Origin of the sequence: Shewanella sp. SG44-2, from assembly GCF_014164215.1 — a bacterium.
Classification (GTDB): Bacteria; Pseudomonadota; Gammaproteobacteria; order Enterobacterales; family Shewanellaceae; genus Shewanella; species Shewanella frigidimarina.
On sequence record NZ_JACJEU010000007.1, the window covers coordinates 173,015 to 222,995 of the forward strand.

Consider the following 49,981-nt stretch of genomic DNA (forward strand, 5'->3'; position numbering starts at 1 on the left):
GGCCCATGCTGTTCCGTATACACGTTGCAGCATTTTGTTATCAGAGTTACCGCGCCAATATGCACCAGCAACGCTCATTAACTTAAAGTTCTGACAAAAACGCATGTTTGGCACATGAGGACCACGACACATATCGATGTATTCTTCGTGGTGATAAAGCGCTGGTGTTGCGTCTTTACTGATGTTTTCATCTAAAATAGCAATTTTGTATTCTTCACCACGACCATCAAATGCATCGCGGGCCTCTTGCCAAGATACAACCTTTTTAACCACATCGTAGTTAGTTTTGGCTAATGCAAGCATACGCTTTTCTAGGGCTTCGATGTCTTCATGCGTCAGCTTATGGTCTAAGTCGATGTCGTAATAAAAACCGTTGTCGATAACCGGGCCGATTGCCATTTTGGTTTCTGGCCACATTTGCTTGATCGCGTGACCTAATAAATGCGCACAGGAATGGCGAAGGATTTCAACACCCTCTTCGTCTTTGGCCGTGATGATAGCTAATTCTGAGTCTGCAGTGATTAAGTCAGTTGCATCTTTTAATTCACCGTTTACCCGGCCAGCAATACACGCTTTTGCTAAACCAGGGCCGATGTCTAATGCAACATCAAGAGTCGATACAGGATTGGCAAACTCACGTTTGCTGCCATCAGGCAATGTAATAATAGGCATGAAATTTCCTTTTCCAGTGGTGACCCACACGTAGGGCCACATGGTAATTAAGTATGTTCTTTTTGAACGAGAGCACGTTAATGAAATCAAGACAGTACAGGAGTCTTAGTTACCCAAAAACGTAAGTCTCTATTCTATGTGATAAGCGGATTATTGCGCAACCATCATGCGGTCAATAACTGCCAGAAATAGCATGTTTAAGTCAAATTAATCACGTGAGTTGACTGTATTAGCGAATGATAATTTTAGGCGGAGACTGTATTGACAATGCTATGTAGGTTCTAACGATTTTGATTTAACGATACCAATTTCATTGAATGAATTAAACTATCAAGTTAATGCGGTGATTAATATTAATAAAATTATAAATCGTTACACATTAATTTTTTTGAGTGAATTATATTTGCCACAAATAGAATCATTCTTAGGGATGATCCAAAATATGAAATGCTCACTATACTTATTTAAAAGGAGTCAGTGAGGAGTATTAGCTATGAGATTACTATCGCGTGCCATTTGTTGCCCACATTGCGGACATCATCAATACGTCACTTTAGATGCAAGTTCTGGAGATCAAGAGTATTACGACGACTGTCGTATTTGTTGCAATCCGATACACATTAGAATGCACCTAGATGATAACCGTCGTACAATTGAACTTCATATCGGTTCTGAGGACGAACAAATTTATTAATTTCTAGCTCGCCTGCTTAAAATTCAAAGCAGGCAAGTTAATGTTCAATATTCAGTTGGGTGATTAGGCGAGCTGCTTTTTAGCTAAAATTCGCTCAACAGTATCAACAATCACCTGTGTTTGACTGTCTATTTCGATATTAATTTTGTCACCAACACTGTAATGATTCAAATTGGTCAACTTCAAGGTTTCAGGTATTAAATGCAGCAAAAAACCACTGTCACTGACTTTTCCTACTGTTAAGCTGCAACCGTTTATTCCCACAAATCCTTTATAAAAGATGTAGTTCATCCACTGTGGCTCAACTTGTAGTTCTATATTGTAATGTTCGTTGGTGTCACTGACGGCCTTAACAGTTGCCAGAGTGTGTACATGACCAGATAATATATGCCCACCAATCTCAGTCCCAAACGTTAATGAACGCTCAATATTGACCTTGTCGCCGACACTGGTATTACCTAGGTTAGTTACGGCTAATGTTTCTTCCATTACATCAAAAAAAACCTTATCATTTAGTATCTTGGTTACGGTAAGACAAACGCCATTATTGGCTACGCTAGCACCAGTCACTAATCCTTGTGTTAACTCTGGCGTCATTGCGACTTCAAAGGTTTTAAGACCTGCTGCATTGTTAATCGATACCACTTCACATGTGGCTTGGACTATACCAGTAAACATATTTCTCTCGATCCACTATAGGTTTTTTAATGAATAATACAGGTTTTCAAATTTCACGCTTGATAAAATTAGCGCTTCCTGTGCTGATAGCTCAAGTGACACAAACCATGATGGGTTTTATTGATACTGTTATGGCTGGCCGTGTGAGTGCAGTGGATATGGCAGCCGTCGCCGTTGGGACCAGTTTGTGGCTACCTGCTATATTATTCGTTCAAGGCTTATTAATGTCCTTTACCCCGGTATTTTCGCAACATCACGGGGCGAATAATCAACAAATCATTCCATCACTCATTTTTCAGGCGGGTTATATTGCCATAATTGGCGGTATTGGGGTGATGTTGTTTCTCTCATCTTCAACATATTTACTCGATTTTATGCATTTAGAACCAAAACTGCATGCATTAACCGTGGGTTATATAGATGCTATCTTGTGGGGAGCACCTGCTTTCGTTTTGTATCAGGTATTACGCGGTTGCAGTGAAGGGATTTCTTATACCATGCCGACAATGGTCATTGGATTTATCGGATTAGCCGTCAATATACCCGCCAATTACGTGTTTATTTATGGTGGTTTTGGTATTCCCGCTATGGGCGGTGCTGGTTGTGGTGTTGCAACTGCATTAGTGTTTTGGGCTATGTTAGCCGCCATGATTATTTACATGTTAGTGGATAAAACATTTAAAGAGCTCGCGCCATTCAAACAGTTTTTTCGTCCTCATTTAGCCAGTATGTGGTCTATGACCAAATTGGGTATGCCGATTGCGATGGCATTATTTTTTGAGGTAAGCCTGTTTGCTGTCATCGCATTATTTTTAGCGCCATTAGGTGCTAACGTCGTTGCAAGCCATCAAATCGCCCTCAACTTCTCGTCAATTATATTTATGCTGCCCCTATCAATTGGTATTGCAGTATCTATTCGAATTGGCTATTACCTTGGCCGTGGGCAACCAGAAATATCGGCCTTAGTTGCAAAAGTAGGTTTAGGGTTATCATTAACGCTAGCTATTTTTACCGCGATACTAACCGTCACCTTTAAGCACCAAATCGCACTGCTATATAATGACACCCCTGAAGTGGTTGCATTAGCTGGCAGCCTAATGATGCTAGCTGCGTTTTATCAGATATCAGATTCTATCCAAGTTGTCGCAGCTGGCGCATTACGCGGCTATAAAGATACTCGTAGTGCATTTTACATTACCTTGTTCTCGTATTGGGTGATCGGCATGACAACAGGTTATATTTTAGGGTATACGAATTTAATTGTTGAACCTATGGGCGCACACGGTTTTTGGATTGGCTTAATTGCAGGTTTAACCTCTGCAGCAATTTTGTTTGCTATTAGATTGAAATACATTCAAAAGAAAGGATTTGAGTTTCAACAGATTGGCTAATCTAATTGATTTTTTACAAGCTTAAGCGACTCACATTGCTTAAGCTTGAATCAAGTTGCACAGCAAATCACCGTTTAGTCATAAAAATGTTTTTTTTGCTTGCATGCAATAGCCTATCCCCCTAAGATAGCGTCCGCTTTGAAGCAAAAGTATTTAAAGCAAACGTTAAACAATACACCCGTAGCTCAGCTGTTAGAAAGAGTCGCACTACACTCTTCACAAATGCAAATGGCAGGTGTCGGTATTCTGTTTAAATAATAGAAGTCCACTCGGGTTTACCACTCTTCTCAAAGAGTCTAATAATTGAAATTGTAATAAATGTAAATAATACACCCGTAGCTCAGCTGGTTAGAGCACTACCTTGACATGGTAGGGGTCGGTGGTTCGAGTCCACTCGGGTGTACCACTCTTTTCAAAGAGTCTAAACATTGGAATTGTAATAAAAGTAAACAATACAACCGTAGCTCAGTTGGTTAGAGCACTACCTTGACATGGTAGGGGTCGGTGGTTCGAATCCACTCGGTTGTACCATTTCTTGCTGTAACTCCTCGTTTTAAAAACCTTTTTTTATTACCAAATTCTCTACAGTAAAAATATATCTGTGCCAAATCGTATTAATCTCGTGCCAACCAGTCATTTTTCGAATCTATAAGTAATACAATTTCATTCTTGTTAAAATCAGACTATAAAATAAATAAAACTCACAACAATAGGCAAAAAACACCAAAATGACGTTTTGTGCCCATTTCGTGCCAAACATGTTGGCGCAAGTGATTTTTGAACCTCAAAAGTGTGACCACTATCGTCTAAGAATATGTTTATCCAAAAAAGATTAATTGTTTGAGTAATCATGCCAATAATTGTGTTTGAGTATGAAAATGAAACGATAAATCTGTGAACAATCAGTTCGTAAATCATCAAGTTAATTCAGTTGTCACGTTCAGCAAAACCGAAGCTCTGCATTAATAAAATTACTACAAATGATTAGAACCGTATAAACTTGCTCTAAGCAAAAAATGTCATTTTATTTCTTATAAACGACCTTTCTTAGCACCTAAAATAAAGATGCTGACTTAGACATTTTTATAAACTTAAAAGTTGTATGTTTACACTTTGGGCACTCTTGCGGAACTCCAAGAATAACATCCGATCGACAGTATTGCTCTTTTTTCGAACCGATGTTTTCACACTGGCAAGCCATATTCCAAGTGGCATAACCAATATTTATTACTCCAGTGTATCGACAACGTCATGTTCAAACATAACAGCTAAATGTTTTTCAATTACTGTATCAGAGGGCTACTTAAAGGTTTCCCTGAAAATTTGGTTAGATTCCGACATATCAAATAGGGCCGTGGCTGAAATACCAACGACTAATGTATTAGAGAGATCTAGTGGCATAAAAACATCCTTGTTTATTCATAAGTACCGATAACAACTCAGAACTCTATTTAGATAAATTGTACGAGCTTTAAATGTTGTAATGATCACTCTTATTGAATTAGCAGTTGCACTTCTACTCGACGGTTTCTTGGATCAGAAGGATCAATACCAGAGAGAGGTTTAGATTCACCGTATCCTGCGACAACAATTCGTTTTGAAGTATCAACATCCAGTGTTCCAATAAGTTCACGCCTTGCCTCTCTTGCTCTAGCTGCTGATAGCGTAAAATTATCATCATACACAGTACAGAACCTTTTATAATCCGTCACAGGGCTACTAACTGGAATATTGTCCGTATAACCTTCTACTAATATCATAGCGTTAGGATTATCGATTAGGAATCTCACTAACTCACTTTGAATAGCATTTACTGCCGCTATTGCTTCGGGGTTTAAACATGCACTCCCTCTTTCAAATACCCCATCACGGAGTGTCAGTCTATTGGTATATTTGTCCAAAGCAATTAAATTAGAAGTATCAGAGTTTTTCAACATTTCACCTAATAGCTTAGTAACCTTAAGCACTGGATCGTCTTTTTGTTCAAGTGCCTTAGCGAGTTCTTCTTGATAACGGAGATCACTTACACTTTTTTGTAACACTGCCACGACAAGTAAAAGCATGACAACAGCCATAACCCCAGCCATAAGATCTGAAATAGCAATCCATTCACTTGGTTTTTCTTTCATATCAGTTAATCACCTAAGTAAATTATGCAACTTCAGAATCAATTGTTGAATGATTCGAAATAAGTACACCCCGAACCTCTTCTACGGCATTGAGTAATAACTGTTGTTTTTTAGGTATGTCAGCGATTGAACTGAATATAGAAATAAGTTGTTGCTGCAAATTTGGATATTCTTTTAAATATTCCAATAAAGATGATAATTCGGCAACATAACTAATGAGCTGATCTGCCCGTTGAACAGAAATATCCAGTGTATGGTTTAACATTGCATGATTGTTTTTTATACTTTCATTATGCTCAGCAGCGCCTTGCCTTAATAATCTAATCTCATTAAGAAATTGATGCTGTTGCACTAATAAAGTATCCAAAGGTTTTAAACTAGATAGTAAATCATTTTGATGACGACTCATTAACTGCAATGGTGCTAAAGCCGCCGGTAAGTTAGCTAAATTGCCAATGACCTGCTCTAAAGACGTTTCATTTCTTTTTAGTGACTCCCCTATGCTACGCATGTGTTGACCAGAGGTTGAAATAGCTCTTAATCCATCTTCAATAGGCTTACCAAGTTTACTGACAATTTCTGTCGACGTTGTAATACTTTCATTAAGCGCATCACTTGATAGTGTAAATTCAACAGCAGCTTTTTTCTGGATATGAAGTGCTTCATCAATTGATGATTTCACATCTCCCATTGTTTCTTTCACATCTGTTGATAACACACCAAGTGCCGTTGATATTTCGAGTGTGGCTTCACCCAATTGTTTACTACCACGTTCAAGAGTTAACGTCGCTTCACTACTCATATCCTTAATAGCAGAAGACAGATCACTACGGACATTATCGAGCACTTCAGTAAATTGACTATTAAATGAATCAACAGCATTCACCAAATCACTTGCTGCAAGCCCTACTTTGTCTGCTCCTTGAGCCATCCTCTGAGCGGCTCCAGCCATATTTTCTATTACTGATTGGCTATCAACGGTAAAAGCTTGCATGGCTTTTTTAGTTGCCTGAGTTTCAATACGTACAGAATCAATTGTTTGTCGTACCCTATCGATACTACTGTTTATCGATGTTTGAGTCTGTTGATGAACCTGACTCAGTTTATTTTGTATATCGTTAACACCAACTTGAATTATTTCGTTTGTATGCAGCTCAACCTCAGTTGATTTTTGCACCAACGTTAAAATGCCAGTATTTATGCATGTACGCGTTTGTTCATGGGTATTTTTCAGTACGTTTTGCACCTGTGCGCTGTTGTGGTCTATTTTGTTTTGTGTCGATAAATGAGCTTGGTTAATACATTGATTTAATGCATCAAAATTTTCATTCAAACGCTGACTTTTTTGAAGGTTATGTTGTTCGTTTTGCTCAAGCAACTGATCTAGCTTCACAGAAAAAGTCTTCGCCACGTTGTCAGAGACATTACTTATTTGAGAAAATAATGCTGCTTGCTTTTTTGCTGCCAGATCAAGTTGAATGCGCTTTCGATGTTCTATCTTGGTTTTAACTTTATCAATAACCCAAGCAAGACGCTTTTCATCAAAACGGGCAAATTCACTCCAAATTTTAAGCAGAATAAAACCACTTATTCCCCATGTTGATGTTTTAAATTTAGTGCCGAGGCCATTAAGTAATCCAAGCAAATGCTGCATACTATCTGTCGCACTACTTGCATCTAACGCATTGGGCTGACTAAGAATATTAGAAGCATGATTAAGTGCGATTCCCAGGCCTAAAAACGTACCAAGTAAACCAATGATTAATAGCAAGCCAGGCATGAGTTCGACCAGTTTTTCAGGCGCTGTAGCAACAGCATGCCACAGATCTGTCACACTACCATGTTCAATATCTAAATCATCAGTCGTATCATCCGGTGTACCTCTATGCCACTTTTTCTCCCAAGATTTAGGTTTCGCGATTAGATGGGCGCTAACAATGGTACATAACATCATAAAAAGAATGATCGATAAAAAACCCGCTTGCAATGGGTCACTAATATCCGGTATTAAAAAATCTAATACTGCATCTAAATTCATACTGCAACCTCAAGAATCGTATCCATGCGCATTTTTGATTCTTGCTTGAATATATTGGCATAGTCATTTAAAAGTGATTGATCATCTGACGTTAACTCGTTAAATGACTTACTATGCTCAGCACAATCAATCAGCAATACACCCATTTTATGACCATCCTCAAGTAAATAACTACGATCTTCTTGTTCTATCTGTTCTTCACTTTTTTCGAGTAATTGCAGAAACCCCTCTGCAGCGCCGACATAACGTTCTATATCAAGTTGTTCTTCGGCTAACTTATCAAGTGATAGCTTAGTTTTAGGCACGCTTATCTCTAGTTGTGCTAACTCATTAGCTTCTTCAATAGAAAGTTCATCTTGAATTTTACGTGCGAGAGTTAAACGCTGAAATAGCATTTTGTCTTTAGCATACGCTTTGTTAGCTATATTCCATTCTTTATCAAGTACATCTGCATTTTTCGCCCAAGACACAATGAGTTCTTCAAAAACAAAAGGCGCCAGCTTTTTCCCATGAAGCCTTGTTAATACCCGATCTAAGCGCTCTGCAGCATTTTTATTTAATTCTGGATTAGGCTTGATTAGATCTGAAGCTATTCTAATTAAAAATAAATCATCAGAACTCAAATCATCGACATTCATTGATGTACGTAGCTTTTTATCAGCAATAGTCAACAGTTTTTGTGTTGCACGTAGTCGTAAGTAATGTTCGAAATCTGTTGGTTCAGCTTCTATTGCCATTGCTAATTCCGCTTTTGCAATTTCAAAATCATTAATCGTTGAAGCTAATTCAAGATTGTGCCTTTGCTCCTCAGGTATCACCTCATCCTCAGCAAAACGAAACTCTTGTTGATGTGTTTTCGCTTCTATTAATTCTTCAGCATTGAGAACATCACTTGGTTGATTAGTCGATTGGCTCTGTTCATTTTTTTCAGCGTCTGCGGTTTGGGTTTTGTGCCATCGCTTAGCGAGTTTAATTGACCATTTAATTGCAGCATCAAGTTTCTTTGCTATTGGAGATTTTTCAAATGCAGTTAATGCACCAATGCCTTTTTCTAACAACAGTAATGCACTTCGTAACCAAGGATATGGCACCGCTTTGGCGGCTGCAAGCAGTGCTCCACGAATTTTTTGAACATAAGGTTTAACGGCCTTCCAGGCTTTTTTTACGCTACCGACAAAAACCTCGGCTTTGTCGGCCATCCAACCAATTGCTTTGCCAGCAACACTTTTAACGGTTTCATACGCCGAACAAGCCGCATCTTTTACTGTACTAACTGCCGAATTAACAAAACTTACTGCTGAACTGCACACGTCACTAAACCAACCCATTTCTTCTCTCCATTTAAGATTATATTTTATTCTGTAAGCCCGAGTAACCGCCTACCAACATCGGTAGAAGCCACATTGCTTGTCGCTTGTGTTGCTGCTTTTTTTCTGCTTTTACCTACATTTCTATTGGCAGAACAAACATCTTGTATTGCTGATTCAAAGTGTTGCCACTTCACCTTAGGTTCGCTATCACATTCGACTAATGCACGAGGAAACGCGGTACGTAGCACCGTTCTAATTTCGCGCCCGGATAAACCTTCAGATGCAGCGGCACAACGTTCAATTATCTCATCGCGTTCCCCGTCTAATGGAACTCCAGGAACCAACATCCGCTGCCACAGTTGTTTACGTCCTTCTATATCGGGGAGTGTAAATTCAATGTGATAACGAATTCTGCTGACGAAAGCACTATCATAATTTTTAGCAAAATTGGTCGCAAAAATAACAATTCCGTCAAAGCGCTCTAATTCCATTAATAATGTTGACCGCATCGCATTAATTTCATTATCAATACCTTGAGTCACCGAAGATAATCTAGCACCGAGTAACGTATCTGCTTCATCGAAAAAAATTACCGCACCTTCCAACGCCGCAGTCTTAAATGCTGTCGATATATTTTTAGCGGTTTCGCCAACATACTTACTTTCAAGTTCAGATATACCAATGTGAAAGTACTGACGGTCTAATGTTCCTGCTAGGGCTTCGGCTGCAAGCGTTTTCCCTGTTCCCGGTGGGCCATATAAATTAAGAATCATATTCCGTCCCATAGGATCTACTGCTTCAAATCCCCAATCGGTATAGATTGTTTTATGGTGGCGCATAGCACCAATAGCTTCTTCAAACATTCTTCGAGTCTCGGGGGTGAGTACGACATCCTTTTCTAAAGTAATCTTTGGTGTACGTAATTCATAAGCAGAAGAGGTATCGAGACTTTTGTTGAGTTGTTCGTCCATTAACTCGTGTTCCCTAATGATTTTCGGATATCCGATGATGTTATTTTGATCAATATTTTATTGATTAAGACTTAGATAACATTCCAATAAAAATAGATTGAAGGTTGTGCATAGTTTAAGAATACAAATCGTCAGAAAATACTAAGCCAAATGAGTTCATAACATTTGTTATTATTTTTTGTACTGACTTGACACTTTAGTTTTGGCTTGTGAGGGCTTAGAGCTGCTCGCGCTTTTTAACCAATACATAATTAAAGCGATAGTATTTACTGCAACAATAATACTTAATACTACGATGATTACCAGCCAGTTGTCTGTCATTTAGCATCCTAAAAGTAATTAACACTTTTACTAATGCCAAAATCACAACAAATTCTAACCTATTGATTTATATAAAACTGAGTAATAACTCACACCTCAAGGTGTAACAAAGTTAACAAGTGAATAATATAAATTACCTCATTTTCTGTTTATATTGATTAAAATCGATGATATTACTTACTGTTTTAATGGTTGTATCTAGTTGTATCTGGTTATTGAGTAATCGATAAATTGCTGATTAGCTCATCTACATCATATGCCTTATCATCGTTTGGTATTAATAAAATGTCTTGGCAGTAATCCATCATGTGCACAATAGGCATAAATTTTTTAGTTTTATTTTTTACTCGCTTCATTTGAGTGTTTAGATGAATCGACAAATCAGTACGCAGATCATCTGTCTGCTCATTAAGCCCCTGCTCTGCCAACCTTTGGGTTATCCAAAGTGCGGCATCACTAATATGGCCGCTAATGCTTAAGTCAGTATTTTTAACCCAGTGAGTATCCATGTTCACCTCAGATAACTCACTTAATAGCATAGCAATCTCACTATTTGGTATGGCACGCAGTTGCTGCAAGGTTTCCGCTAATGAGTATTGCCACTGCATTTGCAAACATGCAGCTAATTCATCCAGCGTTAGCTTAGTATCAACCGGAATAAATACAGTAAAGCGGCTGTTTGCTTCACAGGCAATGATGGTTTTATAACGTGATTTGTAGGCATTATCAATAATGTGCAATTGCCAGCAAAATGTTTGTACGTCTGATTCTAAGCTATGGACGCAGACTCTCTGGCCCTCCTTCGTAGGCAAACGAGGTAAGTCGGCTTTAAGCCATTTGTTGAGAGCATTGGTTGTTGATAGTAATAATTTCAATAGATAACATACCTTGCACTAATGGAATTTTATTGTTACACAATGATTTTAAACGAAAAGGCCTTAGCATTACCTTTCAGCAGGAACTCGTTCAATTATAAAAATATCTTCACTAAAAAAGTTATATGGCCGTTGACTATTTTTTCGTTGCTGACTATCAACACGAATAGTGTCCATGTCTATTTTCTTTGCTTCGCCACTAGAATCATGAGTATTAAAACACCCATCTTTAAAGCCCTTAATCACAGTCCAATGGGCGTAGTCTAGCTCACCATCATTCATCCCAAAGCCCAAAATACAAACGGCTCCTTTGCGATAATTTGCTTGGCTGAGTGTATCAATAACATCTTTCCTGCTTCGCTCGTTATCTTTAACCCAATAAGGGATTGAAAACTTTATACGGTAAGGTTCGTTAGTCGTATTATCAGTTAGATCATAAGTAGAATGAATATATTCTAGCAATCGACTAAGTACATTTTTAATTGTTCCGCGACTAGTTCCCTCAATAAAAGCCATAGGGTTACCATCTTGGATAAATGTCGAAATAGCAATATTAAATAGTTCTTGTTGAGGTATATCAGGCTCTAAGAGATGAATTGCATTAACGATTGCGTAAAAACCACAAGCACCATCGAGATGGCCTTGTTTGGCGGGTTTGATTCTATTAGCTGACATGGAACATCCTTATTTTATTTGCTATCTACTTCGGTTTATTAAAAGTAAACAATACCGTTCTTCAATTGGGTATTATTTCGACAAATTCATCATCTGCCCAGCTATATGATATAAGTGTTATTTCGTACAAGCTCATATCGCAACAGTTAATCACTTCTAGCTTCATATCATTTAACTGCGTTTCAAAACAACCATCTATAAGCTCATCATTATCGAACTCTTCTGCTTCAAATTTATAACAGCGTTTCAAATAACCAGAGAAGCCAATTTGATTATCTGCGGTAATTTTTACATCATCATCAATCATTATATCGATATCTGATTGCGAAAATTCCGTTTGCACTTCATGCTCAAAATTTTCGTGCATGGTAGGTATATCACCTTCAGCATCAGCTAAATCCTCTGATGTAAATTCATGCGATATCACCAGCTCAAATTGAGCCATAATTTCAAAAACAGCACTATCTGACATACTGACCTCCTCGGCTTGATATTTTAAAAGTGGCAAAAGCTGTATTGAACAGCCTTCGCCCTTACCTGATCTTGGTTTGCCAAACAACGTGAGTTTGAACATTTCGGGGAGCTCAGTGGACCTAATAAAATTAATTCAATAATATCTGAACGTTCAAACATGCCTTCCGCAATGTTACTTATTATTTGTACATCCATAAAAATTATCAGGTTAAATTTTTTCTAATACGTGGTCTGTTGCATTTGCTAGTTCATCAAAAAATCTTAAACATTTAGCGAGTTCTTCTTTTTTTATTATTTGAGGTTGATTAACTTCTCCTCCAGCTCTGTGCACGGCCTCTCCTCGTTTACTTATCCAACGATTCAACTGCTCTCTTGCATCTTTTGGCATGACATTGTTCCATTTCCAATGTTCGGTAACATCAATATGAAAAAATTCTTCAAACAAGTGCCTCGTTTTTTGAGAGTTAGGGTTATGAAAAAACTTCAAACGTTCTTTTAGTTGCTTCTCAGCAAATGCCCCAAGAGGCGACCCTTTTAATAAACTAAATTTACTTTCAAAAAGCTCAGCAATGACATCTTCAACATATGTTTCCCATGCCGTGAGCGTCAAAATTAAACATGCTTTTTTTAATGAAGATGGAGTAGATAGCTCTGGATGGCTATTCAGCACATCATAACAATCAGCCAACTCACGGGCTTCGCTTAAAGATTGGCGAAAGATTTTTAATGAATGAGTCAAGGTAATGTCCTTATCTAAATATTTCTAATCATTGATTTTATGTTTATGCTGCAACACTTTAATTGTTAGCGATTTTTAATCATTAATGACATCATTTTGCTTTAACAATATTGACTTTGATAACGCGGAGTTACTTAAGTAAGGTACCTTGCCCGATGGAACTAAATTAGCTGCAGCATCTAAGTGAACGTCCTGGTCATCAAAGAAAATATGTGGTCTAAAGGCTTTCAATACTTTAGTTTTTTCTACACCACCTAAGAAAAAAGCCTCGTCGACATAAACTCCCCAATGTCTTAATGTTTTAATTACTCTCATTTCAGATGGGCTATTACGAGCGGTGACTAGTGCAATTCGTATAGGTGAGTATTCAACACGGATAGGAAGTCGATCTTGCAGCCGCGATAATTTATGTAGCAAACTAGCGTAAGGTCCTTCGGTCATAGGAATGTTTTGCTTAGCATCTTCTTGCGCATGAAAAGCTGCCATTCCTTCAGTCTTGTAAACCAATTCACTTTCATCGGAAAACAATACGGCATCACCATCGAAGGCTATGCGGACTTGACCCTCGGGTATTTCTGGCGCATCCGTTGGCGGTGCTTTTAATATTGCCGCGGCACAGTTCTTGGAATCAATCACCTGCTGAGCATCTTTAACATTGGTGGTGAGAAACAGATCCACATCAAAGGCATCAAGGTAATCAGCAACGGTTTCACCTGCGGTAAAGGCTGAACGGGTAATATTGAGCTTGTAGTGACGAATTGTATTAAGCACCCGAAGACCAGTATCAGGGCTATTTTGTGACATCACCACTACCTCAACAAGAGGGCCATTGCCCTGCTGATATTGATTAAGGCCAAGTAAAGCTTTAATCAGAGGGTAACCAGTACCTGGCTTTAGCGGCTCATCTTCGTGTTCCAGCATAAACTCGCGGTATTTTTCAATAGCAGTATCAGGATCTGATTCAAAGGTTTCCCTGAAAATTTGGTCAGATTCCGCCATATCGAATAGGGCAGTGGCTGAAATACCAACGACTAATGTATTAGAGAGATCTAGTGGCATAAAAACATCCTTGTTTCAGAGGCTTGTATTCAAGCATGAAGCTTTGCTTAACTCAAACTTTTTTGATAGCGAAACTAAATAATCATGGCAAATACTGCAGAATATACAGCATCTCCATTCAATTAGGTTCGACTTGTCACCCTTGGTGAATGCTAATCCTAAGCTAGTCATATTAATCCTTTAGCTATTTTTGTTGGTTGAGCTGGGTATCCTGGCTAGCTGTTTTTTTACTAACAGGCACTTCATAGGTGTCGCCTTTGACAAGGTATACTAGTAAGGCGATGGCGTTGATGCTCAAAATCACCATTAACAGGGCTAACAGTAACAACAGCTTGGACATTATTCATACCTTTTCAATAAATGTATGATTACTAATGCCAAAACTAGGCCACAACCCATCACTCGCTTAAACACTTATATTTCAGAGTCTTAAAAATAACCCGTCACACCGCCATAACCATAATGGGTAATAAATTATAAAAATAAGTAATTATTATTACCTTCTGTAATCACTTAATTGCACTATATTGTTGCCAACAAGAGTACTATTTTCAGCGGCACTCTCTGAAGCCGTATGAGTAGCAGATGCTAAATCTGGCTTTGCTGGTAGTGGTTGTGGTTCCATTAAAATATCTTGGCAGTAATCCATCATCTTTACTATTGGCATAAATTTTTGTTTTTGATTTTTTGCGCGCTTCTTTTCAGTATTGATATGAATCGATAAATCGGTGCACAAATCAGATGGCAGCTCATTAAGCCCCTGCTCCGCCAACGTTTGGCTAACCCAAAGTGCGGCATCGCTAATATGGCCGCTAATGCTTAAATCGGTATTTTTAACCCAATGAGTGTCCATGTGCAGTTCAGCTAGCTCACTTAATAACATAGCAATATCACTACTTGGTATGGCACGCAGTTGCTTCAAAGTTTCTGCTAATGAATATTGCCACTCCATTTGTAAACGTGCAGCTAACTCATCTAGCGTTAGCTTCGCATCAACGGGAATAAAGACAATAAAGCGGCTGTTCGCCTCACAGGCAATGATAGTTTTATGACGAGATTTATAGGCATTATCGATAATATGTACTTGCCAGCAACAGGTGTATTCGTCTGACGCTAAGCTATGGACCCCTACTCTCTGCCCCTCTTTATTAGGCAAGCGAGGTAGGTCGGCTTTAAGCCATGTATTGAGTACATTTGAAACACTAAACAACATCTTAAATTTTTTAATCATGATTTAAACCTAGTATATGATGATTAATTCTGTCTTTAGCATCGTGACTTATATCAAAAGGAATAACCCACAGCCTCAACTTCCCTGCTGTATCATAATTAAAACTATGCTCGAAAGGTGCGTTAAAGCTACTGGTTTTAGGGTATATCAATACTAATTCACCTTCAGCATGTAAGTATTTATGACCATAACCTAGCATTTGGTAAAAGTCTGACTGTGACAGTCCAAATTTGTTTTCCCCTTCGGGTTTAGTCATACCAATCAATTTCCACTTAGTATCAAGCACAATCGAACCTAGACCTGGTGTTGTTATAAGCAAATCTGGCTTTAAGCGAAAATAATTTTTTGTATCATAAGTGACTAAAGACTTAGATTGAACTTGAGCAGACAGCGTAGAGGGATGTTGGACTTTCTTCTTTAAGTATTGAGCAACAAAGCTTTCAAACACGGCTTCCATTGGAAATAGCAGCGAATAAGCGTTGTTTTCGCCTTGCATTGATTGCGGAGAGTAACCTTGCAATATTAATCTTGCCCAGCTGATAGGCACATCATAATGCTGCATTCCCCGCTGCAGCTTGATACGAGAAAAGTCATCTTTATAATTGGTGCTTAACGGCACCTCATCAAAAGCAAATAATAGCTCCTGAATAAGCTTTTTACTCTTAGTCACTTGGGTATATCCGGCAACCTTGCCTAAGGCTGAGTGGATAAGGCGGTTTTCAGCTCTATCCATAAGGTAGGCATCATACTCAACATAAAATTTATGGCGGTTGATAAAATTATGTTTTAGTTGTTGGCTATGTAACAACTTACCCTTTAAAAAAGGGCTATTGCTTTGCTCTCTCACATAGTCACTTTTAATGCCCTTTTTGATTAAATGGTTCACTGCAGTTAAAAACTGCGCAATAAAAATTTCCATTAAGGGCATTTTTTGCTTTTTGATGCTGGCCACTTCAGTTTCAATGTGGCGAAACTGCTTAAGCGATTTCAGCATCATCAGCAAAGACAGTCTCGCCCGCTCTGCAATGCTTTTGTTATCACTGCTGCGGTTATCACCCATAGGGTTTACGTCACTGTGTTTGGCAACCTTAGGTAATACTTCAATCTGAGTTCCATCTGGGCACAGTATCACGCCAGCATAATTTTGCACTTGCAGCACTTCCATGCCGTGCGCAATTTTTAATTTTAAAAATCGAGACTCAGAATCATCACATAAACAGCACTTCTTTAAATATTCAAAAGCTTGATTAGTAATTGCGTTGACTCGTTCATCTCTAGCGGCTTTGTCGCTTGCACTTAAAAAACCATATTCAAATACAGTGATATTGGTCTTCTTTGGCTGCTTTAATCCCTTAACCATGATTGACTAATCAATCCTCAATCTTAGGTAATTGGCTAGCATCATAAATGGCAATATATGTATTTACACTCTGCCAGAGCTTGGAATCTTTACTAATCAGGCTAAACGCTTGGGCTTCATCAGCCAAGTCACTGACTTCGTCACTGTCACCAAATAGCGCGCTGTAATTAACATCAGACTGTTTAATCAATTGCAGATTTTTATCTTTTTGATTATCTCCCAGCACTAAACGTATTTTTTGCCAATCCTCGAAAAAATACTCCGCCAATAATGGAATGATTTTATGTTGAAAACACTGAGCCAGCGCAGACAGCGCATCTTGGTGTTGGCCCGCTTTAATCAGTTCAATCACTGGGATAAAAAACGCATGGCCAAGTGTATGTTCTCTGTCATATAGCGCGGTGATACGCTGATTCATTGTTTTTAGTAATTTAGCTAAATCAACTTGTATTCCACCACAGTTAAGCTGCCCATATTCACTAAACACCTCATAATCTGGCATCATTTCGACAAAATCGAAACGTCTTCGCAGCGCGGTATCCATCAAGGCTAGCGATCTATCTGCGGTGTTCATCGTACCAATTAGGTAAAGATTATCAGGCACAGAAAATGAATCACCAGAGTATGGCAAAATAGCTTCAAGACTCTCAGTTTGGCCTAAGCGCTTTGATGCTTCTATTAACGTAATCAATTCGCCAAACACTTTTGAGATGTTACCGCGATTAATTTCATCGATGATAAGCACAAAATTCTTTTGCTCACTGCTGGCTTCAACCACTGCTAGCTCAAATTGATTCAGGTGCTCAATAAACGCCGCATAGTAAGGTTGCAAACCTCCGACGATCTGCTTTTCTTGGTCATATACCGCTTTTAGTGTTTTGGCACTCAAAGTATGGATAGAGCTGCCTTTACTTTTATCAAAGCGAATCGTGTTACTCGTTACATCTGTTACCGTAAAGTAAGTTTTTTTACTGAGAGTAGTAATTTTTATCCCCGATTCTGATTCCGCTAACTGCTCAGCAAATAACTGCCAGCGTTCATCAAACTCACTCCGTTGCTTATTTTTATTGGTAGCACGGTATTTTTTTGCTTCAAGACAAATCGTTTTAAAAATGCCGTCTTTTTCAAAATAACTTAATTGATCGCCTTCAGTTTTAGCGCTTAATCCTTCTACAAACTCTTCATAGCCATAACTTTGGTGAAAGGTAACAAATCGAATGCGTCCAGCTTTAACTAACTCTTTATATTTAGCTTTATAGGCTTGGCGTACATCGTCGCGTGTCTCGCCTTCTGGATAAAAGCCTGGCTCAGCGGCAGCTACCGCCATTTGAATACTGTGATAGGTTTTTCCTGTCCCAGGAGGACCATAAAGAATTTGATTTAAAGAGGTTTCGGGCATGTTGTAAGTCCTTTTAGATTCCTTTGCACCTGTGTGCACTTGATTTGGGATTTCGAATAAATCCAGTGCGTTAGATATTAATTCAACTGACTTAATTATTAATGATTCTTTAGATAAATCAATATCATAGTAATCTTGATTGTTCTTACGAATTATTCCGGCGCTGGAATTAAGCACTTCTAATAGACCGGGGTACTTATTGATAGCCTTACTTCGCTTTGTTACCGTTAAATAGCAACTTCCCCACATAAACTGAAACTGAAACAACCAAATTCCGTTTATGTAGAACTTGATTTTGTCTGTTTCAGTGCTTAGTTGGGCTTCATCTGGATATCTAGTGGCCAAGTCAGATAACATTTTCCAAGCGTATTTTTTCAATAAAATATACGCATCAGACTTTTCTGTAAATATGTTTCGAACACCCACATCTAACTTACCTTTCTTATTAAAGCCAAGCGCAAGAAGTTGTTCATCTACCCCTAACATAACTTTTCTATCCTTTTCTTCTGGTTTAATACTTTGATCTTGCAATACATCTTATATAAATCACTTTCTGTTACTTTAGCCAGGTTATTTATTAGGGTAAGAGCATGAGTGTCTACTATTTGAGCATTACGGACAATTAACACATTAAACCTAAAATTTTTGTATAAGTGGTGATGCTTAAATTAACTATTAATACTCAATTTTCGACCTAAAAGTGTACACAAAACGTCCGTTATATCACTGAAGAAACCCAGTGCGCTTAGCTGTTTTATGAAGGATGTCTGCATTGAACAATTGTATCAACTGCTTTTTTGAGGAGATAATTGTCATCTGTTTTATTTATTGGTAATGGTAGTTTGTTTGGTGACAATTATCAGATCATTAATAAGACTTTCTTCCAGAGCTAAATCCGGACGTTTTACGAACATATTAAGTTTGTTTTTTAAACTATATTTGTTCAGAACGTTTTCACTTCATGAATGATTGGAAGTGATTCTATATTGAAATCATTCATTGTGAGCAAAAAAGGCAAATTCGTGCTGTTGCCCTAGCTTTTTTCTATCTAAAATATAGATATATCTCTAAATATTCTGTCTATTAAAGACTAACAATAACGTGTCAGTAGCATTAACATTAAAAAAACAACTTATGTTATTAGGGCAATAAAAACGTTTTTCTTGTGCTATCTTTGATTCTATAGTGTCTATATTAAGTTCATGGTCGAAGATAAAAATCAGATTGTTGCAATGTTCTACTTTTGTCCTGAGACTTGCTTCACTATAAATAGCCATAATGGTGTTATTTAGAAAATAACTTTCCCACTCTCCACTTTTTGAAGAAAAAATCACTTCTGAATTATTTCTATCCCATAAACGCGAGAAATACAAAGCTGTAAAAATATTTAAAAATTCTCCAAACGATATAACTGACTCGTTTATCACGCAGTGATGGCTAGCACTCGATGACACTAAGTTAATTTCATCGTGCTGAGCTCCTACGGACCACAATAATGTCGATCTTGTTCTTTTAGTGAGCCAATCAATGACATACTGCGAAGTAAATTGCATGTCAATAATGACTAAACACGGAGTCCTTGGTTGAATATCGCAAAGCTGACATGGCTTGATAACCAGATAGTTTTCATCAACACTAATGTTAACTTGCTGTTCTGTTACGATTAATAACATTGTACTGCTACTCTCTCAATGACTCACTTAATTAGTGACACAAGTTTACTGCGCTATCGCGTCATTTTATGACGTTAATATATTATTTATATTTATTTAATGCGTTAGTTAAACTTTCAATAACTGCAATACGAAGATGCACTGGTGCTATGACTTCACAGATATTGCTCATCGACATTAGCCACCATTTAAGTTCTTCTGTGTGCGCTACGCTTGTCTCGATGACAAAGTAAGTCTTATCCTCCGCTATCGTTACTTTTTGATCGTTACTTAATGGTGTTTCTAGCAAGTGGTAACCTAACTCATAATCTATCTTTAATTTTAAATGTATCGATTCACCAAGATAAAAAGAAAAGTGGCCTGCAGACAAGTAGTTTTCAAGATTAAATGATTCAGGGATTGCTCTTGTTGAAAGTAAACAATGCGCATCTGACACACGATGTAGCGCAAAATGTCTGAAAGATAAGGAGTCAGACAAAGTCGCAATTAAGTAAATGATGTTAGCTCTTGTAACGAGTGCTAAAGGATTGATTATGTAATTTTTCTCAACATTAGGAGGTCTTGGACGATAGCTAATCTCAACTTTTTTGTTTTCAATAATCCCTTTTTCAATGATGTGTAAAATATCATCTCTTATGTTTGGCGCTAATGGCTGAAAACCTGGATGAACTGATGCAATAGACTGAGTCCATAACTTCATTCGAGGATTACTGTTGATCGTTTTATTTGCCTGTGTGAAAAAACCTGACATATTGTCTTGTAAGTTAACTGGCAATAAATGATGTAAATGCTTCTCAGCCATTGAGAGTACAAGTGCTGTAGACGCTGACATTTCAAATGCCGAACGATTGACACCTTTATATCTAAACCACTGATGAGAGCGTTGTGATTCATCACGGCCAATATGATTCGAATGACTTAATGAATCAAGATCACGTTGAAGTGTACGAATACCCCCTTTAAACCCATCATTCTGAATTCTAGAAAGTAATTCTCTCGTTGTAATGGAGTTGGGGTGTTCAGGGAGATAACTTAAAATTGCATTTTGTCTTTGCTGTTGATTATTTGACACAAATTATCCATATCATTGTTATTGAGCGTCGACTGTTTATAAGCAGTTTTTATAACGCCCCCGGCTTACAAGCAGCAAACCTGTAAGTCGGGGGATAATCACTACGCCAATTTAGTATTTTGCATTGAAGTAAAACCATGTTCTGTTCTTGCTTTTCTCATCGCCTCACCTGTTGAGTATGCAAAAACTCGAACCATAGCCTTACGTCCGTACTTAGTGCCTGTCACTATATATTCTTTCATGTTGTCCCCATTCTTATATTGCTAAAATTAACATTGTTAAAGCCAAATAAGAATGAACCAACATTACGTCATATCATGACGTCAAAAACTAAATTTTAGACATCAGTTTTGCTGTTGTACCTTCAAAACTGATGTCTACACTATCATTTACTTGAAATCCTACAGGTATAAGTACATCAGATAATCTCATTCTTTGCCCCTTTTGCGCTTTCCCTGTCACCTCAAAAACATGACAAAAAGGAGAAAACCACAAATAGCTATTGTTATCGGTATGACGAAGGTTAATGAGATAGGTAGCTTCTCTAACTATTAACTTAACTATAGAGGCATCATTCTTCACATAAGGTAAGTTATTGATATAACTTAATGAGAACATAATTTCCATAGAACGAGTGCCATCGGCATACACATTCCCGCTTGTTACTGTACCTTTTATGATCATTTACTTTCCTTTTAAAATCCAAATATATATGCAAATTAAAAACAAATTGACTAATAGATACATGAGTCAATATATAAATCCTTTTATAAGCCCATTGAAGACATAAGCTCATGTTCACTGACTGCTTCTGGTGTTACTACTGCATCACTGAGCATCGTTTTCTTTGCTAACAACTTATCTAAATTCACATCAAACGAATCATACTCTGGATGTAAAAGGCAGGGTAAATGAATAAAAACAGGTTTTTCCTGACCAATACGATAGACACGGTCTGTTGCTTGCGCTTCTTTTGCTGGATTCCAATGGCGCTCTAAATGCACTACATGATTTGCGCCAACAACGGTCAATCCTACGCCAGCAGCAACCGGTGACATAATGATAATATTAAAGCCTTCTCTCGACTCAAAGTCGGTAATCATTCCTTTACGAGACAGTTGGTCCTTCTTCGTTGCAATCGCTTTACTATCACCATTAATGACATGAATCTGTAACGCATAAATTTTGTCTAAGCAAATTTTAAGAACAGCCTGAAGCTTTTTAGTCGTCGCAAAAATAATGACTTTTTCTTGTTTGTTTTTAATATCTGCCAAGATATCTATCAACATAAGCAACTTTTCAGATTCGTTCAGCATATTAAGCGCTTCTTTAGCGGTATTTGGTGGCGCTTTAAAAATCTCATTCAGTCTTGGGTGTAAACTAACCGCTCTTAATTGCTGAAGCACTGCTAAAGCATGAGTGCCGCCCTGTTCCTTTGCTTTAGCTTTTCTGTAGTCTTCAACAATTTGGTTATAGCCAAGTAACTGACCACCGCTCATATTACGAGCGAGCTCGGGTGTAAATAACATGTTGTGTGACATATTGGTCATCTTCATCTAAGCCTTCACTATTGGGTATTAGGGACTCATTGGGTATCAAAGTGAATATGTCATCATGAGCCCCAACAATGGGAACTGCTATGGGTTCTGCATACCTTTTTGGTACTCGCTCAAAAGGTAATCGTTTCCGTGAAATATGCTTTGGGGATTTCCAGTCATTTGAAAAAAAATGAGACAACATTCTTAGATAATTTTTATGCGCTAAATAGGGCCAATGCTCTTGGTCATTGAGATATTTGTCTAGTTGGTTAGCAATAGACATTGGTGTATCAAGTGGAGTTTTGGGTATAGCCTCTCGAACGGAATTAAACTCAGCAACATTCGTTTTCATAAAAAGTCTAAAATTTGCGCAGGCATCCTCTTCCCTTGTGGATGATTCTCTTGCAAGCTCTTTATCTCTGAGGGTATCTAACACTGAATAATAGTGCTTTATAAATGCGGCCAATAACTCACAAGATTTTATAGTGAACTGATACTCATGAGACTTTAGTAATACAACATAGAATGGGTATTCACTACACCAGCCTTTATGGTAACTATTTCGATAATATTCTTTGTTAATAGACTTATCGTCAACTTCAAAGCCATAGTTATGCAATGCATCAAATATGTATTTGGGAAAATGCAAATCTTTCATGATTGAGTCAGCAGAATGGGATGAAATACTTCTGACGCTGGCTATCATATGAATCAGTTGTCTAAACCCTCCCAGGGTTTCGGGTGCAAAAATTCGCTCTGTTAGTTCCTCTAGATCTTCTAGTACTTCATCGTTTTCAATGCCCAGCATTTGATGATCACAATAATGACATATGTGGTCGTAAAGATGTTGTTTGAGTGTCGTCACTTTAACCTCACAGTCTTTGTGCTGATGTGTAACCACTCGCACAGCTGTGTTTTGGTTTTTATCGTTGGAAACAGAGATTTCCATTCAGGAGAATTAAATACTGATGGTTGCTCAACTGAAACAAACCATGTTGAGAGCGATTGAGAAACGGTATCACCAGTTACGTTAACAAACTGCTTTAGTAGAGGTCTGACAATATCATTTAACATCAATAATCGAAGTACGTCTTTATTAGGACGTCTGGGTAACACAATGGCAGGCACTAAACCTTTATCATCTTCTGTATGAAGTTTACAGAGCTTCTGATACGTCAATAACCCGGAAATCAAACGATAGTATCCAGCCTGCGTTTTACTTACTAATATGGGAGCCTGATATGAATCGAGTAAAATTGAAGCCGGTGATTCGATGCTATCGTCTGAGCTTGGCTTTAATGTGCCAATAAGATTATATGACTCACAAAAATCTTTGAGTGTCCGATCAAGTTGGACGTGATGAAGCCCAACCATTTCGAGCTTCACATCGACTAACAACTTATCCAGCCCTTTCTTAAAATGCTCTGCATGAATGTTCATTAATAGGCCTCACCAACAAATAGTGGTCATTTTCGACATTTGTATCTTGTGCCAAAATCAAGTTGTAAAAGTCTATATATTTGTTAAAATAAGCGAGTAAGCAATCAATGTAAATGATATTAAGCCCTATTATATGGCGGTTAAGGCGGGAATGTTGAGGTGGGAATGGTTCAAAAATATTGCGCGTTAACGTCTTGACATGGTAGGGGTCGGTGGTTCGAGTCCACTCGGGTGTACCATTTCAAAATTACAAAATCACTTACCTGCTCAAAATAAATCCTTCGAATTAAATCAAATTTTCATATCTTCTAAATAAATAAAAATTTACGAGAACGTATATTTTTTAATTTCAAATAACACTAATCGATTTCTAGATTTGAACACATTCATATAATCAATGACACACGATGATTTGTTAATGTTAGCCTCACCTCACATGATGAAAATACGGTGTAATGCAGATCCCAAAGATGAGCCTGACGCTTTAGAAGAATTTGAAACAAACACAATTAGAGACTCATTCAGTTTTTGCAAACCACGCGGGCCAGTTCATTAAGACTTTTAGTCTCGGTTACTGGCTCCGATGATTTGATGATAGTCCAAAGTTTAGCGTTATTGGCTAAGCCATTTAACGTGAAATTAATTACCGTGGGCGTTGTACTTTGGATCGTTACTAAAGGTCGCTAGCAAAATGAGTTATCTATTTTGATATTTTTGCATGCTTAGAAGTGTTTATGTTGATATCGCTAAACAACTCACTATTTAACGATTTATGTCCTTACTGGATAAGCCAATCCGACTAGACATCGGATTGGCAATTAGCGCTAGAACGGAGCGTCGATGTCGACAATGGCGATAAGTTTGTGGTTAACAAATTCCTTGATGCCAAGACCGACCAGCTCGCGGCCGTAACCTGAACGTTTAACGCCACCGAATGGTAAATCCGCCTTAGCCATTGTTGGATGATTGACAAAGACCATACCTGTGGATATTCGCTTCGCAACTTCTGCACCATGGATTGGGTTGGCAGTAAATACCGAACCGCCCAAACCGAACGGTGAATCATTGGCTATATGAACCGCGTCATCTTCATCCTTGGCGCGAAACAGCATAGAAACAGGACCGAAAAATTCCCAATAGCGTGCAGGGTTATCTTCTGCAACGTCAGTCAATATGGTCGGCTGAACGAAATTGCCTGAATCGGGAACAATTGGCCCAACCTCAGTTGCTGTAGCCCCGTAAGAAACCGCCTGGCGAATCTTGTCTTTGATTTCATCGGCTGCCGCCTTAGATGACAGTGGTGCTAGCGTTGTGCTTGGTTCAAACGGATCGCCCGCTTTAAGATTTACAACACTACCGATATAACCTTCGAGGAACCGATCATACACCTCATCAACAATGATCATTCGTTTTGATGACACGCAAACCTGACCTCCATTCCAATGTCGACCTAGAACAGCCCAGTTAATCGTTTTTTGCATATCTGCATCGGCTAAAACAACGAATGCATCAGCACCGCCAAGTTCAAGGGTCGATTTCTTCAAAGCCTTGCCTGCCTGTGCGGCAACAACTGCACCAGCCCCTTCAGACCCCGTTAATGCTACGCCCTGAACACGCGGATCGTTAATGATAGTTTCTATCTGTGACCGTGTAGCATACAGATTCTTAAACACACCTTGAGGCAAACCAGCATCGAGCATTAATTTTTCGAATGCGGCAGCAGCCTGCGGAACGTTAGAAGCGTGCTTGAGCAACAAGGTATTACCAGCAGATATTTGCGGTGCAGCAATACGCACAACCTGATAGAAAGGAAAGTTCCATGGTTCAATCGCCAATAATACACCCAGCGGCTCACACAAAATTTCCGCATCAGCGTCGGCAACCGGTAGCTTTTGTGGTGCCAGCAATGTCTGTGCGTTATCTGCATAGTAGTCGAAGATATCTGCTGACAACGCTATTTCGGCTTTGGCTTCGGATATAAGTTTACCCATCTCAATGGTGAGCAGATTGGCATAATAATCAATGTCACGGCGTAATAATTCGGCGGCGGCGTGCATTACGCGCGCACGCTCAGTAAACCCAGTATTTTTCCAAAGTAAAAAAGCATCATGCGCATTTTCAATTGCTTGCTTTACCTCTGAGTCGCTTGCATCTGGGAACGTTACCAGAAGATCACCAGTGTAAGGATTGCGTGTTTCATATGTCATAATATTTACCTTTTTTGGGTAATGTACCAACAGGAGACGTGTATTAACAACCGCCCCCCGGTCTTGTTTTGCAAAAGCTATCGCCTTAGGGCTAACTCAGTACCATCAAGATGGTACTGTATTTATCTTTTATTTTTTAGCAACATAGCTCATTAGCTTGCCGACTCCCCCCCCAGTTCATAAGACCAATGAGTCCATCAAGAGTATTTTTAGCCCAACCTTCGTCGAGTTTGTTTGTGTCATATTCAATCTCCTTTAAAGTGACGCTTCAAGAATGCGACGGACATCAGTTGGGGTGATGTCTTTGTGTTCGCCAAGGGCTGTCATGCCATGTTCCTGCAAGGCGCTAACGATAAGTTCAATTTCTGCTGCGGCAATACCGTAGTCGCTCAATCGAGTCTTGATCCCTAATTGCTCGAAAAATGCACGTGTAGCGTCTATTGCTGCGTCAATTCTCACAGCATCTGTGCCTTCGGTGATCCCCCAAACATTGCTAGCATATTGCAGTAATTTTTCGTGCTTGTGACCACGCTGATCATTCAATAGTGACGGTAACACGACGGCAAGAGTACGGGCGTGGTCTGTATCATTGAGCGCGGTGATTTCATGTCCGATCATGTGAGAAGCCCAATCTTGTGGCACTCCGGTACCGATTAATCCATTCAAAGCCAGTGTGGCTGTCCACATCAGACTTGCACGAATGTCATAATCTTCTGGTGTCTCTAGCGCTTTAGGGCCAAGCTCAATAATGGTGCGTAGCAGAGACTCGGCAAAACCATCCTGCACGTGTGCGCCACTGGGGTAAGTCAGATATTGCTCGATAATATGGACAAAGGCATCTGCAGCGCCATTGGCAATCTGACGCGCAGGCAGCGTATAGGTGAGTTCAGGATCGAGGACCGAAAAAATTGGGTAGCAATGTGGACTTCTAAAAGGAAGCTTAGCTATCTTCTCAGGGTTGGTTATCACCCCACCATTGTTCATTTCAGATCCTGTTGCAGGCAATGTAAGCACAGTTCCAAACGGCATCGCCGCGGTCACTTTTGCCGTGCCGGCAGTAAGGATCTCCCAGGGATCACCTGCATAAAGTGACGCCATCGCGATAAATTTAGTCGCATCAATGACAGATCCACCACCAACGGCAAGCAAAAAGGTGATGTTGTTATCAGCGATTACTTTGACGGCATTAAGGGTCGTGGCATAACGAGGATTTGGTTCTATGCCACCAAACTCGACCAATGTGCGACCAGAAAGTGCTGTTCTAACTTGTTCTAATACACCGGTTCGTTCCGCGCTACCACCGCCATAGATAATCAATACTTTTGCATCTACTGGAATATGATCGTTAAGGTGTTCGATTCGGCCTTTACCAAAGATAATTTTTGTCGGGTTGTGAAAGTCAAAGTTGTTCATATTCTATGTTTCCTTCTGTTTCAATGTGAAGGCGTACGTTTATGCTGACATACGTCGATTTTTCTGTGTCTAGTATTCGAATATAAGCAGACCTGATGAACACATATACTGCAACAGCTTGTAACTCCGGCGATAAAAAAGAGACTTAGCAACAGCATTGCCAATATCGCTATTTTGCCGTTCATGGCAATTGCCTAGATCGAATAAAATGCATTGATCATATTCGCTTACTTGATATCTACATTATTATTTTTCCCTAAATGGTCAACTATAATTAAATGAGTAAACCACCTAAAGTAACCACTTGAATATGTCAATGCGATATTTAAATATAAAATTCTTTATTACCTCTGATTTAGACATTTATATTTAGATATAATATTAAAATATATTTTCAGCATGACGCTAACCATATTAAAAACGGTGTTCACCATCACCATTAGTGCTGTGTTTTAAATAAACATAATTATATTTTACTTTTTAGTTACACTAACATACCAATGTTAGCCTTTCCAATTAGGCCAATAAATCTTAATAATTGTAAACAGTTCAGACTAAAAGGATGTAATTGAGTACATCCTTTTAACAATACTAACGATTGGGATTAAGTTTTGTTTAAGTATGAAAATGATGATAGGGACTAACAATAATCAGCGTATGTTATTAGCAACATAACATCTGCTTGATAACAATTCTGAAGTTTATACATAGATAGAAAAGCATCTACGTTTTAAATAAGCCTTAACGTGCATGAAAATCAACAGGTTAAATACTACATAAGTTGTGCAAGCTTATTTTGATGAATGTAAACTGGCGTGTAAGAGTAAGTCGTAGGCATCTCTGTGGCATTTTAGCAATGATACTTTTACCAATATGAATTGTTCACAATGTGAAAAATTATGCAGTTAAACATAATGGGAATGACAACATAACCCCAGCGCCAGCCATAATATTACTAAGATATAGATTAGAGAGAGTGTAAAGGTGTCCACATTTGGTCAATAGCAAAAGCGGCGTTTTCTGTAACGCATTCTACTCATTGCGCAGGCTCAAAATACCCCGCTACGGTTTACTTAATGTATGTAACTAACACCAAATCGTTTAATCGGCTGAGTATGTCATCAGGTCAGATTGGATATGAATTTACTATCACTTTGATTGCAACATACACGGTTATATTGTTAGTGTGAGTAACTCGCTATAACATAACTATCGAACAATTAACGGAGCGAACTAATGGGATCTAACAATACTGATCAACATAAACACAGTATCGCGACTTTTGCAGCCTTGAAAACCGCCATTGCAAATGATGAAGAGCAGTTAGTAAAGGAATTATTGACAGATGAACCGATGCAAGAGCTTGAGAAAAGCTACCTACTTGACCTAGCCCATCTAAACAATAATCGTACTATCATAAAATTACTTGAAGATATCCCTGAAAAATAGCTAAACAGAGGAATATAGTATGTTGATGTCACCTCTATTTAGATGACCATTTTTCGCTTAAGAGAATCGCCGCATATAGCGGCGAAAAATGTTCATATAAGCCGTAATAACTAAGTATCATTTTTGATACTGTTACAATTCACTTTCCTCTTCTCTTTTTTCTATAGTAGCGCTTAATTTTTGATATACGCCAAGCGAAACAATCAAAATCGCTGATACCATAATAAGTAAAGCCGGATAGAGTAAAAGGCTAAGGTCTTTCGTTCCGGCTTTAAATATAAAAACCAGTCCTTCAATACTGACTGCTATGGTAATAATGACAATGATTTTTGTGATTGTTCGTCTTGCCTCTTTGGGATCCCGTAGCTCTTTGTCCTTAAAAACCTCTTCTTCCATCATATATTGTGCAACATCAATAATGGCTGCGGCTATGATTATAGCTGCAACAGATTGAAGCATTAATGGGATAAATCCAGAGTCATACTGTATGCCGGAAATGACTTCATAAATAGACCACAGCATAATTATCAAGGATAATATGATAAGAATTACAGCTGCGAACAGATGAACCCCAGCGAAAATCTTATTAAACAGTTTTTTCATATTTTTGGCCTTTAAAATTATATAAAATAACGTCGCTCATTCAGCTATTAAGTTGTACACACAATTAGGTTTTGGTATTCATTCAATGTAATGCTGATTATTTTTAACAACTCTTGATTGTCACAGGCTTATCGCCCCAGAGGTTAATGTAGATAAGGTAGCGATAATGGCAACAGATGATAAAACATCATTTGAAGCTCATGCGAGGGTTAATTTGACTGTTAATGTCTTAAAAAATTGAATGGAGCACAATGAAGTGATGCGATATCACTACCGCCAAAATGATGCAGTAGTGAACATAAAGTTAATATTTCTATTTAGTTAACAAGTTGATTGTCGTCAACCCGTATTTATCTTGTTTTTGGATATCAATTTAGCTGAACATGATCAATATTAAAATCGCCTACTAAATGAAAATAAATGGAACTTGAAGAAGTCACTCAACAGCGCTTATCTACGCTGTTACTGATTGAAGGGTAACACACTAGGGAGTATTAATGGCCGATTAATTCGACCCCATCGAGAAAGCCACTTACGCTGGTTTCTTCAAGCGTAGTAGAAATATTTATAGTGCTAGAGAGTGAATGCCTACGGTAACCTGTTTAGGGTAATCAAATGGAGAAACCAAATTATCTGCCAAATCGGTAATTATAAGCTTACTTTAAGTCTCTATTTATCGGTGCTATGCCGACCAATTTTAATACTTGCTTGTATCATTTAATGTATAAACACATTAATGATTGGTCGCCATAATGTTGGATGACTTTTAACTCGAATAGCCATTATCTAGCATTTTATTTGAATCTTGACGTCGCAGACTTAAATGCAGAGCCAAGTGAATCCCATGCGCTATCAATACCGACTTTTATGTCTTCCCAAGCATCGTCCCCGGCCTTTTTAAGCTCAGTAAGCTTTTTATTGGCATTGTCCTGCATAGACTGAAGTTCCTCTATTTTTTTGTAGTATTCAAGCTGTTTATCAGCAGTTGCAGCGTCAGCTTTTGCTTTCAGTTTGTCGATATCTGCGTTCCACTCGTCAAGTTGCGCCTGCAATTTCTTTTCGTATGCTTGTTTCTTGCTCATAATGATTGTCCTTTTAAATACATTGGATACGCTATACATTTTAAGTGTTTCTAGTTTATTTGAATCACTGGGCCTCAGCATATTTGATTCTTTACCGGCATAAATTTACCAGCATAAATTTACCAGCATAAATTTACGTTACCACGCAACGCGGCATATTACTCACTTATGCCTCATTATTCCTTGTTCATGTAATATCGTTATGAAGAGATTTTAATGGATCTATTTGCAACTTTTGCTCGTAAAAACTAACTATAGACTAATCAAATTAATTACATGATCGTTTTTACGAAAGCAATTCACCAATATGCCGTATCTTAATAAAGAAGATGTAACACACTGAGATTAACAATACTTTAACTATAGACATCATGATGCGATTGATTTTACTATTTAATATCAATGGATAACTACCACAAAAGCAATGAGTTATTTACAGGCAAAACGTAATCAGATGAAATGATTTAGGTCTAGATTCCACAGAATACACATTGACGTACAATATCCCACATGTAGATCTAATTGGTGAATCCACGAATTTGATTGATAAGGTTGCACGACTAAGTGTTAAGGACATTTAATGCATTTTTCTAAAGACCACATAAACGCACTTGAAACTCGTACTCGCGCACATTTTATTAATTCGTTGTCTGGATTTAAAAGCGCCAATCTCATCGGCACACAAGATCGACAAGGTAATACTAATTTATCTATTGTGAGCTCGGTCATTCATCTCGGTGCAAATCCCCCGCTAATGGGTATGATAATCCGGCCTCATAGTGTGCCACGTCATACCTTTGAAAATATTATGCAAACCGGTTTGTATACCATTAATCACGTCAATCAATCCATTTATGAGCAAGCTCATCAAACTTCTGCTCGTTATGATAAAGATGAATCAGAGTTTGAAGCAACGGGATTAACGCCTGAATATCTATCAGACTTTTGCGCCCCTTTTGTAAAAGAAAGTCGCCTAAAATATTCAGTTAAACTAGTAGAGCATCAACATTTAGCGATCAATGGTACTGAGTTTGTTATTGGTGAAATAGTAGATGTGTATGTAGACGATAATGCGGTGCAAACGGATGGTTTTATAGATTTACAAGCCATTGATACGGTAGCGATTAGCGGGCTCGATTGTTACTACACAGGCGATAAACTGGCTCGTTTGCCTTATGCTAAAAAATAGCTGTGACATAATTTTCTAGTGTTGAAGGTCATTTATAGCGATGCGGCTACATAAAATAGCCAGAATGCGAGTCGTATTTGATAAAATCCCATTTAACTAAATGGGATTTTATCAATATCAACGTATTTTACTTTTTAGTTAAAAAGCGTTCTTTAACGGCTTCAGCCATTAGGTTTGGTGGAATTAACCCTTGCTCTAACACAAAGTTATTAAACGCTAAGCGGTCAAATTTATCACCAAGGGCAATTTCTACATCGGCTCGGATCTCTAATAATCGTGATAAGCCATAAAAGTAACTACCAGCCTGCCCAGGCATTCTCATAGTGTATCGATCTACTTCTTGTTTCACTGCCGCTTCTGAAAACACCACGTCATTGCGTAACAATGTATAGGCGTTTTCTTTTGTTGTTAGACCTAGGTTTAACATCGGGTCTAACATCGCGCGGGCATTACGTAATAATCGGTGTTGAAGCGCTATAAGCTGTGCTTCTATAGGTAAATACGGCAACATTTCTGCCTCGGCGTACAGTGCCCAACCTTCAACGTTGACACTGTTAAAAGCATAATACACTCGGGCCAATGACACGCCCTGCTCTAACATGACCGCAAATTGTAATTCATGACCGGGTCTGCCTTCGTGGGCACTTAATGTATAAGCAACGGCATTAAAATTAAAGTCATCATAAGCAGCGTCACCGGTTAATGCCGGGTTACCTGTTGTTAGTACAAATTGGCCTTGTTCACCTGTGTTACCAATAAACGGTGGTGGCAGCATATGAGGTGCAGGGCTGCCCGCCGCTTCTGCTTCACTCGCCAATCGCATAATCATGTCGCGTTCAGGTAAATTCACCACATTTTGCTGAGTGATTAATCCTTCAAGTTTCTTATTAATAGCTCTGTAATGATCTTCAATTTTATCGTTGGCTAAAGAGTCTTTTTTCAGTGTTTTAATCACATCGCGATAATCACTAGATGGCATATTAAATTTTTGTGCCACCAAAGGAGCTAACGCCTGCATATTCGCCTTGGTTATCATGTAACTGGCTTTAGCACGTTCAATCAACAACTCAGGTTCGATATCAATGCCAACCGTTTTGAGTTTTAAAGCATAAATCTCTGAAGGTAAACGAAAGTCATCTCGGCTAGTCGGAATTACAGTTTTTTCTGCCCACTGACGGTAATCAGCAATTTGCTGCTTTAGTAGCGACAGATTCTCATCGGCTTTTATGAATTCATTTTTCTCAAACAACTGCTGCAAACCTTGCAATAAGGTATCGGTTCTTGCCAGTGCTTGGTTTACTTCTTCTTTTGTTGGACCCATTAACTTTTTGTTGGCTAATGCGGCTTCATATAAGGTTTTTGCTTGTTCAGTTAATGCAGGTTGACCCGTTTTACCGACATAACACGCTAAACGAGTATTAGCCGCTTGTTTACGCGTATCAGACATTTGATCATCTAATAATGCTGAAACACCTCTAAATATAATTAACGGCACGTCCACCCAAGGCAACATGTATTTATCTTCTAATTTACCTGAAGCAATGGTCTGATCAATATTGTTGATAATAATGTTGAGATCTTGACGAACCTGCAATGACTTTTCAGTATTAAGCGCTTTTAACAAAGTCTTTTTACTGGTTTCAAGAGTACGAATATACTTATCTTGTTGTGCCTTAGTAATGCTGCTGCATTGACTATCGGTTTCAGTAATGCCAATTGAACTTGCCATTTCAGGTTGAAATTGACTCGTTACCTGAATTTGTTTGTTGGTGTATGCATTACTGACATCCACCCAAGATTCCGCTGATGATGTGAACGGAATAAGAGCAAGTAGTGGAATCACAGACGTGAGTATTTTGCCTGACATCGGCTTAGTCCTTTTTTTATTATGAAGTGATTACTATAACCGAATAAAGATCTAAAGTGATGAGCGCTGAATTAACTAATCTGTAACGAATAGTGATCAACAAACCAGGTTATAAAGTAGGCCCTTTTAAAGTAATGATTAGAAAAACAGTCAGTGCATGAGTTACATCTGTATTGTTACTTCGCACCCAATAAAAAACCGCAGCGATTGACGCTGCGGCTTGTTTTATCGAAAATATATTCGATTTTTAGCGGATTAGATGATTGCTCATTTAAAACGCAAAGTCTTCGCTATCTAGTGCCATCATTGAATCAACACCATTGGCAATACATGCCGCATGGCCTTTGGCTCTTGGTAACATACGCTGCATAAAGAATTGAGCGGTTTTGATTTTAGCTTCATAAAACGCAGTTTCAGTGGTGCCTGCAGCCAATTTGTCTTGTGCCACTTTAGCCATTTTTGCCCAGAAGAAAGCAAGTGTCACATAACCTGCATACATTAAGTAATCAACAGATGCACCGCCGATTTCATCCGGGTTCTTCATCGCTTTGCCGCCAATTAACACGGTCAGTTCATGCCACTCTTTGGCATAAGACATAATCGGTTTAATAAACTCAGCCATGGCTGGGTTGTCCATGTTTTGTTGGCAGAATACGGTAACGTCTTTAGAGAAAGGCTTTAATACTTCACCCTGAGTACCAATAATTTTACGAGCCAGTAAGTCTAATGCCTGAATACCAGTAGTGCCTTCATATAAGCAGCTAATCTTGGTGTCGCGCATTAACTGTTCCATGCCCCACTCTTTAATAAAGCCGTGGCCACCGAATATTTGCACGCCGTGGCTGGTACATTCAAAACCAAGCTCGGATAAAAATGCTTTAGCAATAGGTGTTAACAAGGCTAACTTAGTTTCAGCATCAGCTTTAATGGCTTCGTCTTTTTCGGCATGGCCAATATCTACTAGCTGGGCAAGATACGAAATTAACGCTCGGCCGCCTTCAGCGATCGACTTTTGGGTCAATAGCATTCTACGCACATCTGGATGAACAATGATTGGGTCTGCTGGGCCATTAGGGTTTTTAACACCGCTAATTGAACGCATTTGTAGGCGATCTTTTGCGTAGGCTAATGCCCCCTGGAATGACGCTTCAGCAGCTGCAACACCTTCACTTGCCACACCAATACGTGCAGCATTCATAAAGGTAAACATGCACTTAAGGCCGCGATTAGGTTCACCAATCAAATGCCCAGTTGCACCATCAAAATTAATCACACAGGTAGCGTTACCATTAATGCCCATTTTATGTTCAATAGAACCACAACTCACGCCGTTTCTATCTGAAATTGTGCCATCTTCATTAACGTTGAACTTAGGTACGATAAATAGCGAGATACCTTTGTTGCCTTCTGGCGCACCAGGAATACGGGCAATAACAATATGCACAATGTTGTCAGACAGATCATGCTCGCCTGCTGAGATAAAGATTTTAGTGCCACTCAATGAATATGTGCCGTCAGCTTGCAGTTCAGCTTTGGTGCGCAACATGCCTAAGTCAGTACCACAATGTGGCTCTGTTAAACACATTGTGCCAGTCCACTTACCTTCTACTAGGTTTGGCATAAACTGCAGTTTTTGAGCATCTGTACCGTGGGCTTCAATTGTGGCTAATGCGCCATGGCTAAGGCCAGGGTACATAGCAAAGCTGTGGTTAGCACTGGAAAACATCTCAGCAATACTGATATTTAATGAATGAGGTAAACCTTGGCCACCAAACTCTTCAGACTGAGATAACGTTGGCCAGCCGCCTTCTACATATTGTGCGTACGCCTCTTTAAATCCATCTGGTGTAGTTACAACGCCGTCTTTCCAGGTACAACCTTGTTGATCGCCAATTTGATTTAATGGGGCAACAACTTGCTCAGTTAATTTTGCCGCTTCAGCAATAATGGCATCTACCATGTCGATACTGGCATCTTGGTAACCCAAACGCTGATAGTGCCCTTCACAATCTAGCAGTTCTTGCATAACAAATTTTACGTCACGAATGGGGGCTTTATATTCAGGCATTGTTACTCTCCATGTCATTATCAATCGATATCTAGTTAGTGATTATTTGGATGAAACCTTTCATACCAATAATGTTTGTACTACTGATGCTAAGTTAACTGTAAGTATTATCCAAATGCATATTAATAATATGTATACATTCGTTTGAATTATAGTTTACGACCATTATTCGACTGATATCAATCACTACTTTATAAAATTCACACTTCTTTCAGCAATTATTCATCCTGTGCATGGCTAAAAACAGTAAGAGTGCGCTATTGATTAATGCATTATTCTTTATATGAATAGTAGCGTATTAAAATAATTGATTTGTTTAATTATAAAACACCCCCTAGCATGATTTGGCGGTTAATTGTTCACTATAAGTGGTAATGACGTATTTTCAGGACATGTTTTTATATTGAATATGAAGCTGATTAATCCCCTTGATGTTATTGAATAACGCTAATTTTACAACGCTATATATTTACAAATTACGAACAAGAACGCTTAAGCGTCATGCATATCTTTTGTAAATCAATGTATTGGCAAGCTTGTTTAATAACGATTAGTCATCGTCTGGGGAAATAAATGAATAATAAATCAACATGTTTTAAGCATTCTTTACTCGCATTTGCGATTATGGGTGTAATAAGTTCAGCTGCAAATGCTGAAGATGCAAAACCAAAACCACAAAAAAATGCTGACGATATAGAAAGAATCGTTGTAACGGCATCTAAACGTGCAAAAGGATTACAGGAATCACCTGTTGCCATTACGGTAGTAAGTAGCAAAGCAATAGAACAAGCTAAAGTAATGGACATAACAGATTTACAAACCCTCGTTCCGACGCTACGCGTCACCCCATTACAACGTTCTACTAACACCAACTTCTCTATTCGTGGCTTTGGTAATGGCACTAACAATACGGGTATTGAGCCTTCTGTTGGGGTATTTATCGATGGTGTGTATCGCTCCCGAGCGGCCTCTCAAATAGGTGATTTACCAAGGCTGCAGCAAATTGAAGTCTTAAGTGGCCCGCAAAGTACCTTATTTGGTAAAAATGCTTCCGCTGGGGTCATTAGCGTTACCACTCGAGAGCCAGCTTATTATCAAGAAGGCAAGATTGAAGTTGGAGTAGGCAATTTTAACCAAAAAGAAATTAAAGGTTATTACACCAATGGTATAACGGATAATTTGGCATTCAGTGTTTCTGGTGGTGTAAACACCCGTGATGGTTTTACTGAAAGTGTGGTGGGATTAGATGATATTAACGACCGTGACCGTTGGAATATTCGAGGTCAGGCACTGTACGAACCAACTGAAGATGTAAAACTTCGTTTAATTGCAGACTATAGCAAAATTGAAGAAGCCTGTTGTTCTGTCGAAAACTCAATTAATGGCCCTACTACCGCTGCAGTTCGTGCGCTCGGCGGTATAGACCTTGATGAAACCGGATCATTTGCTTATCAATCTACCCTTAACTCAGACCCAGACAATAACGTAAAAGACAGTGGTGTATCACTGCAACTTGATGTTGATTTTGATGGTTATTCATTTACATCCATTAGTGCACTTCGCACCAATGATTCTGACTTTATGAATGATGTCGATTACACCTCTCTCGATATTTTAAATGAAGGCGGTTACACCGATATCGAAACGATTACTCAAGAGTTTCGTTTAACGTCTACCGGAGATCGTCAACTAGAATGGATGTTTGGCGCCTTCGTTTTTCATGAAGAAGTCACCACTGGCGATACTTTATATTATGGTAACGACGTTAGAAATTACTTTGATGTGTTGATGGCTGCTGGTGGCGCTCCAGGTTTGTTAGCCGGAGTAGAAGGTGTTTATGGTTTTGATCCCGGTACATTTTTCTCAGGTGATTCGGCCGTAAGCTCTCAATTTGAACAAGAAAATGATGCTTACTCGATATTTGCCAGCTTTGATTACCATATCAACGACGATTTTACCGCGATATTTGGTGTGAGTTACACCAATGATCAAAAAGAAATCAATATTAGCCAACAACATTCCGATGTACTTTCAGCGCTTGATTTAGCCACAGTGCCAACATTATATGGTGTGCCAATTGGCAGTATTCCTCAACTTGCACCTGCTGTACCGGTTATTGAAAGTTTACAGTTTTTACCGCCTATGCTGGGATTGCCTAATGCTGTAGAAAACAATAAGTCTGATGACAGTAAAACCACTTGGTCGCTGCGCTTATCGTACGAGATCACCGACAATGTCAATATTTTCGCTACTGCAGCTACAGGTTTTAAAGCCACGTCTTGGAATTTATCGCGTTATTCAAGTCCTTTCGCATCAGATAAATCAGCAATAGAATCAGCAGGTATAGTACTTCCCAATCAGGTTTATGGTGGCCGATATGCCTCTCCCGAAGAAGCGATGGTGTATGAGTTGGGTATTAAAACTCAATTCGAACATGGATCATTTAGCGCAACGATATTTGATCAAACCATTGAAGGGTTTCAGTCATCTATTTTCATTGGCACAGGCTATGTTCTTGCCAATGCGGGTAAACAAAGTACTCAAGGTCTTGAGTTCGACTCTAACTATAACCTCACTGAAGATTGGTCATTTACCTTAGCGGGAACCTTCCTTGACCCTGTTTACGACTCATTTGTTGGCGCATCGGGTTTAGACGGTCCAGTGGATCTATCAGGTGAAAAACCTGCCGGTATCCATGAAGTGAGTATCACTGCTGGTATCGTGTACAACTTTGAAGTGTTCAACGGTGCAGACGGTTATATTCGTACTGACTACCTTTACGAAAGTGACACTAAGGTGGCAGAAAACACCCCTGAATCATTATCACGTGAAGTAAACACCTTCAACGCAAGTACGGGACTAGCGTTTGATAATGGCGTCAGTTTACAACTTTGGGTGCGAAACTTAACCAACGATGAGTATCTGTTGTCAGCATTCCCACCTCCAATTCAAGCGGGCAGCTTTAATGGTTATCCAAATCAACCGCGTACCTTTGGAGCCAATATTTCGTACCAATTTTAGCTAGCTAAACAGTCTGCAGTGACGGTAATACCGCTTTACTGCCACTGCAGACTTTTTTATTAACATCAAGATTAAGCAACTGATTTATATCGCCAATAACGGTATAAACTCACTATCAATAAAACAATAAGAGTGTCCTATATGTCTATAGAATCAATATTAAAAAACCGTTACTCAGCACGCGCCTTTCTCGACAAACCGGTTGCCAAGGAAACCTTGGATTTGATTTTTGCCCATGCACAGCTTTCTCCTTCCAATTGCAATGTGCAGCCATGGCAAACTTGTGTGGTTTCGGGTCAGACAAAAGACACATTAAAGCAAAAATTTATGCAAACTCTCATGAGCGGTGCTTCACCTAATCCTGATTTTAATTGGTTACCGCAATATCAAGGCGTACATCGTGACCGCCAATTTGGCTCAGCAAATGCCTTATACAGCTCAATTGGTGTCGCACGTGAAGATAAAAAAGCCCGCCAAATGGCGATGGTGCGTAACTGGCAATTTTTTGATGCGCCACATGCGGTATTTTTCACTATGGATAAATACTTAGACATTATGGGCGCTGTTGATTTAGGCATTTATGCTCAGACCTTGTCATTAATTATGGCTGATCATGGCATATCTAATTGTATGCAAGGTGCATTAGGACAATTCCCTGACCCAGTACGAGAAATACTAAACCTCCCAGACGAGCGCGGTATTTTGTTTGGAATGTCATTTGGTTATGCCGATGACAGTGCAGCGGTAAACAATACCCGTACCGATCGTGAACCCATTGAAAACGCAGTGGCATTTTTCGATTAACCAGTCATGACTAATGAGATTGAATATGAAGCTAGAGCATAAAAACATTTTAGTGGATAACGTCAATATTCATTACGTTGAATCTGGACAATCCACTGATGAAACGGCATTAAGACCGACAATTATTTTTCTACATGGATTTCCTGAATACTGGGGAACATGGTCAGCCCAACTGAATTTTTTCTCACCACATTATCGTGTTATCGCACCTGACTTACCGGGATACAACTTAAGCGACAAACCCGACGATGTTAGTTTTTATGCTGTACCCAATCTTATCGGCTTTATGGCCAGGTTTATTGCTGCAATTAGCCCTACTCAGCCTGTTATTTTAGTCGCACATGATTGGGGCGGCGCTATCGCCTGGCCATTAGCGGCGTTTCATGCTCAGTTAATCAGTAAACTAATAATTGTTAATGCAGCCCACCCAAGTACTTTCACTCGCAAGATGATTATCGCTATTTAAGTGAAGACATCATGGTGAGTACAAACCCAAGCGTGTTTACCGCCGATGTAAAAGCACGTTATAAACAAGTTTGGGGTCAACAAGGTGCAATAAATGGCATGTTGCAATATTATCGCGCTATGCCACAACTGGCGGAAAATGACACAGATAATCAACGTAGCAAGGCAACAGCTGCATCATCTCTAGACACATCAGCTACTCAGGATGGCACAACTAAATCGAGTCCAGTTAAACAAGCATCGCAGCTTAAAGTACCCAATATACGAATTAATGTTCCAACATTGATTTTATGGGGCGAACAAGACCTTGCCTTCGTTAATGAGAATCTCGATGACATCCATCATTATGTGCCTAACTGCATCATAAAACGTTTTCAAGACACCAGTCATTGGCTACAACACGAAAGACCAGACGAAGTGAATGTCGCTATTAATAATTTCATAAACGATTTGCATTCATAAACATATGCTTATAAAAGTATGTTTATAAACATACACTTAAAGTCAAACCGTTAATCATAATCTTGGTTCAAGGCTTGTTGTAAAACAAACTCAATATAGTGCGCTGAATAACAAACGAAATAATAATAACGATAAAGGGATTTTATGACGACATTAACATCACAAACTCAACAGGCACTCGTATTTGAAGTGGCTAAAAATGACTTGTCACAAACACGTGTTGTTGAGCTTAATATTGAGCTGCCATTGGCTGAAAATGAAGTATTACTTAAAGTGAGTAAATTCGCGTTAACCGCAAATAACATCAGCTATGGCATCACTGGTGATGCATTAGGTTATTGGCAATTCTTTCCTGTTAACAATTCCCCTTTGGATACTGCTTCAAATTCGATTACGTCTAAAGCTAATACAGTTCAACACACTCAATGGGGACGATTACCTGTGATGGGGTTTGCCGATGTGGTGTCATCAAATAATAAAGATATCAACGTTGGTGAACGAGTATGGGGATTTATGCCGATGGCGACTCATTTCAAAATCATTGGCGGTAAAGTTAACCCTACGGGATTTTCAGATCTCAATCCATGCAGAGAAGGCCTATCTCCGGTTTATGCGCGCTTTGATCGCGTCAGTGCTAATCCTTTTTATCAGCTAAAAAATGAAGACTACGATATCTTATTACGCGGACTGTTCACCACATCTTGGTTAGTGGATGACTTTATGTTCGACAATAATTATTTCGATGCCACGCAATATCTGATTACCAGTGCATCCAGTAAAACCAGTATCGCCCTCGCCTTTGCCATCAAACAAAGAGGCCAACGTAGCACTGTTGGCATTACCTCAATGGCCAATCTCAGTTTTGTTGAATCATTAGGTTGTTACGATCACGTTATTAGCTATAACGACATCACCACCCTAGATGCCAATGTGGCATCCATCTTAGTAGACATGGCCGGAGGTAAAAAAACCTTAGCCGCCATTCATCATCACTTTACCCAACAACTGCGGTATTCATGCCGGATTGGCGCAACCCATCATGGCGATATTGACTTAACAGACACACAAAGTGATGGTCTGCTACCAGGTGCGACTCCAACATTCTTTTTTGCACCAACGCAATTGAAAAAACGTAGCCTTGAATGGGGCGTTGGTGAAACCATGAAACAAATGAATCAATCGTTACTCAATTATATCGAGTTTTGTCGTTCTAACATCACCCTATCCCACACCCATAATCTTCACCACGTTAATGATATTTACCAACAAGTGTTAACAGGCACCGCTGATGCCGCGGTTGGCCAAATCATCTCGTTAGATACAAGTTCATCATAAACAAACCCAGTATAAACACGCTCATAGTAGAAAAATAAAAAAGGACGTTATCGGCCCAATAAAGGTCATATTTGAATGAGGTTATTATGGAAGATATTGAATTAGTGACATTTGTTAACACGCAAGTTATCCCTGTTTGCATCTTTTTAATTATGATGGGCATGGGGTTGTCTTTAGTGACAGATGATTTTAAACGCGTGCTTAAGTACCCTAAAGCAGTCGCGATAGGACTAACTAACCAGCTGCTTTTGTTACCTATTATTGGTTTTGGATTAGCTAACATTATGCCGTTAGAACCAGAATACGCTGTAGGCGTTATGTTACTGGTACTTTGCCCTGGCGGCACGACTTCTAATATGTTTTCTCACTTAGCAAAAGGTGATGTGGCGCTGTCGGTCACGATGACTGCGGTGGCCAGCTTAATTACCGTATTTACTATTCCTGTAGTACTTAACTATTCGTTAATCCACTTTATGGGGCAAGGGAATGAATTTCAGTTGCCAATACTTACAACGATGTTCAGCTTAATGAAGCTGACTATTGTGCCTATTGTAATTGGTATGATGATAAGACGTTACGCACCTAAAATAGCAGAAAGCACTCAAGTTCATGTGTCACATTTTGGCATATTGTTTTTGACGTTGTTGATTATATTTTTAACGTATATTCAGCAAGATATCGTTATTCCAGCACTTATCGCCGCTGGGCCAGTATCGATTATTCTTAATATCTCAACCATGTTGCTTGGATATTATTCAAGTAAGTTGTTTGGATTAAACTTGGCGCAACGTACCTCGATTACGATTGAAGTCGGCTTACAAAACAGTACCTTATCAATGTTTATGGCATTAACACTGTTAGCTAACTACAAGATGTCTTTCACGCCCGCGATTTACACTCTCACAATGCTCTTTACCGCAGGGATTCTAGCGGGTATGTTAAATTCAAAGTATTTTAAATCAAAAAGTAATAGTGAAGTGATGGCCGATAACGCCTAGCCTAATAAAACACTGACGATGAGCTCCGCGCGAATCGTCAGTGATGATTTAGTCGCAAAAATATTTAGACAGACTTCTTTAAAATACCTAACGAGAACAATGAAATAGTAAGCATTGTTAGCGCTCTACATTATAACGTTTAATAACAACTATTTATAACAAGAAGAAAGGTAAACAATGGAACTGATCACCGTAGTAATCGAAAACAATGTACATGTTATTACCCTGAACAATGGCAAAGTGAATGCTATATCGCCTGAAGTCATCGCTCAAATTAACAGTGCATTAGACCACGCAGAACAACAAAATGCGGTTGTCATATTAACTGGCCAACCTGGTATTTTATCTGGCGGTTACGATCTTAAAACCATGAAGCAAAGTTCACAAGCTGCAATTGCTTTGGTCACTTCGGGCTCAACATTAGCTCGCAGAATGCTGTCATTCCCAACACCGATTATTGGTGCCTGTTCAGGCCATGCCATTGCTAAAGGTGCATTTTTACTACTCAGCTGTGACTACCGTATTGGCAGCACAGGGCCATTTAAAATTGGCCTAAACGAAGTGGCTATTGGGATGACAATGCATCAGGCTGGCATTGAAATCGCGCGTAATCGTATACCGCAAAACTACCTGTCGCGGGCGGTAATCAATGCTGAATTATTTGCACCAGAACAAGCTGTATTGGCAGGTTTTCTTGATCAAGTGGTTGAGCCAGAACAACTCATGGACACTGCACACGCCGTGGCTAAACACATGCAAACACTGAACATGCCTGCGCATTTGGGAACCAAGTTAAAGGAGCGTCAGTCTATTCTTGCCTCTTTGGATGCAGCAATAGAACAAGATAAGCTTATTACATTGAATTTATAAGGATATAAATATGATATCGCAAAAGACCTACCAAACGCTCACTGTCGACATTAACGATAAAGTTGCTCACATCATTCTTAATCGTCCTGACGCATTAAACTCAATGAACGTCGACTTTTGGCATGAGTTTCCAAGCGTAATACACGAGATTAATAATCAATCTGCGGCTCGCGCGATTGTTATCTCCTCTACAGGCAAGCATTTCAGTGCCGGTATGGACTTAGCGGTATTCAGTGCGAGTAACAGCGACGATAATATCGAATTAGGCCGTAAACACGACCACTTACGCCGTTTAGTGCTCAAATTGCAAGATTGCTTTAATGTGCTTGAAACTGCACGTATGCCTGTACTCATGGCCATTCAAGGAGGCTGTATTGGTGGTGCTGTCGATATGGTCACCGCGGCAGATTGCCGTTATTGCACCAGCGACGCTTTTTTTAGCATCGAAGAAACCAAACTCGGCATGACCGCTGATGTAGGGACCTTGCAGCGTTTACCTAAATTGATTTCAATCGGATTAGTGAAAGAGTTAGCCTACACAGGCCGAAGAATGCCTGCGGCTGAAGCCAAAGCAGCCGGATTAGTTAATCATGTATATGAAGACCAAGCATCAATGTTAACTGCTGTATTAGGCATTGCTGCAGACATTGCCGCCCGCTCGCCTTTAGCCGTTACCGGCTGTAAAGAGATGATTAACTATGCACGAGACCACAGTGTCGCCGACAGCTTAAATTACATGTCGGTATGGCAAAGCGGCATGTTCCAACCTCAAAACGACATGATGGAAATCTTTAAAGCGAAAGCGCAAAATCGTGCGCCTGAATTTGAAGAATTAACGCAAATTGACCCATTAAAAATATTCTAAGCATTGGGTAAACCCGCGCTATTTATGATTAACTTAACTCATGAGTGAATAAAATCAATCATAAATAGCGCTAACCCTTTAGAGCAAACTATGAAAAAACCAATAATTAACCTTGTGCATGCCAACGGCTTCCCCGCGGGCAGCTATAAAACGTTCCTACAAGAATTTGATAACGATTTTAGAACCATAGCCCACAACCAATTTGGCCATAATGTACTTTACCCAATACACAATAACTGGCAACACCTAGTCACGGAACTTGTTGAATTTATTAAGAAGCAAGATGAAAAGGTCATTTGTGTTGGGCATTCATTCGGCGGTGTTATATCGTTTATCGCTGCCTGCCAACATCCTGAGCTTTTTCGAGGTTTAGTGATGCTCGATCCACCTGTCGTCACGGGCGCATTCTCACATTTGCTGAGTGTTATTAAGCGAACACCTTATATTGATAAGCTTTCTCCCGCAGGTAAAGCGAAAACACGCCAGAATCTATGGCCAGAAAACACTAACTTGGTTGATTATTTTTCACAGAAAACCTTGTTTAAAAATTTCGATTCACGTTGCTTACAAGACTATGCCTCATCAAGTGTGGTGCTACGTAATAAACGTTTAGAGCTCAGCTTCTCACCCGCTGTAGAAGCCGACATTTTCAGGCATTTACCGACCAACCTTGTTAAGTACAAAAACAAACTGACCGTGCCAGCAAAACTGATTTACGGTGAAAAGACTCAGATATTCCCGATTAAACATTTTTTTCGGTTTGCAAAACTGAACGACATCGAATTAATGACGCTACCCAATGGCGGACACATGTTTCCATTAGAACAACCAGAAAACACCGCCAATATGGTTAAACAGATCATTAAAAACTGGTGATAATTACCATTACACTTGGCAACTAACTCAAATAACTCAAACAGATAAACAATCTACATAAGAGGCCCAATATGATTAAACCAATCAGTTTGCTATCTACCCTCGCGCTTTTGGGCTTATCTTATTCAGTCTATGCACTGCCGTTAAATAACATCCAATTACCAGCAGGGTTTACCATCGATGTGTATGCCGAAAACGTAGAAAATGCACGCCAGATGGCGCTTGGTGACAACGGATCTGTGTTTGTAGGCAGTCGCAAAGCAGGCAATGTTTATGCGCTTATAGACAGTGATAATGACTTCAAAGCTGACAAGAAAATCATTATCGCAACGGATTTGTTTATGCCATCCGGTCTTGCTTACCATAATGGCAGTTTGTATGTCGCTGAAGTCGATAAAATCTGGCGTTATACTGATATTGAACAATCATTACCCAAGATCCCTAAACCAGAATTGGTGTACGACAAGCTGCCTAACAAATCCCATCACGGCTGGAAATTTATCGCTTTTGGCCCAGATGGAAAGCTGTACATTCCCGTCGGCGCGCCTTGTAATGTGTGTGAAAGTGAGCTTCCCTTTGCCAGTATTTTACAATTAGATCTTGAAACAAAACAAACCACTATCGTCGCTCAAGGTGTACGCAACAGTGTCGGATTTGATTTTCACCCACAAACAGGTGAGTTATGGTTTACCGATAATGGCCGCGACATGATGGGCGATGATTTACCCGATGATGAGCTTAATCGTGTGAGCAAAAAAGGCCAACACTTTGGTTTTCCTTATATTCACAACACAGATATTGCCGATCCAGATTTTACTAACCCCAAAATCGCCAAACTCAACACGCCTCCGGTATTAACCTTAGGTGCTCATGTTGCTGCATTAGGCATGGAGTTTTATCAAGGTAGTCAATTCCCAGCGGCTTATAAGCAATCAATCTTAATTGCCCAGCACGGCTCGTGGAACCGCACTAACAAAGTGGGTTATAGTGTTATGCAAGTTGTCCTTGAAGATAATAAGGTGATTGACTATAAGCCGTTTGCCACAGGTTGGCTTGAAGGCGAACAAAGCTGGGGCCGACCTGTTGATGTGATGACCCTGGCAGATGGCTCTATCTTGGTATCTGATGACTTTGCCAATGCCGTGTATCGGATTAGTTATACCAAGCAATAAAAGCCAAGCGTTAAGCTTTAGCTGTACGACTGGGATACAGTTTGATCACTATCAAACTCACTCTTGGACAAAAGTGTATTTAAGATATGGCCTGCGGCCACTAACGTCGTGGCGCTTCGCCCACACCAGACCAAGTGGAAACCAACGGCTGTTCCCTCTTGGAACTCCCAGCCGCCCCGCAACATTTTAGCTATTTACAAAACAAGAGCTGCGAAAAGGTCGCCATGGGAATTGATCCATCTTTGAATCTCGTTTGTAATCGGCCTCGGCCTTACTAGAAAATGCTAACGCTTTCGATGGTACATCCTGTACCGCGAAAGCTAGCCTGACGTCCTGTCAGGCTCACGCTATTTTCTTCAACGGCCTCAAGTTCAGAGTTGAATTTATCCATTCCCAATCATGTCTTCTGACTCATTTATGGACAGAAACGAGTTAGAACATTAATTCTAATTCGTGAGTTTCAGGTTAAAATTTCTATGGGTAACGCCCATATTAACGGGCTATACGAGCACAGCCTGCTGTTTGTGTCCCGTTGACTTGCTTGTTATGAAACGCCATTTTATACCTAGCAAGCACCATTATATATGGTACTTTTCAAATGCGGAATTATTTCATTTTTCCAAACCTCCGGAGCAACCATTCCCGAAGACATCCCTCCATGACTATACTTCTTTATATGAACATATTCAGAAGAATCTATACTAACCCCTGATAGCTCCTCGAAAGCGCAATACATAATCACTTCAAATTCCGATTCTGTTGGGATTTCGGTTTTTCGCAAAAAACTTGCTAACTCATAATAGAGATAACTATCTCCTCTCAGGCCATGGGAGCCCATATTTTTTTCCATCGCACTTCCGATATCAGAATATTTCACAAGATAATCCTAGCTTCATAACGTTTTAGTATTTGTGCGTTGCGCCGTTTGCATGGCACAAACCGCTTGTTGGACTTGGCCGATGCCTAGTCCATATTAATTGGCATGCTTCATGCTATAGGAATTTGTTTTTTTCGATGCTGGCTCTGGGCTGCAGAGCAGTTTTGAGTCAATTGGTATCGATTAGTGGGTAAGTTTTTCATTGAAATTCCTTTTCATCGAATCTTCCTATCATACATCTTTAAGCTTGGCTGATTCAATGAGGGTTATAAACTCAATTGAAGCATCTGTTGGCTCCGCGCAGCGGCTTAGTTCAACATTTATTAGTGCGCATGCGCGTTCACCTCATAAGACCAGTAAAAACGCGCATAGTTAACTAATTGTATTTTAAGTAACTTATCAGCTTTCCTTCAAATATACTATCCGGGAAAATGCGCATCCGCATTTTCCAAACTTACTACCTAAACTCCGTTTGCATAAGCTATTAATTTTAATAACTTTATATTTTTACGGTTGAAATAACGCGCATGTGAATTGACTTAAAAACGCTCAAAACTAATTTAGTTTGAATATGACTGTACACCCATCCAGTTTCACTCACTCATGATGCAGAGCAAAAACCTAGGTTAATAGATAAGAATTTGTAGGACAACTCGTTAGTAAGTTTTTGATTCACTAAACAAGTGCTAGCAAGCTTTGGGGCATAAGTTGTTTACGAGCTAAAGCTTTTTACTGAAAAAATCTTAATGGTATCAGCTAGCTATACCATACAGTCCTTTAATATTTACTAAATGTATATAACAATAGTCGTTCTAATTTACTCTTCTGGAAAAATACTAATAAGGTCTTTGTAAAATGTTAACCCTGTATAATTATTCAGATGTACAGCCTTATAGAATGTTTCATTGCAATATATTAGATTGCCACCTTCGAGGTTTGACCTATATAAGCTCTTTGTTGTCACATCATCATCTAAGAAAACCAATGATGATAAGCCACTTTCAAAACCATCAATATATTTAACTTCAGTTAACTGCAAATCCTCTTTTCCATAGACAAGAGTATTAAACAACATCATATCCCCACGGTTAGTTTTAAGGGGAATAAACTCACCATAATTAACTATTATCGGATAGAGTTTTTCATAAACTGACAAGCTCATTACCAAATAATCTCCAACCATAATAATGTCAGGTTCTAGTGTATACTCTGAATGAAAATCACACTGCAATTCCCCATTAAAAAATTTACGAATACTATTATCTTGACATGATTTCGACATCAAATTTGATATTAACTCATCTATCGTATACTGAGATTCTTTTGCAATTTGACTAGCGATAACAAATACGTCTAGATCAAGTGCTGCAATCATATTATCAGGATGACTCAAACGATATATACTCATAATCCTTTCCATATTTGTTCATCGGCTTCAAAAATGTTGGCTGGTAAGGTTCCTGTCTTAATGTGATTTTTCACAATTCTTAATTCATTAAAAAATTTCGCTTTACCTTGGGTTGATAAACCTTTCTTGCCAAGTGTAGTACCGATCCATCTTTCATAATTTTGACGATGTAACTTTCTGTGAGGAGGAGCTTCACTTGTAGCCCAATCAAACTGTTTATTACTTAGAAAATTAATTAACCATGTACCATTTATTGGGTCATTAATTCCTATTCCGCATAAATGCATATTTAATCGGGCTGCAATAATTTGAGCTTGAAGAAAACGTCCTTTCCCACTAATTATATGATGTGCTTCGTGATTAGAAGTAGGCTGGGGTTCACCAATGGCAAATAAAAAATTAGCTAACTTTCTAGTTGGATGGTGAGCCTCACCCTTCAAATCAGAGAGACTAGCTTTACTAGAAACATCTCTATAATCCTGAAGATATGATTGAGCTATTGCAACAGACTCGATACGTTTCCTCTGTTCTTGTGGATGTTTATAATCTTGATCTAGTTGACTCTGTACTTGTTTTGAATTGTTTAATTTTTGCTTGGCGTCATAATACTTTTTAGCTTTTAGCTTTTAGCTCAAAGTTATAAATTGCCATTTCAAGTGCCGATGGATCATTTGGACGTGTCGGTTGTGGATATGTCGTAATAGGTTGTTGAATAGCACTCATACTATCTTCCCTGATAAGCAACTGAACGCATAAACTAGTATATTGAAAGTAACCTTGTCAAACATTAACAGATTGTTATTTAATTAAATATTGCTACTCTCTCACGATTGCATACTAAAGTATTATTAATAACCCTTAGTTATAGGCCATCTACTGTATTTAGAGTGTAAATTCGAACTATCAAGAATTTTAATTCTCTGTAAAATTTGGTGTGTTCTACAACATTTGACTCATTTTTGGACATTTCCGAGTTAGAACATTAATTCTAATTCGTGAGTTTCAGGTTAAAATTTCTATGGGTAACGCTTAATATAACTGGAAAATACGAGCGCTTTACAGCGAGTAGTTTTCCAGTTGATGTTTTTGTGTACGCCCAGCATGGGCATGAACTAATGAGGTGAAAGTCCTCTGTAGGAAGGTCACCGTTACTCTTATTAATTAGAGAATAACATACTGTTATTAAACGTTAACTACTAGTGAATGGCAAG

General features: G+C 39.0%; 46 protein-coding genes and 2 tRNA genes (1 of these 48 only partly in view). 16 read left to right on the forward strand and 32 right to left on the reverse strand.

The genetic code is table 11. The annotated features are described in order from the left end of the window. Nucleotides 1-672, reverse strand: partial view of a threonine--tRNA ligase gene (gene thrS / locus H5181_RS07945; protein WP_011637488.1) — the 5' end (the start) only. Its footprint begins 1,257 nt before the window's first position; the window shows 672 of its 1,929 coding nt (coding positions 1-672); it begins with the start codon at nucleotides 670-672; the stop codon falls past the left edge of the window. 493 nt (nucleotides 673-1,165) lie between these two features. On the opposite strand from thrS, the gene H5181_RS07950 reads away from it, so the two are divergent. Then, nucleotides 1,166-1,366 carry a CPXCG motif-containing cysteine-rich protein gene (locus H5181_RS07950; protein WP_182750706.1) on the forward strand — a complete coding sequence of 67 codons (201 nt, stop codon included), beginning with the start codon at nucleotides 1,166-1,168 and terminating at the stop codon, nucleotides 1,364-1,366. A gap of 63 nt (nucleotides 1,367-1,429) precedes the next feature. On the opposite strand, the gene H5181_RS07955 is transcribed toward H5181_RS07950, so the two are convergent. Then, nucleotides 1,430-2,044 (reverse strand): riboflavin synthase, encoded by a 615-nt coding sequence (locus H5181_RS07955; protein ID WP_011637490.1) that lies wholly within the window; start codon nucleotides 2,042-2,044, stop codon nucleotides 1,430-1,432. A gap of 29 nt (nucleotides 2,045-2,073) precedes the next feature. On the opposite strand from H5181_RS07955, the gene H5181_RS07960 reads away from it, so the two are divergent. From H5181_RS07960 to H5181_RS07970, 3 genes are all read left to right on the forward strand, one after another. Further along, complete coding sequence (locus tag H5181_RS07960; protein ID WP_182750707.1) at nucleotides 2,074-3,435, forward strand: MATE family efflux transporter; 1,362 nt, start codon at nucleotides 2,074-2,076, stop codon at nucleotides 3,433-3,435. A 329-nt stretch (nucleotides 3,436-3,764) separates the two neighbouring features. Then, nucleotides 3,765-3,841 (forward strand) — tRNA-Val (locus H5181_RS07965). Between the two features lie 48 nt (nucleotides 3,842-3,889). Then, a tRNA-Val gene (locus H5181_RS07970) sits at nucleotides 3,890-3,966 on the forward strand. 768 nt (nucleotides 3,967-4,734) lie between these two features. Here H5181_RS07970 and H5181_RS20975 read toward each other — a convergent pair. The 23 genes from H5181_RS20975 to H5181_RS08080 form a co-directional block, all read right to left on the reverse strand. Next, nucleotides 4,735-4,836: a 5'-nucleotidase gene (locus tag H5181_RS20975; protein WP_404948497.1), complete on the reverse strand. Its 102-nt coding sequence runs from the start codon at nucleotides 4,834-4,836 to the stop codon at nucleotides 4,735-4,737. Nucleotides 4,837-4,928: 92 nt separating this feature from the next. Then, nucleotides 4,929-5,564, reverse strand: a complete 636-nt coding sequence (locus tag H5181_RS07975; protein ID WP_182750708.1) for an OmpA family protein — start codon at nucleotides 5,562-5,564, stop codon at nucleotides 4,929-4,931. Between the two features lie 22 nt (nucleotides 5,565-5,586). After that, a complete protein-coding gene (locus H5181_RS07980; protein WP_182750709.1) occupies nucleotides 5,587-7,602 on the reverse strand; it encodes a hypothetical protein in 2,016 nt (671 codons plus the stop codon). Next, on the reverse strand, nucleotides 7,599-8,930 hold the full coding sequence (locus H5181_RS07985) for a hypothetical protein (protein ID WP_182750710.1): 1,332 nt from the start codon (nucleotides 8,928-8,930) through the stop codon (nucleotides 7,599-7,601). The genes H5181_RS07980 and H5181_RS07985 overlap by 4 nt, the downstream gene beginning before the upstream one ends. A 26-nt stretch (nucleotides 8,931-8,956) precedes the next feature. Then, nucleotides 8,957-9,775 (reverse strand): ATP-binding protein, encoded by an 819-nt coding sequence (locus H5181_RS07990; protein ID WP_259397001.1) that lies wholly within the window; start codon nucleotides 9,773-9,775, stop codon nucleotides 8,957-8,959. A gap of 641 nt (nucleotides 9,776-10,416) precedes the next feature. Further along, on the reverse strand, nucleotides 10,417-11,079 hold the full coding sequence (locus tag H5181_RS07995; RefSeq protein WP_182750712.1) for a DUF6933 domain-containing protein: 663 nt from the start codon (nucleotides 11,077-11,079) through the stop codon (nucleotides 10,417-10,419). A gap of 69 nt (nucleotides 11,080-11,148) precedes the next feature. Next, nucleotides 11,149-11,754, reverse strand: a complete 606-nt coding sequence (locus H5181_RS08000) for a hypothetical protein (RefSeq protein ID WP_182750713.1) — start codon at nucleotides 11,752-11,754, stop codon at nucleotides 11,149-11,151. Between the two features lie 61 nt (nucleotides 11,755-11,815). Further along, the gene (locus H5181_RS08005; RefSeq protein ID WP_182750714.1) at nucleotides 11,816-12,226 is read right to left on the reverse strand and encodes a hypothetical protein; all 411 of its coding nucleotides are present in this window, start codon (nucleotides 12,224-12,226) and stop codon (nucleotides 11,816-11,818) included. A gap of 210 nt (nucleotides 12,227-12,436) precedes the next feature. Further along, nucleotides 12,437-12,967, reverse strand: coding sequence for a HEPN domain-containing protein (locus H5181_RS08010; RefSeq protein ID WP_182750715.1), 531 nt, complete (start codon nucleotides 12,965-12,967; stop codon nucleotides 12,437-12,439). 75 nt (nucleotides 12,968-13,042) lie between these two features. Further along, nucleotides 13,043-14,026: a 5'-nucleotidase gene (locus H5181_RS08015; RefSeq protein ID WP_182750716.1), complete on the reverse strand. Its 984-nt coding sequence runs from the start codon at nucleotides 14,024-14,026 to the stop codon at nucleotides 13,043-13,045. 184 nt (nucleotides 14,027-14,210) lie between these two features. Beyond that, nucleotides 14,211-14,366 (reverse strand): hypothetical protein, encoded by a 156-nt coding sequence (locus H5181_RS08020; RefSeq protein WP_182750717.1) that lies wholly within the window; start codon nucleotides 14,364-14,366, stop codon nucleotides 14,211-14,213. A 156-nt stretch (nucleotides 14,367-14,522) separates the two neighbouring features. Then, nucleotides 14,523-15,257 carry an amino acid adenylation gene (locus tag H5181_RS08025; protein ID WP_182750718.1) on the reverse strand — a complete coding sequence of 245 codons (735 nt, stop codon included), beginning with the start codon at nucleotides 15,255-15,257 and terminating at the stop codon, nucleotides 14,523-14,525. Then, the gene (locus tag H5181_RS08030; RefSeq protein ID WP_182750719.1) at nucleotides 15,250-16,617 is read right to left on the reverse strand and encodes an McrC family protein; all 1,368 of its coding nucleotides are present in this window, start codon (nucleotides 16,615-16,617) and stop codon (nucleotides 15,250-15,252) included. Before H5181_RS08030 ends, H5181_RS08025 begins: the two co-directional genes overlap by 8 nt. A 10-nt stretch (nucleotides 16,618-16,627) precedes the next feature. Beyond that, a complete protein-coding gene (locus H5181_RS20710) occupies nucleotides 16,628-18,502 on the reverse strand; it encodes an McrB family protein (protein WP_259397002.1) in 1,875 nt (624 codons plus the stop codon). A 581-nt stretch (nucleotides 18,503-19,083) separates the two neighbouring features. Further along, a complete protein-coding gene (locus H5181_RS08040) occupies nucleotides 19,084-19,689 on the reverse strand; it encodes a hypothetical protein (RefSeq protein ID WP_182750720.1) in 606 nt (201 codons plus the stop codon). Nucleotides 19,690-19,771: 82 nt separating this feature from the next. After that, nucleotides 19,772-20,761: a YafY family protein gene (locus H5181_RS20895; protein WP_182750721.1), complete on the reverse strand. Its 990-nt coding sequence runs from the start codon at nucleotides 20,759-20,761 to the stop codon at nucleotides 19,772-19,774. A gap of 101 nt (nucleotides 20,762-20,862) precedes the next feature. Next, complete coding sequence (locus H5181_RS08050) at nucleotides 20,863-21,003, reverse strand: hypothetical protein (protein ID WP_182750722.1); 141 nt, start codon at nucleotides 21,001-21,003, stop codon at nucleotides 20,863-20,865. Between the two features lie 88 nt (nucleotides 21,004-21,091). After that, nucleotides 21,092-21,445, reverse strand: coding sequence for a hypothetical protein (locus H5181_RS08055; RefSeq protein ID WP_182750723.1), 354 nt, complete (start codon nucleotides 21,443-21,445; stop codon nucleotides 21,092-21,094). A gap of 83 nt (nucleotides 21,446-21,528) precedes the next feature. Beyond that, nucleotides 21,529-22,311 carry a C-terminal helicase domain-containing protein gene (locus H5181_RS08060; protein ID WP_259397003.1) on the reverse strand — a complete coding sequence of 261 codons (783 nt, stop codon included), beginning with the start codon at nucleotides 22,309-22,311 and terminating at the stop codon, nucleotides 21,529-21,531. Next, nucleotides 22,262-23,107 (reverse strand): hypothetical protein, encoded by an 846-nt coding sequence (locus H5181_RS08065; RefSeq protein WP_220491676.1) that lies wholly within the window; start codon nucleotides 23,105-23,107, stop codon nucleotides 22,262-22,264. Before H5181_RS08065 ends, H5181_RS08060 begins: the two co-directional genes overlap by 50 nt. A gap of 53 nt (nucleotides 23,108-23,160) precedes the next feature. Continuing rightward, nucleotides 23,161-23,739: a hypothetical protein gene (locus tag H5181_RS08070; RefSeq protein ID WP_182750726.1), complete on the reverse strand. Its 579-nt coding sequence runs from the start codon at nucleotides 23,737-23,739 to the stop codon at nucleotides 23,161-23,163. A gap of 824 nt (nucleotides 23,740-24,563) precedes the next feature. Then, nucleotides 24,564-25,946, reverse strand: a complete 1,383-nt coding sequence (locus H5181_RS08075) for an NAD-dependent succinate-semialdehyde dehydrogenase (protein ID WP_182750727.1) — start codon at nucleotides 25,944-25,946, stop codon at nucleotides 24,564-24,566. Nucleotides 25,947-26,201: 255 nt separating this feature from the next. Then, the gene (locus H5181_RS08080; RefSeq protein WP_182750728.1) at nucleotides 26,202-27,359 is read right to left on the reverse strand and encodes an iron-containing alcohol dehydrogenase; all 1,158 of its coding nucleotides are present in this window, start codon (nucleotides 27,357-27,359) and stop codon (nucleotides 26,202-26,204) included. Nucleotides 27,360-28,595: 1,236 nt separating this feature from the next. On the opposite strand from H5181_RS08080, the gene H5181_RS08085 reads away from it, so the two are divergent. Beyond that, nucleotides 28,596-28,808, forward strand: a complete 213-nt coding sequence (locus H5181_RS08085) for a hypothetical protein (protein WP_182750729.1) — start codon at nucleotides 28,596-28,598, stop codon at nucleotides 28,806-28,808. A 132-nt stretch (nucleotides 28,809-28,940) separates the two neighbouring features. Here H5181_RS08085 and H5181_RS08090 read toward each other — a convergent pair whose 3' ends face one another. Next, nucleotides 28,941-29,411: a hypothetical protein gene (locus tag H5181_RS08090; protein ID WP_011637495.1), complete on the reverse strand. Its 471-nt coding sequence runs from the start codon at nucleotides 29,409-29,411 to the stop codon at nucleotides 28,941-28,943. A gap of 794 nt (nucleotides 29,412-30,205) precedes the next feature. Beyond that, nucleotides 30,206-30,493, reverse strand: a complete 288-nt coding sequence (locus tag H5181_RS08095) for a coiled coil domain-containing protein (protein WP_182750730.1) — start codon at nucleotides 30,491-30,493, stop codon at nucleotides 30,206-30,208. A 580-nt stretch (nucleotides 30,494-31,073) separates the two neighbouring features. Between H5181_RS08095 and H5181_RS08100 the strand changes: the two genes are divergently transcribed. Continuing rightward, the gene (locus H5181_RS08100) at nucleotides 31,074-31,682 is read left to right on the forward strand and encodes a flavin reductase family protein (RefSeq protein ID WP_182750731.1); all 609 of its coding nucleotides are present in this window, start codon (nucleotides 31,074-31,076) and stop codon (nucleotides 31,680-31,682) included. 127 nt (nucleotides 31,683-31,809) lie between these two features. Here the strand turns inward: H5181_RS08100 and H5181_RS08105 are convergent, their stop codons facing one another. Both H5181_RS08105 and H5181_RS08110 read right to left on the reverse strand, forming a co-directional pair. After that, nucleotides 31,810-33,549: a DUF885 domain-containing protein gene (locus H5181_RS08105; RefSeq protein ID WP_182750732.1), complete on the reverse strand. Its 1,740-nt coding sequence runs from the start codon at nucleotides 33,547-33,549 to the stop codon at nucleotides 31,810-31,812. Between the two features lie 271 nt (nucleotides 33,550-33,820). Then, nucleotides 33,821-35,617: an acyl-CoA dehydrogenase C-terminal domain-containing protein gene (locus H5181_RS08110; RefSeq protein WP_182750733.1), complete on the reverse strand. Its 1,797-nt coding sequence runs from the start codon at nucleotides 35,615-35,617 to the stop codon at nucleotides 33,821-33,823. Nucleotides 35,618-36,190: 573 nt separating this feature from the next. Between H5181_RS08110 and H5181_RS08115 the strand changes: the two genes are divergently transcribed. The 10 genes from H5181_RS08115 to H5181_RS08155 all read left to right on the forward strand — a co-directional run bounded on the left by H5181_RS08115 (nucleotide 36,191) and on the right by H5181_RS08155 (nucleotide 46,485). Beyond that, the gene (locus H5181_RS08115) at nucleotides 36,191-38,638 is read left to right on the forward strand and encodes a TonB-dependent receptor (RefSeq protein ID WP_182750734.1); all 2,448 of its coding nucleotides are present in this window, start codon (nucleotides 36,191-36,193) and stop codon (nucleotides 38,636-38,638) included. A gap of 141 nt (nucleotides 38,639-38,779) precedes the next feature. Beyond that, nucleotides 38,780-39,442 (forward strand): nitroreductase, encoded by a 663-nt coding sequence (locus tag H5181_RS08120; RefSeq protein WP_102037164.1) that lies wholly within the window; start codon nucleotides 38,780-38,782, stop codon nucleotides 39,440-39,442. A 25-nt stretch (nucleotides 39,443-39,467) separates the two neighbouring features. After that, nucleotides 39,468-39,908, forward strand: a complete 441-nt coding sequence (locus H5181_RS20900; RefSeq protein ID WP_310734271.1) for an alpha/beta fold hydrolase — start codon at nucleotides 39,468-39,470, stop codon at nucleotides 39,906-39,908. Nucleotides 39,909-39,919: 11 nt separating this feature from the next. After that, nucleotides 39,920-40,369 (forward strand): alpha/beta hydrolase, encoded by a 450-nt coding sequence (locus H5181_RS20905; protein WP_310734272.1) that lies wholly within the window; start codon nucleotides 39,920-39,922, stop codon nucleotides 40,367-40,369. A 144-nt stretch (nucleotides 40,370-40,513) separates the two neighbouring features. Continuing rightward, entirely contained in the window at nucleotides 40,514-41,704 is a 1,191-nt protein-coding gene (locus H5181_RS08130; protein WP_182750735.1) for a DUF2855 family protein, read from the forward strand. 86 nt (nucleotides 41,705-41,790) lie between these two features. Next, a complete protein-coding gene (locus tag H5181_RS08135; RefSeq protein WP_182750736.1) occupies nucleotides 41,791-42,702 on the forward strand; it encodes a bile acid:sodium symporter family protein in 912 nt (303 codons plus the stop codon). Between the two features lie 177 nt (nucleotides 42,703-42,879). Then, complete coding sequence (locus H5181_RS08140) at nucleotides 42,880-43,572, forward strand: crotonase/enoyl-CoA hydratase family protein (protein ID WP_182750737.1); 693 nt, start codon at nucleotides 42,880-42,882, stop codon at nucleotides 43,570-43,572. Nucleotides 43,573-43,582: 10 nt separating this feature from the next. Beyond that, nucleotides 43,583-44,437: a crotonase/enoyl-CoA hydratase family protein gene (locus tag H5181_RS08145; RefSeq protein WP_182750738.1), complete on the forward strand. Its 855-nt coding sequence runs from the start codon at nucleotides 43,583-43,585 to the stop codon at nucleotides 44,435-44,437. Between the two features lie 90 nt (nucleotides 44,438-44,527). Further along, entirely contained in the window at nucleotides 44,528-45,313 is a 786-nt protein-coding gene (locus H5181_RS08150; protein WP_182750739.1) for an alpha/beta fold hydrolase, read from the forward strand. A 71-nt stretch (nucleotides 45,314-45,384) separates the two neighbouring features. Next, nucleotides 45,385-46,485, forward strand: a complete 1,101-nt coding sequence (locus H5181_RS08155; protein WP_182750740.1) for a sorbosone dehydrogenase family protein — start codon at nucleotides 45,385-45,387, stop codon at nucleotides 46,483-46,485. Nucleotides 46,486-47,050: 565 nt separating this feature from the next. On the opposite strand, the gene H5181_RS08160 is transcribed toward H5181_RS08155, so the two are convergent. The 3 genes from H5181_RS08160 to H5181_RS20720 all read right to left on the reverse strand — a co-directional run bounded on the left by H5181_RS08160 (nucleotide 47,051) and on the right by H5181_RS20720 (nucleotide 49,210). Then, nucleotides 47,051-47,362, reverse strand: coding sequence for a hypothetical protein (locus H5181_RS08160; RefSeq protein ID WP_124016370.1), 312 nt, complete (start codon nucleotides 47,360-47,362; stop codon nucleotides 47,051-47,053). A gap of 817 nt (nucleotides 47,363-48,179) precedes the next feature. Then, the gene (locus H5181_RS08165; protein ID WP_182750741.1) at nucleotides 48,180-48,770 is read right to left on the reverse strand and encodes a hypothetical protein; all 591 of its coding nucleotides are present in this window, start codon (nucleotides 48,768-48,770) and stop codon (nucleotides 48,180-48,182) included. Continuing rightward, nucleotides 48,767-49,210 (reverse strand): AHH domain-containing protein, encoded by a 444-nt coding sequence (locus H5181_RS20720; RefSeq protein WP_259397004.1) that lies wholly within the window; start codon nucleotides 49,208-49,210, stop codon nucleotides 48,767-48,769. The genes H5181_RS08165 and H5181_RS20720 overlap by 4 nt, the downstream gene beginning before the upstream one ends. Nucleotides 49,211-49,981 lie beyond the last annotated feature (771 nt).

What these genes read in the sequence shown, in the direction of transcription:
- H5181_RS07950 (WP_182750706.1), top strand. Translation starts at nt 1,166, where the DNA reads ATGAGATTACTATCGCGTGCCATTTGTTGCCCACATTGCGGACATCAT.
- H5181_RS07955 (WP_011637490.1), bottom strand. Translation starts at nt 2,044, where the DNA reads ATGTTTACTGGTATAGTCCAAGCCACATGTGAAGTGGTATCGATTAAC.
- H5181_RS07960 (WP_182750707.1), top strand. Translation starts at nt 2,074, where the DNA reads ATGAATAATACAGGTTTTCAAATTTCACGCTTGATAAAATTAGCGCTT.
- H5181_RS20975 (WP_404948497.1), bottom strand. Translation starts at nt 4,836, where the DNA reads ATGCCACTAGATCTCTCTAATACATTAGTCGTTGGTATTTCAGCCACG.
- H5181_RS07975 (WP_182750708.1), bottom strand. Translation starts at nt 5,564, where the DNA reads ATGAAAGAAAAACCAAGTGAATGGATTGCTATTTCAGATCTTATGGCT.
- H5181_RS07980 (WP_182750709.1), bottom strand. Translation starts at nt 7,602, where the DNA reads ATGAATTTAGATGCAGTATTAGATTTTTTAATACCGGATATTAGTGAC.
- H5181_RS07985 (WP_182750710.1), bottom strand. Translation starts at nt 8,930, where the DNA reads ATGGGTTGGTTTAGTGACGTGTGCAGTTCAGCAGTAAGTTTTGTTAAT.
- H5181_RS07990 (WP_259397001.1), bottom strand. Translation starts at nt 9,775, where the DNA reads ATGTTTGAAGAAGCTATTGGTGCTATGCGCCACCATAAAACAATCTAT.
- H5181_RS08000 (WP_182750713.1), bottom strand. Translation starts at nt 11,754, where the DNA reads ATGTCAGCTAATAGAATCAAACCCGCCAAACAAGGCCATCTCGATGGT.
- H5181_RS08005 (WP_182750714.1), bottom strand. Translation starts at nt 12,226, where the DNA reads ATGTCAGATAGTGCTGTTTTTGAAATTATGGCTCAATTTGAGCTGGTG.
- H5181_RS08015 (WP_182750716.1), bottom strand. Translation starts at nt 14,026, where the DNA reads ATGCCACTAGATCTCTCTAATACATTAGTCGTTGGTATTTCAGCCACT.
- H5181_RS08020 (WP_182750717.1), bottom strand. Translation starts at nt 14,366, where the DNA reads ATGTCCAAGCTGTTGTTACTGTTAGCCCTGTTAATGGTGATTTTGAGC.
- H5181_RS08025 (WP_182750718.1), bottom strand. Translation starts at nt 15,257, where the DNA reads ATGATTAAAAAATTTAAGATGTTGTTTAGTGTTTCAAATGTACTCAAT.
- H5181_RS08030 (WP_182750719.1), bottom strand. Translation starts at nt 16,617, where the DNA reads ATGGTTAAGGGATTAAAGCAGCCAAAGAAGACCAATATCACTGTATTT.
- H5181_RS20710 (WP_259397002.1), bottom strand. Translation starts at nt 18,502, where the DNA reads ATGTTAGGGGTAGATGAACAACTTCTTGCGCTTGGCTTTAATAAGAAA.
- H5181_RS08040 (WP_182750720.1), bottom strand. Translation starts at nt 19,689, where the DNA reads ATGTTATTAATCGTAACAGAACAGCAAGTTAACATTAGTGTTGATGAA.
- H5181_RS08050 (WP_182750722.1), bottom strand. Translation starts at nt 21,003, where the DNA reads ATGAAAGAATATATAGTGACAGGCACTAAGTACGGACGTAAGGCTATG.
- H5181_RS08055 (WP_182750723.1), bottom strand. Translation starts at nt 21,445, where the DNA reads ATGATCATAAAAGGTACAGTAACAAGCGGGAATGTGTATGCCGATGGC.
- H5181_RS08060 (WP_259397003.1), bottom strand. Translation starts at nt 22,311, where the DNA reads ATGACCAATATGTCACACAACATGTTATTTACACCCGAGCTCGCTCGT.
- H5181_RS08065 (WP_220491676.1), bottom strand. Translation starts at nt 23,107, where the DNA reads ATGCTGGGCATTGAAAACGATGAAGTACTAGAAGATCTAGAGGAACTA.
- H5181_RS08070 (WP_182750726.1), bottom strand. Translation starts at nt 23,739, where the DNA reads ATGAACATTCATGCAGAGCATTTTAAGAAAGGGCTGGATAAGTTGTTA.
- H5181_RS08075 (WP_182750727.1), bottom strand. Translation starts at nt 25,946, where the DNA reads ATGACATATGAAACACGCAATCCTTACACTGGTGATCTTCTGGTAACG.
- H5181_RS08080 (WP_182750728.1), bottom strand. Translation starts at nt 27,359, where the DNA reads ATGAACAACTTTGACTTTCACAACCCGACAAAAATTATCTTTGGTAAA.
- H5181_RS08085 (WP_182750729.1), top strand. Translation starts at nt 28,596, where the DNA reads ATGGGATCTAACAATACTGATCAACATAAACACAGTATCGCGACTTTT.
- H5181_RS08090 (WP_011637495.1), bottom strand. Translation starts at nt 29,411, where the DNA reads ATGAAAAAACTGTTTAATAAGATTTTCGCTGGGGTTCATCTGTTCGCA.
- H5181_RS08095 (WP_182750730.1), bottom strand. Translation starts at nt 30,493, where the DNA reads ATGAGCAAGAAACAAGCATACGAAAAGAAATTGCAGGCGCAACTTGAC.
- H5181_RS08100 (WP_182750731.1), top strand. Translation starts at nt 31,074, where the DNA reads ATGCATTTTTCTAAAGACCACATAAACGCACTTGAAACTCGTACTCGC.
- H5181_RS08105 (WP_182750732.1), bottom strand. Translation starts at nt 33,549, where the DNA reads ATGTCAGGCAAAATACTCACGTCTGTGATTCCACTACTTGCTCTTATT.
- H5181_RS08110 (WP_182750733.1), bottom strand. Translation starts at nt 35,617, where the DNA reads ATGCCTGAATATAAAGCCCCCATTCGTGACGTAAAATTTGTTATGCAA.
- H5181_RS08115 (WP_182750734.1), top strand. Translation starts at nt 36,191, where the DNA reads ATGAATAATAAATCAACATGTTTTAAGCATTCTTTACTCGCATTTGCG.
- H5181_RS08120 (WP_102037164.1), top strand. Translation starts at nt 38,780, where the DNA reads ATGTCTATAGAATCAATATTAAAAAACCGTTACTCAGCACGCGCCTTT.
- H5181_RS20900 (WP_310734271.1), top strand. Translation starts at nt 39,468, where the DNA reads ATGAAGCTAGAGCATAAAAACATTTTAGTGGATAACGTCAATATTCAT.
- H5181_RS20905 (WP_310734272.1), top strand. Translation starts at nt 39,920, where the DNA reads ATGGTGAGTACAAACCCAAGCGTGTTTACCGCCGATGTAAAAGCACGT.
- H5181_RS08130 (WP_182750735.1), top strand. Translation starts at nt 40,514, where the DNA reads ATGACGACATTAACATCACAAACTCAACAGGCACTCGTATTTGAAGTG.
- H5181_RS08135 (WP_182750736.1), top strand. Translation starts at nt 41,791, where the DNA reads ATGGAAGATATTGAATTAGTGACATTTGTTAACACGCAAGTTATCCCT.
- H5181_RS08140 (WP_182750737.1), top strand. Translation starts at nt 42,880, where the DNA reads ATGGAACTGATCACCGTAGTAATCGAAAACAATGTACATGTTATTACC.
- H5181_RS08145 (WP_182750738.1), top strand. Translation starts at nt 43,583, where the DNA reads ATGATATCGCAAAAGACCTACCAAACGCTCACTGTCGACATTAACGAT.
- H5181_RS08150 (WP_182750739.1), top strand. Translation starts at nt 44,528, where the DNA reads ATGAAAAAACCAATAATTAACCTTGTGCATGCCAACGGCTTCCCCGCG.
- H5181_RS08155 (WP_182750740.1), top strand. Translation starts at nt 45,385, where the DNA reads ATGATTAAACCAATCAGTTTGCTATCTACCCTCGCGCTTTTGGGCTTA.
- H5181_RS08165 (WP_182750741.1), bottom strand. Translation starts at nt 48,770, where the DNA reads ATGAGTATATATCGTTTGAGTCATCCTGATAATATGATTGCAGCACTT.